Here is a 54,167-nt window from a genome sequence, read left to right as displayed (position 1 = left end):
CAGGAAGGCCGCGGTCTTGGCGATCTCCTCCACATGGCCGATGCGCTTCATCGGCACCTTCTCGGCGGTCTCGGGCTTGTGGTTGAGACTATCGATATAACCCGGCAGGATGCAGTTCATGCGGATATTGTCGGCCGCATAACGATCGGAATAAAGCTTGGTGAAGGCGCCTGCAGCGGCGCGATAGGTGCAGGAAACCGGGAAGACCAGCGACGGCTCATAGGCCGCAAAAGTGGTGATGTTGACGAAGGCGCCCTTGCCCTGTTTCAGCATGACCGGCGTCACCAGGCGGGCCATGCGCACCAGCGACAGGATCATCATGTCGGAACCGAGCGTCCAGTTCTCGTCTGAAATATCGAGCAGGTCGCCCTTCGGCGGATGGCCGCTCAGGTTGACGACGGCATCGATGCGGCCGTAGGTCTTCATCGTCAGGTCGAAGATCGCCTTGAGATCCTCGGCCTTTTCGGCCACGCCGCGCGAAGCGACGCCGCCAAGTTCAGCCGCCAGCTTCTCGCAGCTTTCCGAAGGCGACATCAGCGCCAGCCGATAGCCCTGGGCGGAGAGCTCGCGGGCGATCGCCTCGCCCATGCCGCGGCCGCCGCCGGTGATCAGCGCTACGGGTTTGGTGGTATCGGACATCGGGGCCTCCTAATAACGGTCTATGCGGAACGGGGTCATATCGAGGGATGGTTTGAGCCCGGTCACCATATCGGCGATCACCAGCGCTGTCGTTGCCGAAAAGGTCAGGCCGAGATGGCCGTGGCCGGTCGCATAAAAAACGCCGGGCAGTTTCGACGACGGCGAAATGATCGGGATCGTATCGGGCAGCGCCGGACGGTGCCCCATCCATTCCGTCGTCTCCTCGACCTTCAGGCCGGGCAGCGCGCGCTGGGCATGGCGCACCAGCACCCGCGGACGGCGGAAATCGGGCGCGGCATCGAGGCCGGCGAGCTCGACATTGCCGCCAACCCGGATGCCGCCCGCCGTCGGCGTCACCATGAAGGCGCGATGCGGCCAGATCACCGAATAACGCATCGCGATGCCGGGCTTCATGATCTGCGTGTGATAGCCGCGCTCAGTTTCGAGCGGGATCGGCTCGCCGAGCTTTTCGGCGAGGAAACGGGTGTGGACGCCGGCGGCAAGCACGACCGAACCGGCCTCGATCCGCCTGCCATCCTCGAGGAGAACGACGGCCGTGCCATCGCCCCTGCGCTCGATATTCCTGACAGTGCCGGAGACGAAGGTCGTGCCCGCAGCCTTTGCGGCATCGGCGAGTTTGACCACCAGCTTGTAGGGGTCGCGGATCGACTTGTTGTCGGGGAGCAGTACGGCTTTGGCGATCGCCGGTGACAAAGTGGGTTCGTAATGTTGGATGGCGCCGTTGCTCAAAACCTCGAATTCGAGGCCGTAGCGCTGCATCATGGCGAGATGGCCACGGTCGGCGGCAAATTCCGCCTCGGTCTCGTAGATCGCGAGACAACCCTCCTCGGTCATCAACTCGGGTGCGCCAATCGCCTGGAGCATCTGCCTGAAATCGCCGAGCGCCCGGTTCGACAGGCGCATGCCGGCATCCTCGATCTCTCGGAGCCGCGAGGGCCGGCCGGCAGCGAGGAAGCGCAGGAACCAGGGCAGCATCCTGGCGGCATAGGAGGGCCGCAGCCAGACGGGACCTTCCGGATCGAGCAGCCAGCCGGGGATCTTCTTCCAGGTCGAAGGGCCGGAACCGGCGGCAAAATCGAGCGCGATGCTCGCCATATTGCCGAAAGAGGTGCCGCGACCCGGCTCGCCCTTGTCGATCAGCGTTACATCAAACCCGCGCCGCTGCAGCTCGAAAGCGATCGAGGCGCCGATCACGCCTGCGCCGACGACCGCTACCGTCTTCTTCGTCTCATCCGCCATGCCATCAACCCATCGCACGGCAGACAAAATTGCCGTCGTGAATCTGATATATCACATCAAGATGTGATGCCTAGAGAATTTCCGTTTTTTCCGAATCACGGAAATTCTCTATTTCTTTGTTTTTTTCGCAATTCCGAAACGCAAAACCGCTGTGCACTTTTGCTGGAATTGCTCTGTGGAATTTTTACTGGCTTGCCGGCAGGCCGGCGCCGACGCTGTCGCCGACCGAACCGACGGTATTGTTCATCGACTGGCCGAGACGTTTCAGCTGGGCATCGTAGTTGCGCCGGGTGCGCGGATCGAAGATCGCAATCGGCGTGCTGACGGCGACGCTGACGGCACTTCCGGCGGTCTGGGCAGCCCCCATCGCCACGGCGCCGACGGCCTCGCCGAGGCCGACATTGGAATCGGTGATCGTCTGGCCGGCAATCAGCCGGTCGCCGATCAGCTTCACCACTTCGGGGCTTTCGGCGAACTTGCCGTGGTTCAGCCGGTCGCCGCCCTTGAGCTTGGTGAGGTCGAGCACGGTGATGCCGGCCGCTTCGAGCTTGCTGCGATAGGGTTCGACGGAAGGATCGATCTGGCCGAGCCGGTCGACATTGCCGGAGATGCGCCGCGACAGCGCCAAAGCGCGATCGTCCTGCGAGACGAAGATGGTGAAGTGCGGCCTTTCCTTGCCGAGGCTGGCGAACTGGCGGCCGAAAACGTCGACATCGAGATCCGGCGAAGCGAGGATGACATTGTTGATCTTCGAGGCGACATGACCGTTGCGGATCGCCATCTGCCGCAGCGCTTCGACGGTGAGCCAGGTGCCCATCGAATGGGCCATGATGGTGACGTCGCTAACGGCGGGATTGGCGGCGGTGCGGGTCAACAATTCCTCCAGCGCGTCGCGGGAATAGTTGGTGCTTTCCTTGTCGTAATTATAATCGAAGATGCTGCCGCGCGAAGGCCAGGTGAAGACGACGGGCGCAACGTCGGCATGCGAATCGTGGACGATCTGCGCGAAGCGGTAGACGGCATCCTCATAACGATTGTTGAAGCCGTGGACGAAGACCAGTACGCGGCGGCTCTTCGGCATATGGGACTTCAGCCACGTCTCGCCGGCCCGCTCGCCTTCCAGCGGATCGACAGAAACTGTGACGAAATCGCGCAGCGGATCGGCCGGCAGGCGGCTTGGCCATTGCACCTGGCCGACCTTGCGATTGGCTTCCGGCGGAATGGAGACGTCGACGGCATTGACGGCAAGCCCGGTGCCGCGTTCGCCGGAGAAAAGCACGGCGGGATTGTCGTCGGCAGCGCGCGTCGTCGCGACGAGCAGGTCGACCTTGGAGGTGCCGGGGGCCGCGGTGCCGGCCGCCTGCATGACACCGACCGGCCTGCCGCCGCAGCCGGCGAGCGCCATCGTTGCAATCAGAAGACCTGTCAGAGCCGCGGGCAAGCCGCCTCTTTTGCCGATCATGACCAAACTCCAATCGGTTCACGCACCGGACAGGCGGCGCCCGTTCAAATAGTCCGACGAGGCTTGCCGAGTCAAACCGCGGGCGGTGGAAGCCTTTGTTTTGCGCAATCCCTCGTGAAAACGCAGGACTGGCGTTGCGCGGATCGGCAACCGATCGATTTCGATTTAGGGCGGAAGATTTGGGGAGAAAAGAAAAAAGCCCGACGCGGGAGGAGGTGCGCCGGGCTCTTGATCCTGACTGACAACTGGGAGGAGGAGTGTTGTCAGTCCGATGTAAGAGCGCTGGGAGGAGGAGTGCGCTGCTTACGAAGATAGTAATAGCCAATTCTTTTGATTCGGAATAGCGAAAATACCGCAATGCAGCAATGCGCTAGATGCAAGGCTTGCCCTCAAAATAACAGGTATCCGCCTCATTTTGCAGCATGTTTGACCAGATGGTCAAAATTATGCCGAAAATTGTGGCCCTCTCGGATCGCCGATAGACTCGCCCCTCATCCGCCTGCCGGCACCTTCTCCCCGCTCGCGGGGCGAAGGGGATATGCCGCACCCTCTCCGTTCCCCACCACCCATCGCACCATCGCAGGGCACGTCCCCTCGCCCCGTTTTTACGGGGAGAGGGTGAGGGTCATATGCGCTAGGTTAAGCGAGCGTGTAGATCGTCGCATTGTTTTCGGCGTCGTCGCGGCGGCTCACAGAGGTGGCGACGACTTCGCGTGACGAGATTACAGACGGCCTGCCACAGAAGTGGTCCGCGGATGGCGGCGCAAATGGTGGCCAGGGCGATCTTCATGAGACGCCAGCGCGATGGGCTTGCCAATGGGGGGCTAGCCAGTGGGGTTGCCACATCCAGAGGGGGGAGAGTCCGGGACTTGCCCGGCAATCTGTTCGGCGATGATGGCGACGATCAGTCTGGCGTAGAGCCATGCCCGGACCAGTTCCGGCTTCTTGGCCGGCAAGCTGTCGAGGCCGGCCAGGCTCTTGAACCGTTTGAACGCCAGCTCGATTTGCCAGCGGAAGCGATAGAGGGTGAGGATATCGGCCGGCGGGAAGGTGGTGGCCGGCAGCGAGGTCAGCAGCAGAATGTACTTCGCTGCCTCGAGACTGCGCGGATCGGGTTTTTTGCCGTGCTTGCGGGCGGCTTTGAGCAGACGCTCCTGCTCGGCTTGGGCCTGTTGCGGATCCTTGCGTCGGACAATGAGGCGCAGGGCCAGCGGCGGTGGTGGCGGCGTCCCCGTCATGCCTTCGTGGACACGAACCTGCACCTCGCCTTCCTGCTCTTGCTGAGCGGCGAGTGCGGCAAACAGATCAAAGGGCTCGCCATTCGTCTGCAACAGGCGCAACGAGTTCCAGCCGGTCCGCACGATGAAGTCTGCACCGGCGTCGATCACCGGCCGCAGGTCGCGCGGTCTTGCATAGTAGCGATCGGCCAGCACGATATCGCCGGGTGCGTAGGTAAGGCGCTGAAGGTTCTCGGCACCATGGATGTCGGTCAACTCAAGCTGATCGACCTGAGCCGTTGCCAAGTTGTAGCCGACATGTAACCGCCATGTCGTGCGGTCAGCGCCTGGATGGCAAATCGACGTTCCATCGAGCACACGCAAGCGATATCCCGCAAAGCGCCCCGTCGGCACTTTGGCCTGTTCGGCAATTAGCGCGGCCACGATGTCGCCAAGCCAAGGCGCCGCTTTGCACAGCCGCTCAAGCAGCGATGGGTCTGACAAACGGGCGATCCCGCCCGCTTCGGCCCATGCACAGGTCTCGCGTAGCGACATGCCAAGGCCGCCATAGGCAAGTGCCAGCCGCAACAGCGTCTCGGCATTCTTGATTTCCCGCACCCGCGTAAAAGCACCGCGCAACCGCGCCGTTGCTTCCAAGTCAAAACCCGCCGGAAGCCGCTCGCGCACTTCCGGCCAATGATCCAAAACCTCAGGACGAATCTTCATCCAAAGCTTGAATCACAACCAGATTCCTTATGTCCAGGGCTAAACCTAGCGCATATGAGGGTGAGGGGCTGCCATCGGCACAGACATCTTTCGCCGGTTTGCCCGTCAAGCAGCCTTGAAGACTTTGCTGCCCTCGGCGTCGAGGGCGGAGAATTCCTCGTCTGACAGCGCGATATCAACCGCCGCCACGTTTTCCTCAAGATGCTTGACCTTGGAGGTGCCGGGGATCGGCAGCATGACCGGGCTGCGCTTCAGCACCCAGGCGAGCGCGATCTGGCTGGGTGCGGCATTGTGCTTTTTGGCGATCGTATCGAGCAGCGAGCCGGGCTTGGCGAGATCGCCCGCGGCGAGCGGGTACCAGGGGATGAAGCCGATATTGTGCTTGGTGCAATAATCGAGCACGTCCTCGCTGGTGCGATCGACGAGATTGTAGCGGTTCTGGACGGTCGCGACCTTGAAGTGCTTCGAGGCGGCCTCGATGTCGGCAACGGACACTTCGCTGAGACCCGCATGGCGGATGAGGCCGGTATCGAGCAGCGATTTGATCGCATCGAACTGTTCCTTGGCCGGCACCTTCTGATCGATCCTGTGCAGCTGCCAGAGATCGATCTGCTCGACGCCGAGATTGCGCAGGCTCTTATGCGCCTGCTGGATCAGGTATTCCGGACGTCCCACAGGCAGCCAGATATCGGGTCCGTGGCGGGTCAGGCCGCCCTTGGTGGCGATGACCGACTTGCCGCCATAGGGATGCAGCGCTTCCTTGATCAGCCATTCGGAGACATCGGGGCCGTAGGAATCGGCCGTATCGATAAAGTTCACGCCGAGTTCCGGCAGGCGCTTCAGCGTACGGATGGATTCGGCATGATCGGAAGGCTCGCCCCAGATGCCCTTGCCGGTGACGCGCATGGCGCCGAAACCGAGACGATTGATCTCGATATTGCCGCCGATCTTGAAGGTGCCTGACTTTGCTGCGTTGTAATTGGACATGGTCTTTCCTCTCTTATCAATCAATCATTGAAATTCGGTGGAACGGTCGGAGGCGGTTAAACAGCGGCGGCACGAATGCCGAGGCTTTCGGAGATGCCTTCGAGCGCGAATGTCTGCCCTGATCGAAAGCGATGCCCGGCATGGTGATGATCCGCCTATCGCGGGATCAGCAGAATGTGGCCGCTACGACGCTTGCAGATATAGGACGGCCCAGTCCCGATAACAGGGCCCGATGACAGGGATGAGTGGAAACATCGACATCGAACCGACGCATCGGGCGAGCGCAGTGATCCTCAGGCGGGCTGGGTCAAAGCCTGGTCTTCGCCTCGTCGCCGAATTCCGCCAGCATCTTCCAGAGGTCGGCGAAGATCTCCCGGGCGAAATCCTCAAGCGAGGCGCCCGGCGGGCGCTGCTGCCAGAGTTCCGCCCCGACGCGCAGCGCACCGATGACGACGGCCGCAAGGACGCGCATGCGGGGCCGCTCAAGCGGATCACCTCCCTTGCGCAGCAGCAGCGCCTCGGCGAGCTTCTGTTCGAGCCTGGCGTATTTCAGCTGGTCGCGGGCCTTCAGCGCCGGCGTGCGATGGATGAGTTCGCCAAGCGCCAGGCCAGGCTCGTCGACGGCAGCGATGACGGTTGCCGTGATCGCCGCCTCGACGGCGGCGACCGAGGATTCTGCCGCCGGCCTTGCGGCGACCGCCGCCATCAAGCGATCGGCGAAGGCATCCTGCCAGGCGAAAACCACCTCTTCCTTGGAGGGGAAATAATCGAAGAAACTGCGCTTGGATACATCGGCCGCCTCGGTGATGTCCTCGATCGTCGTGCCCTCAAAGCCGCGCTGCAGAAAGAGGGACATCGCCGCATGCTCAATGCGCTCGCGCGTCTGCCGCCGCTTGCGTTCCCGCCTGCCTTCGGTTGTCTCCGTCCGCTTGTTCTCAGCCATTCCGGCCCGGCATCATCGTTCAGCCGCCGGTTTCGTTGGAAAAGGCGGCGACGTCGTCGATTTCAGTCTCGCTCTGGCGATAGCTGATGCGCTCGCGCGACAGTTCCAGCGGCTTGCGGCGTGAAATCCTGTAGACGGAGGCCGGCGGCAGGTTGCGCACCGTGCCGCCGATGCGCACCGCCTTCAGGCCGAGACGATCGAGGATCGGCCGCGGCACCGGGCAGCGCGGACCATAGGTAAACTGATAAATGGCCCCGCCCGGGCGCATATAGGCGAAGGCGCCGGCCATGATCGAGGCGATCTTGCGGGGCGACATGGAGAGCAGAGGCAGGCCGCTGACGACTGCGCCGACCGGTTCGCCCTCGAAAATATCGGCATGGGCGAGATGGGCGGCATCCATCTGCAACACGCGCGCCGTCGGGAACCGTGCCTGCAGCGAGGTGATGAACTCCGGGCCGTACTCGATCAGGGTCAGATCCGCTTCGCTGACGCCGCGCGCCAGCAGCGCCCGGGTGAAGACGCCGGTTCCCGGGCCGAGTTCGATGATCGGACCGTCGAGTGCGGCAATTTCACTGGTCATGATCCTGGCAAGCGAATCCCCCGACGGCGCGATGGCCGCGACCCGAAGCGGGTTGCTGATCCAGGAGCGGAAAAAATGCAGGAAATCGGAGCATGCGGCCTTTGCAGTCATGACTATCCCACCTGTCTGAAATTCGATTGATTATAAAATGCGACCATCGCGGCGAGCATGGCAATTCCAAGGCAGACGCGTCAATCGCTCTTGGCTGCGGCTTTTCGCAACACCCACTGTCACCAGTTTGCATGATTCTGTACTTATTGCATTTTTGCATTCGATGCAACATTTTCCAAACTGGCGACAATGGACCCAGCGCAACCAGTCACCCCGCATGCGAAAGGGCGACCCTGAGGCCGCCCCTTCAGCCCATTGCGGGCCGCTCACGATCGCGAAAACGCCGAAGCGCCTTGTCAGTAGTTGCAGCTAGAGCTGCTCGTCGGGTTGAAGCCGAGCTTGCAATCCTGGTTGAGCGGCTTCTTCGGGTTCATCATATAATGTGTCGAGCCCGTGGTTTCCGAGGCGCGCTCGCCGATCGAACCGGTGGTGCGCCTGTCGTGCTCAACCTTGGTTTCCTGTTGGGCAACCGGACGCGTCGTCGCACCCTGCTCCGTCGCGCTCGACTGAAGGGGAGCTGCCGTTTGCCGAGAAGGCCGAGAGGCCGAGAATTGTGCCGAAGGCAGCGGCCATCAGGCCGTTCTTGAAAGTCGTGGTCATCATCGTCTCCTTGGGAGGATTCGGGGAATTTACGCCCCGGAGTTAGGAAGGCGATCTGTCACATACTACGGTGCCAAAGCAGAGGTCACGGACATGTGAGCGGCGGCCCGATCGAGAAAAAGGCGGCTCATCGCCGCCTTTTTCATTTGCCGGCTCAATAGCCGTTATCGCAAGGCATGCTACCGGGACCGATCGATCCAGAAAACGTAGGGTTGCACATTTCCGGAGCTGCCGGCCTGTTCACCGGCGGGCGGACGATGGAGCCTGTGGTGCCGGCCTCGACGCCGAAAGCAGCAAGCGGATACCAGTAGCCATCGGAATGGCGGCGGGTGCCGGGGCGCTCGGTGCGGAAACCTTGATAGCCATGCCAGGACCCGGGATGTGGTTTATATTGCACCATTTTCACGCCCGAGACAGCAGGCGGCCGAACCGCCTGGGCGGGCGCCGCCTGCGCGGGGATGATCGATGTGAGGGCGAGAAGGGCGCTAAGCGCGACGGTGGAAGGGGCAAGTCTGAGCATTTTCATGATAAACCCTCCTTACTGGATTTATCTCGAGAGAATGCCTTTCCCGCGTGCGGAGTTCCGCCGTTGCCTGCAACTTCCAAAACTCGTGATTGCAGGCGATCCGGCGTGACTAAATCGCCGAAAAACGTGAAAAGTCGCGATCAGGAAGAGGGCTCATACGGCGCTGGTGAGGAAAGCTGAATTCTCTGTTCTCAATTCGCGTATAATGTCCGGTAGCCCTGGCCGGAGAGGCAGGCGACATATTGGCGATGGGCGGCGGCGCGCGCTATCGTTTCGGCCTCCAGCTCATCGGCCCCGGCATATCCGGTCAGTTGGGCGCGCAGCTGATACTGCTTCCTTGCCTCGTCATACATGGCGTTGCCGTCGGTCATGCAAATGCCGTGCGCAACAACAGGCGGATTGACCGGCACGCCGACCGCCAGGAGTACGGGATCATTGGCATGGTCGATGCAGCCGCCAAGGGCCGTCATCATCGCCAGGGCAGCCAGAGCCCGAAAAATTCCCACCGTCATGCATTCCTCCGGCTGAAGCGCCTCAAAGATCATCAAACCTGCGGATACATCAGGAAGGTTGCGCGAAACTAGGCTGACGGCTTGCCTCAATTCCGGCCGGACGGCGCCGCCCGTCCCAGAGATATTTAAAATATTTCTAAAATAGTATATTAATGCCTGCTTATAGTCGTAGACGTTAATCTTTCAGGAGGGAAGGATTATGGCTTCGCCGTGGGTAAACGACGCGCTGTCGCACGCACAATCTGCGTTTTCCGGCAACAACAACACAGATATCCTTGAGGTTGGAGGCGGCTCCCGCACGCATATCCCCTTGAAAGGTGCGAGATATACCGTCGTTGATATCTCCAAGGAGCAGCTGGAGAAGAACAGGGACGCGGCCGAGCGGATCCTCGGCGATGCTCAAACCATCGACTATGGAGATCGTCACTTCGACGCCTGCGTCTTCTGGGACGTTCTCGAGCATTTGGAAAGCCCGCGCTCTGCCTTGTTGAGGGCCCATGACACCCTGTCTCCCGGTGGTCTGGTGTTCGTCAAGGGTCCGATCCTGAACTCAGCCAAGGGGATCTTCACCGATCTGACGCCCTGGTGGACCCACGTCTTGTTCTATCGCTATGTTCTCAGGCAGAAAAACGCCGGAAAGCCGGGCTATGCCCCCTTTCGCGTCGAGCACGCCGCGGAGGCATCCCATTCGGAGATTGAAGGGACATTGAAGGAACTCGGCATGGATGTGGTCTTCGTCGGCGAATATGTGTCGACGCAGGTGCACGCGCTCAAGGACCGAATTCCCCCACTTTATTGGCTCTATGAAGCTTTCGGCCTTCTGCTTCGCACGACTTCGGCTGGGAAGATCGGGGGGCGGGAGACGGAGTTCCTGATCGTGGCAAAGTGCCTTCGTTAGGGACAGCCCCACCAAGATCTATATAGCACTTCGGAATCCCGAAATTGGTTGCGGCATTGAAATCATTGCCTGTTTCTTCACCTGCGCAGCTCACGAAGCGCGGCGAATTTCGGAATCCCGAAGCGGGGGGATTTCGGGATTCCGAAGTGGGGTTTTTTTCTTCCTGCCGACGCGTCCGCGTTTGTCGGCGGCAATCTTGCGGTCGGTCTCGGACCATTTCCGGCACCTTTCCGCCGTGCATCGCTTCCACTCGTCGGTGGGCGGCGCACCTTCATGGTCACCGACAAAAGTCAGCGTGAACCGGTTGGGATGCGCGACACCGCTGCCCGCCCGGCCGCGGCGAACTTTTATCAGCCCCTTATATTCGAGCTCATCGATCGCATCGGCCACATATTCGCCGGTCACGCCGTAAGACACGAACTGAGGATGGGTCACGACAAGCTTGCCGTTTTCCAAGGCGGCGTGCGACGTGTGCTCGATGACGATGCGGAAGAAGGCGCGGCAGGCATTCGCACTCAATGTCGTGAAGGCCGCAGATTCCAGCAACTGAATGGTGAACCATTGCCAGCGAAGACTGCCGTCATCCATGCCGCTCGGCGGAGCGGTATGCCTGCGCACCATCGCCCGCGTCTTTCCTTGACTGGTTCGGCTTTTGTCGCGAGGGTTGAATTCCGCCATCAGCCCCTCGCCCGTGTTGTCGATCGGTATCCGCCCGCCCTCCGGAGCCTGTTGCGGGAACTCCGTTCATGCCGCGCGTGACGGCCAAAGCTCGTCCACACCATCACCTGACCTCGGAGAAAAAATTTGCTCAACATCTAACAGTCCGTGGTTGCAATTGCGGCAAACCTAGCGCAAGAACGATCCGTGAACTAGGAAAATATTCTTAGTTATGATCTTCTATTATCCAGTCCCTTCTGATAGGATCCCTGCAATGAATCTCGGGGGTAGAAGCGCGATGCGAATAAGCTGTATGGGGGAGAAGAGCGTGGCCGTTTGCGTCCGGCGATTGTTGGCATTGATTTCGATCGTGCTGGGAAGCGCCGTCCAGGCTTTTTCCTGCGATCAGCCGATTGTCATATCCAATTGGTCGTTCTGTGCGCTCGCCAACGTGAGCGAAGAGGGCGGCGACGCTGATTGGAAAGTCGTTCCTGCCTGGACTCGCGAGAAAGCCATAAGCGCGTATTTCGGAAACGATCCGCGGCTCCTAGCAAACCACGGACTTTGCAACGCCAAATTCCATCACGTCGTACTCTGCCAGCCGGGATGGCAAACGGGCAACCCGGATGAGTGCTCATATCTGGTTTGCAGCGGCTATTACTCATCTTTGGTCGGGAAGGAAGAAAGGGAAGACTATTTGAGAGACCACCCGACCGCTCAATAGTTTTTCCCTTCGCTGCCTTGGTGAGACTGGAGCGGCCGACGAGAAGTGCTTATCGTTGATCTCCCGATCTCCATCTTGAAAACCTGAAGCAGTTTCGCGCAAAACGATTATCACAGTGTCGGCACTACCCATCCTCTTCGTCAGCCAATCAGCTCGCGGCCGGCAGCCGGAAGGCGCCGCTGGCGGAACAGTTGAGAGTTCCCGGGGCGAAGATTCTCGTCCGGTTACGCCCATGAGGGCGCCAGCTGTGTAAAGGCGGGCTTCAATCTTTCACTTCAGAAATCAGACGTATCAGAGTTCCATCATTCGCCGCAGCGCTAATTGCCGTTGCGATCTGCCGGAGCGGTCCACGCGCGACGAGCATCTCTGGCGGAGGAGGTTTTCCGGGACCCGGATCGATAAAGGCCGAACACAGGTGATCCGAGTCGCGCATCGCCATGAATGATGTGGCGACAATCGCTTCGCCGCAGGCGGCGCATCGGAGAATGTAGGAACCGCGGTGGACGATCGATTCTGTTTTGTCCAATCCGCAGGACGGGCAGGCCAACATATCGGTCATTGCTTCACCCCAGCCTGAGCACGCAGCTTATGAGGCAACCGCCAGAACCACTGCGATCGCGAGCAGCAAGGGACCCATCCACTTGAAATGGCGAATCAACGGTGGCCGGCTGGCCGGCTTGCCTGGATATGGCAGATAACCAAAGCCGACTGATGTCATCCACAGGCCGGCGCAAAACATGATGATTTCATCAATATAGGCTGCGATCATGACTTTCCTGCCTTCGGAAGGGCTCGACGATATCTCCGTCTCCGCGCCCGATGCCACTCATCCTACCCATCAGCACGGCCAGACGGAAGAGAAGAGTGGAGCTGAGAGATTAAACTTGGGGTAGCATAATTACTTCGAATCCCCTAGGCATTCGAAACTCGCAACGCGCCAATCCGCGACAGCCACTCTCTCGGGAAAATATTCCATGCACAACGCCAAATTCATTCGCCACGCTGCCGTCTCCGCATGCGTCGCTTTTGCGGCATTTCAGGCCGGGCAGGTTCTGGCCGATTCGGCCAATGACAAATTCTTTGACGCAGCCCTTTGCAAACCACCCTATACGATGACATCGGCAATGAAGGTCTATGATGTCGTGGAAGCTTTGGCCAAGCCGGACACGTCATCCTTGGGCGGGCGATCTACAAACTCCCGAACCAGATAGGCCGCGACGGCTTTAAATCGACCGAGGTTTTCTTTGCAAGCAACGCGGTCGGAATTTTGGTCGAGGGCGAACGCGCCGACGATCTGGCCGCAAAATACGGTTTGAAGCCGGAGACCTCGGATCTACTGGGCACATCCACCAAGGGCTATTCGCGCGAGCTGCCGGCAGATCTGCAGCCGGAACCCGGAATGGCCGGGCCTGGAAAGGTCTCCATCGTTGCCCGCCAAGGCAACGCCTTGCCAGGAAAGACATTGCTGGCGTGTGAATTCGTTCAGGAGTTCTAGGCGTCGCATGCAAATGCGCGGTTATATTCGACTGCGGGTTTCATTGCTTCGAGGGCTCACACAGAGACTGTCGTGGGGGCGGCCATGAGTTTCCGGGCAAGACATGGGTCCTATAAGGCGGGCGACGATGTCCTCGCTGCTGGAGAAACTATCTCGTTCACCCGCTCACCTCGCCACGCTGGATGAACCGCGCTATGTGAGCAGCCTATAGAGAGCACGCAGCGGAGGTGCTGAGATCATGCAAACCATTTGGAAGAAGCCGGTGACGCTTGCCCTTGAAGGGCCGGATCAGTGGGTGGTGATCCAGACGACCCAGGCCGCGACATGGGCGCTGGTCGAAGACTGGCCGACCGAAGAGGGTCCTGCCCTGGATAGAGCCTGTGCGGTTTGCGCCGATGTGATGTCGGGCAAACGAAACCGGGAAGAGGCGCGGCAGGCGTTCATCGACGCTGCGATCGAAGCCGGAATCCCGATTAAGGAATGAGGCCACGACCCGTGCGGCGCCTATCTGGCGCTGGAAGGCGAGCGATCATCTCGGCCCGCCATCCAGCGTGATGATGCAGAGATTATGCGCGATCAGCCATCATAATGGCCCGACAATGCCGCGTCCGCAGACTTGACCACCACGGCCAGATTGACGCCCTTTGTCACGATTGCCCCGGTTGCTCGAAGGTCGGTTACCGCTTTCAGCCCGCCCGACTTGGGAGACGGAAGAGGCACCACCGTGCCGGCGTCCAGATCAGCGACCCAAAGAGCATCGTCGCCTTCAACACTAATAACAACAACTCTAGCCATGCTTTTTCCCTCTTCTAATGATTCGTGTTTAAAATCCAGCTTTCTTCAGGCCTTCTCGGTAAAGATCCTTATGCCATTGCTCCTTACTCGGAACCGCAGACAGCCATTTGTCCACGTCGAAGTCCGGATTGACTTCGCGAAACCTCCTGACGAAGATCCGCGCCTTGTCCTGATGGCCCAACATGGCCCAGCTTGCGGCCGCTAGCCTGTCGGCCAAACTGGCATCGGCCATCTGCCCAATGTAATCCAGCGAAGCTTCGAATTCGCCAAGGGCATAATTTGCGCCGGCAGCGGTCCAGAAATAGGTGTCGGGGCTGAGCGGGTTCAGCTCGATTGCCCGCTCGATCTTTCGCAAGGCGATGGCAGGGAGCGAACAATGAACCAAAGTGTCGGCGTAGTCGGCAATAACATCCGCATAGTGCGGGGCGAGGCTCTCCGCCACTTCCATTGCCTCGGCGCTTTCGTCAAATGCACCCTGCAACAATTTCGCCACGCCGAACTCGCGATATCCATCGGCAAAATCCGGACGCGTTTCGGTGGCCTGCTTTGCCAAGGTCTCTGCCGTTTTCAACAGATCGATATCACCCCGCGCGGTCAACAGCCATTCCTTGGAGTAAGTCCGCGCCATTGAACTCAGCGCCGGTGCGAAATCGGGGCTGAGGCTGAGCGCGGCTTTCATCTCCTTGCGCGCACGCCGTAGATTCGGAAGCGTCAGCCGCGCCAGATGCCGCCTGCCAACGAGATATCGATGGTAAGCCGCCGGGTTCAAATCCTCGCGCAACGCCTCATGGCGCTCGATTTCGCTGGATATGGAAAGAGCAATCCGTCGAGAGACAGTCCTCCTGTCTTTGACAAGATCCCGATGATCAAGGCTGAACCTCTCTGCCCAGACAATTTGATTCTGGTCAAAAAAGATCAGTTGGGCGAACAAGGTGACGTCATCGCCCGCATTGCTGATCCGAGTGTCGAGAATGTAATTGACGTGATGTCGTTCAAAGAAGGCCTTCTGGGTCTCCATGTGGTGGCCAATTTGCACCGCCGAATATGGGGCTATGACCTGCAGGCTGTTGAAGGCGCAAAATCCAATCGTGATATCCTCCACCAAAGACGCAGCTAAAAAACCGGCTTGGGGATGAATGGATTGATTTCTGGGTGGAAGCAGCACCAGGCGAGGAATTGCAATGCTGACGTCCTCGGGCTCAAGGGAAGCAGCGGTTACGTGTTTTTCCCTTGACGGCACTAACGCCGGGCGAACGGGTTTTGTGTCAGCACCGTCGGATGCGCCGCGTACCGCGATCCCTCGCGAAATCGAATTGCGCCGCTGTTCGAAATAGGTCCGAAGCGATTCAACCTCTTCCTCCGCCTTGAATATCTCTATCAGCAACTGCAGCGTATCCGGATCCTTCGGTTCCGTCCGAAACAGGATAATGGCGGCCTTTCGCAGGAGTTCTGATTCCGCTCTCGACTGCGCTCGTCGCGATACCGTTTTCAATGTATTTGCGAGAAGGTCGATATGGCATTTTTCGCGCTCGGCAAGCCACTGTTGAAACTCGCGGCTGTGGCAGTGAACCGGCCCCAGAAAGGGTTGGTTCAGCAGCTTCACAAGATGTTTAAGCAGAGAGAACGGCGCGACCGCTTCGTCGGTCTCGGATAGCAGGTCGGAAGACAAGGACTTTCGGTCGAGAGAGACCATGTTGCCCTGGGATGAGAGAATGTTTATTCCGAGTTCGGCTTGGCGGGCCTTCACTCTCGAAATCAGCTTACGCAACGTCGAAAGCGCAACGTCCCTATCGGCATCGCCCCACAGAAAACGCGCCAAGGTCGTTCGATCCGCCGACCCTTCACCGATCGTCAACAAAAAGACGAGAAGCAGCAAACCTTTCTCGGGAAAGGCAACGAGGCTTCCCTCCCCGTCAACGAGCTGCAACCTGCCAAAGGTGTTTAGAACAAAAGCCATTTTGCCTTTACGTCACCACGTACCCGGGTATTCACAAGAAAAGTGAAATGCACGCATTGCAATAATAAAGTCGCGAATTCGTTATGCGGCGGGCACTTTGTCCCAATGTCCTACGAAACTCAATATGCGCGAGAGACGCAAAGGTTGCGTTATGCTTGAGATCCTCGCCATTACGAATAGATTTTTCGCAAACCAGCTTATTGCCGGTTAGCTTTAGAATAATTCTATATGTAATATCGTTTTCCGAAACACCTGCGATAGCGGTGTTTAGGCATTTTCCGCGGGGTTGAAGATATCCTTAGGCAAATTACTGCAAAGCCAAAAACCCAAATCAATCAATCGAGCAGCGCTGCTCGCTCTGTTGCTAATGAAACTTCCACCTGATCGCCCGAACGAAGGATAGCGTCGGCAAAGCACCTGGAACGGCAAATTTCTTCCCGCGGTTCAACAGGTCGTGGCAGACTTTCGATGAAAAGAGAAATGGCGCACCCGAAGAGATTCGAACTCCTGACCCCCAGATTCGTAGTCTGGTGCTCTATCCAGCTGAGCTACGGGTGCGTGCAAAATGCGGCGGAGCCGCTTGCGTGGCGATCCTCTAAAACGTCCTTCGGGACAATGCAAGAGCATTTCTGAAAAAATCGCGTCTTTGTCTGCCAGTAGCCGCACCTTGCGAAACCCCGTCACTTTTCAATGTGCGCCCGGCTGCGGTAATCCTCCAGCGAAACCGGGCGATCGGGGATCTCGATGCGGAACTGCGTGCCGACCGTCGGTTTTTCCACCAGCGCGATCGTGCCGCCATGGGCGAGCACCAGCTCGCGGGCGATGGTGAGGCCGAGGCCGGTGCCGCCGGAGCGGGCCGAGCCGCGGAAGGCGGCAAAGAGGTTCTGGCGCGCCTTCAGCGGCATGCCGGGACCGGTATCATCCACGGTGATGCTGACGACGCTGCCGACGCGCTGGGCGGAGACGGTGATGCGCCTGACGGAGCCCGGGCCGCCCTCGCCCGGCGAGGTCAGCGCCTGCAGCGCGTTGCGGCAGAGATTGTGGATGACGCGGAAAAGCTGTTCGCCATCGGCATCAACCTCAAGCTCGGCGCCGATCTGCTCGGCGAATTCGATGCCGCTTTGCGGATCGATCGCCAGCATGTCCTTGACGTCCTGGGTCAGTTCCAACAGGCGGATATGGCGGCGGCGCGGTGCGGATTCGCTCGCCTTGCCGTAGGACAGCACCTCGGTGGTGTAGCCGACGGCGCGGTCGATGGTGCGCAAGAGCTTCGGGGCGAAGCTTTTCACCATCGGGTCATCGACATCGACCAGCCGGTCCGACATCAGCTGCGCAGACGCCAGGATATTGCGCATGTCGTGATTGATCTTGGAAACGGCGAGGCCGAGCGCTGCCAGGTTCTTCTGCTGCTTCAGCGTCTTTTGCAGCTCCATCTGCATCGAGGTGAGGTTGCGGCCGGCGACCGCCAGTTCGTCGCGGCCGCCGTCGCCGATATAGATATGGGCCGGGTTGTCGGGATCGGAGGAGAATTGCTGCATGCTGCCGGTCAGCCGGCGGATCGGGCCGATGAGGATGCGGTTGATCGCAAAGAAGATCAGCGTCGCCGTAAAAAGCGAGATCAGCACCGACAGCAACAGGACATTGCGGGAATAGACGAACATCGCCCTGCGCAGCGGCCTGTCCTTCATCACCACCTCGACGCCGGTATTGGTGTCGCCGACGGGACCATAGACGCGGATCATCCTGCCGCCGCCGAAAACCAGCGTGTCGAGCGCATCGCGGATTGCCGTTACCGGCGGCACATCGGTGAGATCGTAGGCCTCATCGACGGAGGTCGGCATATCGGTCGTCGCCAGCAGCCGCGAGGTGCCGTCCTTGCGCAGTACGATCGCCTTGGTGCCGGTCGCCTCCAGCGTCTCTTTCTGCAGCGCGCGCGGCAGTTCGACCGGCTGCAGGCCATCGATGACGATGGCGGCGGCAGCGGCCGTATTCAGCCTGTCCTGCAGCCAGCGCACGCGCATGCTGGCGACCGAGGGAAAGAAGATCAGGATTTCGGCGAGCATGATGAAGAAGACGGTGAGCCAGAGCAGCTTGCCGGAAAGGCCGCCGAACAGGCCGGCAGACGGGCACGGCGCCCTTGCAGCCTCGCCGGCGGCCGGGGTTTCCGCCGAAGGATTATCGCCCTGATCTTGAATCGGCATTCTGGTCTCGCCCGATCGGCAGCACCCAGGCCGCCCTTACCGTTGAGCTCTATATTAGACCAAGATGCTCCGCTTTCAAATCTTTGCGAGCAGCGTCATGTCGCCACAAGAAAACGCCGCCCGGAGGCGGCGTTTGAAGGCACGTGATCAGGAAAGATCAGAACTCTTCCCAGCTCTGTTCGGCTGCGGCGGCATTGCCGCCGAAGGCGCGTGCGACCTTGGCGATTGCGCGGCGGGCGGGCGAGGCGACCGGCCGATGCGGCTCGTTGCGGACGAGCGCCGCGGGTGCCGGCGCATCATCCGACAGTTTGAAGCGGGCAATGAGGCGCACCAGGCCACCGGCTTCGGCCGAAAGCCTGTGCGTGGCGGCGGAGGTCTCTTCCACCATCGCAGCGTTCTGCTGTGTCACCTGGTCCATCTGGTTGACGGCGGTATTGACTTCCTTGAGGCCGGTCGACTGTTCGGTCGCAGCCGTCGCGATCGAATGGATATGGTCATTGATGGCGATAACGCGGGTGCCGATTTCGGCCAGCGCCTCGCCAGTCGCCTGGACCAGCTTGACGCCGACCTGCACCTCGTTGCCGGATTTGGTGATCAGCGCCTTGATGTCCTTGGCAGCCGTCGCCGAACGCTGGGCGAGTTCGCGCACTTCCTGCGCCACCACCGCAAAACCCTTTCCGGCATCGCCGGCGCGTGCCGCCTCGACACCGGCATTCAGCGCCAGCAAGTTGGTCTGGAAGGCGATCTCATCGATGACGTTGATGATCTGGCTGATTTCGCGCGAGGCCTGCTCGATCCGGCCCATGGCCTCGACGGCATTGCGCACGACGACGCCGGAGCGGCCGGCATTCTCCTTGGCTTCGGACACCATGATGGTGGCTTCATGCGCCCGCTCGGTGGAATTCTGGACGACGGCGGTGATCTCGTCGAGTGCCGCCGAGGTCTCTTCGAGGGCGGCTGCCTGCTGCTCGGTGCGCTTCGACAGGTCGTCGCTGGCATTGCGTAGCTCGGCGGTGTTGCCGTTCATCGCTTCCGTCGTCTCGCGCACTTCGCGCATCGTCGCCTGCAGGGTAACGAAGGTATTGTTGACGTTCTGCTGTAGCTCGGCGAAGGCGCCCTGGAAGTTGCCGCTCATCGTCTGGGTGAGGTCGCCTTCGGCAAGGCTTGCGATGACGCGGCGGGTCTCACCGATGCCGGCATCGACGCTCGACAGCAGCATGTTGATGTTGCCGGCGAACTGATTGAGGTTATCGTCCTCGTAATCCTTGCTGATGCGGTGGCCGAAATCGCCGGCTGCTGCCGCTGCCACGACGACAGACATGCTCGACTGCAGGTCGTCGCTCTTGGCGCGCATCGCCGCCTCCTGGGCGTTCAGGCGCTTGATGGCCAGGCCGTTCGCCTTGAAGACCGCAACCGCTGCGGCCATCTCGCCGATTTCATCCGGACGGCCGGCAAAGGGGACCTCGGCGTCGAAATTGCCGTCGGCAACTTCCTTGATCGCATGGGTGACGCGCTTGATCGGGCGGCTGAGATGGCTGGTGCCGATATAGAAGCCCATGCCGACGCCGACCGCGATGCCGATGCCGGTGATGCTGAGTACAAGCATCAGCACCCAGGAGCGGAAGCTCTCGATCTCGGCGTTGACGGTCTCCAGCGCTGCCTTGTCGGTGGCGACGACCGCATCGATTTCCGCCTGGAACGCCTTGCGGTTGGCGCGGTTGGCGTCATTGTTGCCCTGTTGGCCAGCGGCTTCAGGGCCGACTTCCGTGCCGAGACGGACCGTTTCCGTGCGGAAGGTGCGGAATTCCGCGGCGCGGGCGACGAGCTTGGCAAAGTCGGCCTTCTGGCTCTCGGGAACGAGCGGCGCCCAGCCCGAGATGACCTTGTCGATCTCGTCGAGATCGGCCATCAGGCCCTTGGCGAAGTTCGGCGTATCCTTGATCGTTTTGGCGGCATAGATGCCGCGCGCTTCCATGACCACCGCCGTGACGAAACGGTTGAGGCGTTCGCCCGCATAGGCACGGGCTGCGGCATGCTCGTAAGCCGTCAGGTTGCGACTGTATTCGTGCATGGCGGACAACGCCGTTGCGCCGATCAAAAGCGCCACCGCGCCCATCACGCAAACCAGCAGATTAATTTTGCCCCGGATCTTCAATGCAATGCCTCCTAGCTACGCTACTGCCTGGAAAGCAAATTCCCAGTCGATGCGTTGAATATCGGCGAAATTTATTAAAGTTCGATTTCTAATATTTACGATTGTGGCTTCGGAAATGATCCATGCCGAATACGGTTGTCCGACCTAAGCGCCTGAAAACAGGGGCAATCGATCTGCCACGACGAAAACTACAACCACTCGGGGCATGCCTCATTTCTTAACACCAGAGTGCGAAATTACTTTAGGGGCCGGCAGCGCAGAGCGAAATTATCCGGCATAATTGACTTTTACAGGCTTCATCCTTATAAGCCCGCGCACGTTCGGTCACTTAAGCCTTTCATGGCCCGCCCGTTCGAAAAACAACGCTCCTTGCATTATGCAAATTCAAGAAGGGCCGCACTCCGCGGTGTTTAAAATAAATGAAGCGTACCTACCAACCATCCAAGCTTGTTCGCAAGCGTCGCCACGGTTTCCGTGCGCGCATGTCCACGAAGGGTGGCCGCAAGGTCATCGCAGCCCGCCGCGCGCAGGGCCGCAATCGTCTGTCGGCGTAAGCCGGGCTGCCCGGTAAGAGATGGCGGGCGAATTGACGATCAGTGAGAAAAAACACACTGTCGGGCGGCTGAAGAGCCGCCCGCAGTTTCTTGCCGCGCGCGAGGGCGAAAAACGCCGGGGCGGCCTCTTCCTTCTCGAAGTCCTCGACCGGAAGGAACCCGACAGCCAGGCACGCGTCGGTTTTACAGTCACCAAAAAACATGGCAACGCGGTCGAACGGAACCGCATGCGCCGCCGCCTGAAAGAGGCGGTGCGGCTTCATGCGGGGTTTGCAATGCAGCCCGGACACGACTATGTGGTTGTCGCGCGCAGGGACGTGCTAGACGCGTCCTTCCAGGAATTGGCCGCGGAACTGAAATCCCGCGTGGAAACCAGGCCGAAACACCGGCGCTCCGGAGACGGACGCCCCAGGAACGTATGATGGAAAACAACCGCAATTACTTCATTGCGATCGCTCTCTCGGTGCTGATCGTCCTCGGCTGGCAATTTCTCTATATGAATCCGCGCATCGAGGCCCAGCGCAAGGTGCAGGAAGCCCAGAAGGCGCAGCAGCAGACCGAGCAGGTGCAGCAGCCGGCAGCAGGCGGTCAGACGCCGGCCCAGCCGAGCGGTGCGGCACCTACCAGCCAGGCGGCCGCAACGGCGACGCTCGAGCAGGCGCTGGCAAAGAGCCCGCGCGTCGTCATCGACACTGCTGCCCTCTCCGGCTCGATCAATCTTGCCGGCGCCCGCCTCGACGACCTGAAGCTCAAGGGCTACCACGAGACCGTCGACGACTCGAGCCCGATCATCACGCTGTTCAGCCCGGCCGAAACCAAGGACGGTTACTTCACCGAGCTCGGCTATATCGGTAGTGACGCGACAGGCAGCGTTCCCGGTCCCTCGACGCTCTGGACGGCTCCGGAGGGCGCCAAGCTCACCGAAAAGACGCCGGTGACGCTTTCCTACACCAATGACAAGGGTCTGACCTTCACCCGCACCATCTCCGTCGACGAACGCTACATGTTCACCGTCGCCGACAAGATCGAGAATGCCGGCCAGGCTCCCGCCTCGCTCAATTCTTACGGCCGTGTCACGCGTTACAACAAGCCGACGACGCCCTCGGTCTACGTGCTGCATGAAGGCTTCATCGGCGTCATCGGCGACGACGGCCTCGTCGAAACGAAATATACCGCCGCCGAAAAGGAAGCCGTCAAGCCGGCCAAATCTACCGGTGGCTGGCTCGGCATCACCGACAAATACTGGGCCGCGACGATCGTTCCACCGCAGAGCGCTCCCTATGAGGCAAGCTTCTCGCATTTTGCCGACGGTCAGCCGCGCTATCAGGCCGACTACAAGGAAGATGCCTTCACCGTTGCGCCTGGCCAATCGATCGAGCTGAAGAACCTCGTCTTCGCCGGCGCCAAGGAAGTGCCCGTCATCGACGGTTATGAGGCCAGCTACTCGATCCCGAAGTTCGACCGGCTGATCGACTGGGGCTGGTTTTATTTCATCACCAAACCGATGTTCAAGCTGATGGACTTCTTCTTCCGCTACTTCGGCAATTTCGGCGTGGCGATCCTGTGCACCACCATCGTCGTCAAGCTCCTGTTCTTCCCGCTCGCCAGCAAGCAGTACGCTTCGATGGCGAACATGAAGCGCATGCAGCCGAAGATGGAGGAGCTGAAGGCGAAATTCGCAGACGACCGCATGGGGCTGCAGCAAGCGACGATGCAGCTCTACAAGGAAGAGAAGATCAATCCGATCGCCGGCTGCTGGCCGGTGGCGCTGCAGATCCCGATCTTCTTCTCGCTCTACAAGGTGATCTACATCACCATCGAAATGCGGCATGCGCCGTTCTTCGGCTGGATCAAGGACCTTTCGGCGCCCGATCCGACGACGATCGTCAATCTGTTCGGCCTGCTGCCCTTCGAGGCGCCGACCATTCTGCATCTCGGCGTCTGGCCGCTGATCATGGGCGTCACGATGTTCCTGCAGATGCGCATGAACCCGACGCCGCCCGATCCGACGCAGGCGATGATCTTCACTTGGATGCCGCTGGTGTTCATGTTCATGCTGGCAAGCTTCCCGGCCGGCCTGGTCATCTACTGGGCCTGGAACAACACGCTCTCGGTGGCGCAGCAGTCGGTGATCATGAAGCGCCACGGCGTCAAGGTCGAACTCTTCGACAATCTGAAGGGTCTGTTCCGACGAAAAACGGCACCGTCGAAATGATGCCTGCCAAGCCCCGCTCCGGCGGGGCTTTTCTTTTGCGGCAGCGGAAGAAGGAGGCAAAGCCATAGCCTGCAAACGGCCTCGAAGCTTGACATCCGCCTGCAAAACCACGAAGCCCGGTAAAAGACCCAACCCAGAGATTGCAGAGCCCGCATGCCCGAAACCGAAAAGCCGCTCTTCGGCCACCCGTGGATCTTCATCCGCGGCGTACCGTCCCTGAACTTCCTGCCGCCGGAAGGGCCGTTGGAAGTGGCCTTTGCCGGTCGCTCGAATGTCGGCAAATCCTCGCTGATCAATGCGCTGGTCGGTCAGAAGGGCCTGGCGCGCACCTCGAACACGCCGGGACGCACGCAGGAACTGAACTATTTCGTTCCGGACGGTTATTCCGGCGAAGGCCAAGACCTGCCGCCGACGGCGATCGTCGACATGCCGGGCTATGGTTATGCGCAGGCGCCGAAAGAGCAGGTCGACAAGTGGACCAAGCTCGTCTTCGATTACCTGCGCGGCCGCGCGACGCTGAAGCGCGTCTATGTGCTGATCGACAGCCGCCACGGCATCAAGAAGAACGACGACGACGTGCTCGATCTGCTCGACAAGGCCGCCGTCTCCTACCAGATCGTGCTGACCAAGACCGACAAGATCAAGGCGGCTGGCGTGCCGAAGCTGCTTGCCGAAACGGCGGAAAAGATCCGCAAGCGCCCGGCCGCCTATCCCGGCGTGCTGTCCACCTCCTCGGAAAAGGGCGATGGACTGGACGAACTGCGCCAGGCGATCGCCGAAACCGTCGGTATCGCCCGCTGGAAGTAGAGGGCGTACGCGCGCCGGACGCGGCGACTTGTCTGGTGTAAAGGCCTCAGCGACATCCAACAGTTGAATCTGCTTACAGTTGAAAACTAAAGGTTGACGAAGCAGCTTTAATGAGCTAGATAGCGAGCATCGAATTTTGCTTGCTGGCTTGGTTATCGCGCGATTGGCACCGCGCTCTGAACGAACTTCCTTTCAAAAATCGCTATCACCATCCGCATCGCCTTGGCGTTGCGGTTCTTCAATATTGCTATGAAAGGGTTCATCATCATGGCCACTGGCACAGTTAAATGGTTCAATTCCACCAAAGGCTTCGGCTTCATTCAGCCTGATAATGGCGGCGACGACGCCTTCGTTCACATCTCCGCCGTCGAGCGCGCCGGAATGCGCGAACTCGTCGAAGGCCAGAAGATCGGCTTCGACCTCGAGCGCGACAACAAGTCGGGCAAGATGTCCGCTTGCAATCTCCAGAACGCTTAAATCGGTATCTGCTTCCCTTTGACCACGGATGTACTGGCACTGCCGGAAGCACGTTATCAATCCAAGGCCAGGCGATTTGCCTGGCCTTTTTTGTTTTCGCTCGCGCGTCGAGCCCACCCGTATCGGAGCCAACATGACAGAGACATACAGCAAATCTCGACAGCGGGCGGAGATTGCCTTCGGCAACGTCCAGACCCAGTTCTTCGCGAAGAACCAGGCGGCCGAAGAGCTCGAATCCGACGCCCAGTCGCAACAGGCAAAGACGTTGCGGCTTCGGGAGGCCCGGCTTGCCAGGGAACAGAGTGACCGGGTGTCGGCAACCTCTGCCCTCATTGCAAAACGCGCCAGGGCCCGCTGAGATCACAACCCGATCGCCAAGGCTCGAGACTTAAAACGCGTCTGAAATGACGGGCTTACAGATCGCGCGCTGCACACGACCCAAAGCGTGCTGATATTCACTCGCATCAAGGAAGCATCAATGGCAGAGACTCCGCAGGAACTTCAGTCGATCAATACGGCGTGGCAGATCGCCATTCAGGAAATTCTGCGCATGGTGATCAGAGACATGTATCACGGCGGCGGCGAGGCTTCGTTCAAGACGCATATCAAGCGTATCGAAGAAGCGGCCGTCGACAGTATTTACACGGATTTGCGGCTGCGCGGGACTGATGAATGGACGGAAGTGCTGGTCAAGGAAAGGGCGAGCAATTTCGTCACGACCCTGCTGACGTCATTTACCTATGACCGGGCTTAAATCACCCTGTGGCCGGAAATCGATGGACGTGCCGCCGATCAACGCTTGCGTCCCAGCAGTTTTTAAAGCAACCCTAGTTCTCCTGCTGTGCGGGAAAAGCCGCGTCCAAGAGTAATATTTGATGACCGATAGCAAAGACCAGCCGATTTCGCCAGAAGGCGTCGGCAACTTGCCCCATCTTGCCGAAGCCCTTGATGACGACCGGTTTCGACACTTTCTCGATCATGTGCCATTCGCGGTGGCTGTCTCCGAACTCGGTGGCGACGAGCCGCTGGTTTACGTCAATCTCGAATTCGAACGGCTGACGGCGCTTGAGGCAACCGAGGTCCAGGGAAAACCCTGGCCGGACATTAAATTGAACTCCACCGCCGTCTCCGGAGAGGTGCCGCTCACAGCTGCTGTGACCTCTGCGGAGGAATATATTGGCGCCTTCTCGCTCGCCGCCGAACCCGAGAGCACCGTCATTATCGATGTCTGGTCGAATACGATCGTCGACGATGATGACACCCCACTCTTCCGACTGGTGGCCTTTGCTGCCCGCAATGAGGCGACGGCCGCTGAGAGCTTCAGCGAACTGCTGACGGAGAAAGATGTCCTTCTGCGGGAACTACAGCATCGTGTGAAGAACAATCTTCAGATGATCACGGCGCTCATCCGAATGGAGGCGCGCAATGCTCAACAGAATGAGGAAAGCGAAAGGTTTGCACGGCTTGCCGGGCGGATTGAAGCCTTGGCCCTGCTCTATCGCTCGCTGTCAGACGAAGAGAAAGGCGCCACTGTCGATCTTGGCACCTATGTCAGCCAGATTGCCGCCTCGGTGATGGCGGCCCATGCCGTGGAAGGGATCCGGCTGGACATGAAGGTCGACACCTGGCCGGTTTCGGTCGATGTCGCCATGCCGGCCGGCCTCGTCATCAACGAGCTCCTCACCAATACGCTGAAGCATGCCTTCATGGGGCGTGATGGCGGCGAAATCACACTCCGCTGTGTCGTCAGCGATACAGGCTGCAGGATCACCGTTGCTGATAACGGGGTCGGTCTTCCCCCGGATGTGACCTGGCCGCAGCCGGGAAAGCTGAGCGCGATGATCGTACAGTCGCTGAAACAGAATGCCCGCGCCGAGGTTGAAGTCAGCTCATCCCCTGACACCGGCATGAGTGTCTCCCTCGTCTTCCCGAGAGCTGAAGCGGCCCAATAGAGCGCCGCGCGCCTTTTCAGACGCACTAGGGACGCTCTATCATTTTGAATCTGCGCGTAATCCTTTCCGAAAATCGATTCCGATTTTCGGGGTTATGCGATAGCCACCTCATCAATTTGTGTTTGGGGCGCCCTTAGAGCGTTCAGCTTTTTATGGAAGCGCAGAACCGCTCTAACCTTTTGTTTTTGCGCAATTCCGGACGGAAACCCGCTCTGCACTTTTCCTGGAATTGCTCTAGGAGCGCCCCAATGCGCCTGGCGATACGAGCGGGCTTACATCTTCGGCAGCAGCACCTTGTCGACGACATGGATGACGCCGTTCGACTGTTTGACGTCGGCGATCGTCACATGGGAGACACCGCCGTTTTCATCGGTCAGGGTGATCTTGCCCATGCTTTCCTTGGCTTTCAGCACGCAGCCGCCGACGGTCTTGATGTCGTGCTCGCCGCCGTCATCCTTGATCATCTTGGCAACGGTCTTGGCCATCGCATCGGCGGCAACGACGTGGCAGGTCAGAACCTTGGTCAGCGTCGCCTTGTTTTCCGGCTTCAGCAGCGTATCGACGGTGCCCTTCGGCAGCGCGGCAAAAGCTTCGTTGGTCGGCGCAAAGACGGTGAAGGGGCCCTTGCCTTCGAGCGTGCCGACCAGGCCTGCCGCCTTGACGGCTGCGACCAGCGTCGTGTGATCTTTGGAATTCACGGCGTTCTCGATGATGTTCTTGCTATCGAACATCGCAGCGCCGCCGACCACTGGATTCTTGGCGGCGGCAAAGGCGACGGCGGACATGGCTGTGGCGAGCGCGACGCCGAGCAATACGGACTTGATCATGATTTTCTCCTCACCGGACACCATCCGCGGGCTTTATGCCTGAGCGTCGTCCGGACATTTCGAACTACGGAGGGCCGCGCCGAAGAGTTTCAGTGAGGAGACATGATTTATGGCCGAGACGGTTATGGTCGGTGCAGGGGACCGCTTGCGATCACCGGACCGGTCGCCTGGCCTGTCGGCGAACCGCCGAAGGGTTCGAGGCTGACGGCAAGCGTTGCGCCATCGGCGACCTGGCTGCGCAGATCGGCGGGGATGACAAGTTCACCGCTCTCGCCCGGCTGGAAGACGCCGAGCGATCTCGTCATGCCGCTGCCCGGTACCAGCCAGAGTTCCAGCGACTTCTCCTCCGGCTTGCCGGCGGCGACCGGCACGATCTTCAGCCGGCCGCTCTGCAGCTCATAGGAGGCGAGAAGATTGATGGTGCTGTTCTGGCCCGAAAGCGAGGCTACCAGTGGTGCCGGCCCCTGCGGCTCCGGCACCACGCCGGAGGCGAAGATGACAGCGCTGACGGCGACGACGATGCAGGCGAAGCTCAGCGAGCGCCAGAAAACGGCGGAATTCCAGAGCCCCTGCGAAAAGGATGGGGGCTTTTGGCCATCGCCGAACAGCCGTGCCTCGATCTGCTTGAAGGTTTCCCGGTTCGGAGCAACGCCTTCATACTCGTCGTTGAAGGCGGAGAGGTTGGTTTCCCAGCGGCTGACGATCGCAGCGAAGGGGCGGTCGTGGCGCATGCGCTCTTCCACCACCCGGCGATCCTGCAACGACAGGACGCCAAGCACATATTCGCCGGCGAGAACCTCGTCGCGGGAGCGGTCTCCCTTGCTTTTATCGGGCGATGTCATCGTTCCATGCACTCTCTCAGTTTCAAGAGGCTGCGCCTGAGCCAGGTCCGCATCGTGTTCAGCGGAATACCAAACTGATCGGCCAGTTCCTGATAGCTCAGCCCTTCGACATAAGCCCGTTTCACGGCGACCGCACGATCAGCTTCCAACTCTTCCATGCAGGTGTCAATCCGCCTTCCTTCATCCTTGGTCACCGTCTGCATTTCCGGGTCGGCTCCGGCATCGGCCAGATCATAGACCGTGTCCAATTCGTCGGCGACGGGCTTGCGCGCCCGCAGCGCATCGATCGACCGGTTGCGGGCAATTGCAGCCAGCCATGCCGAGGACGAACCCGAGGCGACGGAGAAGCTGCGAGCGCGTTGCCAGATGCTGATATAGGCTTCCTGCAGGGCTTCCTCGGCTTCCGTGCGATCCTTCAAGATACGCAGGCAGATCGAGAAAAGTTTCGGTCCGGTCTGATTGTAGAGGGCCACGAAAGCCCTGCGATCGCCGAGTGCGACGCGGCCGATCAGGTCTGCGATGTCATCGCCTTGCATGCCGTTCCTCATCTCAAGCTTACGTGCGCCAGACGGTAACGGCGTCCGGCTCCGCGCCAGATACGAAAAACTATTGCCCTCTGGATTATTCCCTCTGTCAGAAACTTGCGATAAAAGGCCGCGAACAATTCTGCGGGGTTCCCATGAACGAAACCGAAAGCGAAATGCAGGCACGGCTTCTGGCCAAGGCGCTGCCCTTCATGCAGCGCTACGAGAACAAGACGATTGTCGTGAAATATGGCGGCCACGCCATGGGCAATGCCGAGCTCGGCAAGGCCTTTGCCAGCGACATCGCGCTGTTGAAGCAATCGGGCGTCAACCCGATCGTCGTTCACGGCGGCGGCCCGCAGATCGGCGCCATGCTGAGCAAGATGGGCATCGAATCGAAATTCGAGGGCGGCCTTCGCGTCACCGACCAGAAAACGGTCGAGATCGTCGAAATGGTGCTCGCCGGCTCGATCAACAAGGAAATCGTCGCGCTCATCAATCAGACCGGCGAATGGGCGATCGGCCTTTGCGGCAAGGACGGCAACATGGTCTTCGCCGAAAAGGCGCGCAAGACCATCAAAGATCCGGATTCGAACATCGAGCGCGTGCTCGATCTCGGTTTCGTCGGCGAAGTGGTCGAGGTCGACCGGACGCTGCTCGATCTGCTTGCCCGCTCCGAGATGATCCCGGTCATCGCCCCCGTGGCGCCTGGCCGCGACGGCGCCACCTACAATATCAATGCAGATACCTTCGCCGGCGCCATTGCCGGTGCGCTGAACGCCACCCGGCTGCTGTTCCTGACCGATGTGCCGGGCGTGCTCGACAAGAACGGCCAGCTCATCAAGGAGCTTTCTGTCGCCGAAGCACATGCGCTGATCGCCGATGGCACGATTTCGGGCGGCATGATCCCCAAGGTCGAGACCTGCATCGATGCGATCAAGGCCGGCGTGCAGGGCGTCGTCATCCTGAACGGCAAGACCGCCCATTCCGTGCTGCTCGAGATCTTCACCGAGCACGGCGTCGGAACGCTGATCGTTCCCTGAACCAGGCTGCTCCCTTCACTTGCGAAGGGCGGATCTTCCTGACGCGGAAACAGGGTATCGAGGAAACAAATGCGCCTGACAGACTGCTATAACTTTCACGATTTCCGGCGCATGGCCAAACGGCGTCTTCCCGGACCGATATTCGACTATATTGACGGCGGTGCCGACGACGAGGTGACGTACCGGCGCAATACCGCGGCCTTCGAGGCCTGCGATCTGGTGCCCGACGTTTTGCGCGGTGTGGCCGATGTCGACATGTCGGTAACTGTCATGGGCCAGAAGCTCGCAATGCCGGTCTATTGCTCGCCGACGGCGTTGCAGCGGCTTTTTCACCACCAGGGGGAGCGGGCGGTCGCGGCGGCGGCGGCAAAACATGGCACGATGTTCGGCGTCTCCTCGCTCGGCACGATCAGCCTGGAGGAAGCCAGACAGATCAGCAACGGGCCGCAGGTCTATCAGTTCTATTTCCACAAGGACCGTGGCCTCAACCGCGAGATGATGGCGCGAGCGAAAAATGCCGGCGTGCAGGCGATGATGCTGACGGTCGACAGCATCACCGGCGGCAACCGCGAGCGCGACAAGCGCACGGGCTTTGCCATTCCCTTCAAGCTCAATCTTGCCGGCATGACCCAGTTCGCGATCAAGCCTTCCTGGGCGATCGACTGGCTGACGCATGAGCGCTTCCGGCTGCCGCAGCTCGAAAACCACGTCAAGATGGATGGCGGCGCGCTGTCGATCAGCCGATACTTCACCGAGATGCTGGACCCCTCGATGTCGTGGGACGACGTGGCGGAGATGGTGCGCGAATGGGGCGGGCCATTCTGCCTGAAGGGCATCATGTCGGTCGAAGACGCCAAGCGCGCGGCCGAGATCGGCTGCAGCGGCATCGTGCTTTCCAATCATGGCGGGCGCCAGCTCGACGGCTCGCGCAGCGCTTTCGACCAGTTGGCCGAGATCGTCGACGCCGTGGGCGACCGGATCGACGTGATGATGGATGGCGGCGTGCAGCGGGGAACGCATGTTCTTAAAGCGCTGTCGCTGGGGGCGAAGGCCGTCGGGCTCGGGCGATACTATCTCTTCCCGCTTGCCGCGGCCGGACAGCCCGGTGTCGAACGGGCGCTGGAGACGATGCGCACCGAGATCGAGCGCGGCATGAAGCTGATGGGCTGCACCTCGGTCAGCCAGCTCAGCCGGCGGAATCTGCGCTTCCGTTCCTGAGCGGAACGGGATTTCATTGCGGGCCGCAGCCTTTCGTACTAAAGCGCGTCGCGATCTTTCGGATTCGCTCGTCGCGCTTTAGCTTTTTGTTTTTACGCATGCCGTTGTCGCAAAACCGCCGCACACTTTTGCGCGACATGCTTTAGATCTGCGGCCCTCGGGCATTCGACGTCAGAGCAGGCTATAAATCGCCGCCGCCTCCTGTTTCAACTTTTCCATCATCGATCGGTAAGGCCCCGGACCATAACTGATGCGGCCGACGCCGAGCTTGGCGAGCGTCTTCACGTCAGGGGCGCCTGTCCGCATCATGATGTTGACCGGCAGCGGCGATGCGGCGCAGATCTTCTCGATCAAGGCGGGATCGATCAAGCCAGGAACGAAGAAGCCGCTGCCGCCGGCGGCCGCATAGGCCTTGCCCCGCTCGATCGCCTCTTCCACCAGACCGGCATGTTTGGAAAGATCGCTCTCCGCCAGGAAGAGATCGGTGCGAGCGTTGATGAAGAAGGGAATGCCCTCGCCTTCCGCCATGGCGCGAATGGCGCGGATGCGGGCCGCCTGCCTCTCGGCCGGATAAAGCCCGCCACCGCCGACCACCTGATCCTCGAAATTGATGCCGATAGCGCCGACCTCCACCAGCTTGGCGACGTTGGCGGCGGCACCCTCAGGCTCAGCCGAATAAGCGCCTTCGAAATCGACCGAAAGCGGCAGATCGACGACAGCGGTGATGGATTTTGCCGTGTCGACCAGCACCGACATCGGCAGCTTCTCGCCGTCGGCATAACCGTGGGCAGCGGCGACCGACCAGCTTCCTGTTGCAAGCGCCTTGGCGCCGGCATCGGTCACCGCCTTGGCCGTGCCGGCATCCCAGATATTGTAGAGAACAACCGGATCGCCCTTGCGGTGCAATGCGCCGAATGCCTTGGCCTTTTCGTTCTGATTCATGCCGTCTCCTCCACGTTAGGTGCTTGTGCTCTGATCTTCTCTTCATGCCGCAACAGCCATTGCTTGCGCCAGAGCCCGCCGCCATAGCCGGTCAGCGAACCATCCGCGCCGAGGATGCGATGGCAGGGTACGATGATGGCAAGCTGGTTGGCGCCATTGGCGCGGCCGACGGCACGCACAACCTCCGGCCTTTCCATCTCCCTTGCAAGATCGCCATAGGCGCGCGTCTGGCCGGCAGGGATATCCATGAGCTTCGCCCAAACGTGCTTTTCGAAGGGCGTGCCGCCAAGCGCCAATGGCGTCTTGAAGACGGTGAGCCGCCCTTCGAAATAATCCCGGATTTCTGCCTCGATCTGGTCGATCGCCGGCGTGCGGCCGATTGCGACCGAAGAGCGGACACGCTTCTGCAGTGCCTCGAGTTCGGTGGGCAGCGCTTTGCGGTCGTGGAATTCGAGAAGGTGCAGATGCGTCCGGTCGGCAACGGCCACCATCGGTCCGAGCGGCGTCTCGAACCAGTCGGCAAACAGAAGTTCACGGTTTTGCGACAGCGCCGGCGCCTTGCCGACGAGCCGCTGAAAAGCCGTCCGGAAACCACTTGGGGAGTCATATCCGGCCTCAAGCTGAGCATCGATAACGCGCGCGCCATCGGCCAGCTGCCGGGCCGCCTCGCCCAGTCGGCGATAGCGGACGATATCGTGGAAGGTCATGCCGAGCCCGCGTTTGAAGGCGCGGCGCACGGTCGAGGGATCGTGGCCCCGGCGCACAAGCTCATCCTCGCTCCAGCGCAACTGCGGCTCGCGGTCGAGCGCGGCAAGCAGCTCGTCGACGATCGGCTCCCTGCCCGGCTGCTCCAGCGGCCTGCAGCGCTGGCATGGGCGGAAGCCGGAATGCATGCAGGCGGCGATCGTATCGAAAAAGAGCGTGTTTTCCCGCTTCGGCTTGCGCGCCGGGCAGGTCAGGCGGCAGAAGATGCCTGTCGTCTTGACGCAGACATAGGCCTGGCCCTCATAATCGGCGCTGCGCGCGATCAGGGCATCATAGAGCGTATCGTCATTGGGGCGTTCGAAAAGCATGAGCGCTTTCTAGCATTCCGTGCCTGCGCCGTCCGCCGAAAATCGGGCGTCTATTCTTTCTTGCCGATTTCCTTGGCGGATAAGCCGTGCCATAAGACCGCCATGACCAAGATCGACCGTACGCCTGATAAAGCCGATTTCGAGCACGTCACCGACTGGGTCTTCGACCTCGACAACACGCTCTATCCGCATCATGTCAATCTCTTCGCGCAGATCGACAAGAACATGACCGCCTATGTCGCGGCGCTCTTGCAGATGGAGCGGGAAGAGGCGCGCAAGCTGCAGAAGCAATATTACCTCGACCATGGCACGACGCTGCAGGGCCTGATGATCCATCATGGCATCGACCCGAACGATTTCCTCGAAAAGGCGCATGCGATCGACTACACGGCGCTGACGCCGCAGCCGGAACTCGGCGAGGCGATCAAGGCGCTGCCGGGGCGCAAGTTCATCTTCACCAATGGCAGCGTCAAACATGCAGAGATGACGGCGGAGGCGCTCGGCATTCTCGAGCATTTCGACGACATTTTCGATATCGTCGCCGCCGACTACGTGCCGAAGCCGGCGCAGGCGACCTACGACAAGTTCATGGCGCTGAAGCGGGTCGAAACCACCAAGGCCGCCATGTTCGAAGATCTACCGCGCAACCTGACGGTGCCGAAGGCGCTCGGCATGCAGACTGTGCTGCTGGTGCCGCGCAATCTGGAAGAGACGGTCGTCGAATGGTGGGAAAAGACCAGCGGCGATGAGGATCACATCGATTTTGTCACCGACGACCTTGCCGCTTTTCTCGGCAAGATTACCGGCTGAAGCATTACCAAGTTTTCACTTAGCTTACCGATGTTTAACTGGGTCTTGCGGGCCTGCTGCCATAGCTTCTTTCGTGAGGGGACACCTTACGAAAGGCAAACACGATGTACCGCAACAAGCTGATACTGGCAGCGCTTTCCTCCACCCTCATCTTCGGCGCAGCCGCCGGAGCCGGCTATGCAGCGCCCGGTGACGGGCCGCGTCAGCACCCCGGCAGGCACGGTCCCATGCACGGTCCGGGGCCTGCCGCCTTCCGCGAAATCACCTATGTCCGCATGCTCAAGCAGTTCGACACCAACAAGGACGGACAGATCTCCAAGGACGAGGCGACCGCCGGCATCGACAAGATCTTCGCTGCGATCGACACCAACAAGGACGGCTCGCTGACCCCAGGCGAAATCGGCGCATACCAGAAAGCGCAGATGCAGGCGATTAGAGATCAGCGCAAGCAGGATGCCAGCAATAACAAGGATGCGAAGACCGCAGACGCGACGCCTGATAATAACGACCAGGGCCGGCCGCCTCAGGGTGGTCACGAGGGTCGTGACGGACATCGCTGGATGCGCCATGGCGGCAACATCATGCGTGCCTCGATCATGATGCACCGGGTCGACACCGACCAGAACGGCCAGATTTCCAAACAGGAAGCTGAAGCCGGCATGGACAAGCTGTTCACTCGGATGGACCGCAACAAGGACGGCGTCATCTCGATCGATGACATGCCGGACCGGCCACTTCTGTAAGGCCGAACGAGCCGATGTATCTCCACTCTTTCCCTGCTCCAGCGGGGAAAGAGTAGGAGATTCGTCGAAACGCCGCGTTCTGGCCCCTATTCGCGGTGTTCGTAGAAATCCTGGACGATCTTCCAAGCGGCTTCTGCCGTATCGACGAAGCTGATCAGCTTGACGTCGTCGGGCGCGATCGTGCCGAATTCGGCCAATGCCTCGAAATTGATAATGCTCCTCCAGAAGGTCTCGCCGAAAAGGATCAGCGGCAGGCGCTCCATGCGGCCGGTCTGGATCAGCGTCAGGCATTCGAAGAATTCGTCGAGCGTGCCGAAGCCGCCGGGAAAGACCGCGATCGCCTTGGCGCGCACCATGAAATGCATCTTGCGGATGGCGAAATAGTGGAAGTTGAAGCTGAGCTCCGGCGTCACATAGGCGTTCGGCGCCTGCTCATGCGGCAGCACGATGTTGAGGCCGATCGAAGGGGCGCCCTCGTCGGCCGCGCCGCGATTGCCGGCCTCCATCACGCCCGGCCCGCCGCCGGTGACGATGACATATTCGTGGAAATTGAAGGTGGCTGAATATTTCGAGCAGAGCCGGGCAAATTTGCGCGCCTCGTCATAATAGACCGAGGCCGCCTCCAGGTTGACGCGCTGGATATCGTTGCGGGCTGCCCAGGCGCTCTGGCCGGGGGCGGGAATGCGGGCGCCGCCGAACATGACGACGGTCGACTTGATGCCGCGTTCGGTCAGCATCATTTCCGTCTTCAACAGCTCCAGCTGCAGACGGATCGGCCGCAACTCCTCGCGGCAGAGGAAATCCTCGTCGACATAGGCCAGGCGGTAGGCAGGCGACATCGTTTGCGGCGTCTTCGGCACGGCTTCGGCGCGCTGCTTGTCGGTCGAACTGCTCTTCAGCGGGTCCCATACGCCATCCTTGCGCCTCGAACCGCCGTTTCGTCCCTTCGCCATGTCGAAATGCCTTTCGGTATTGCCGGCTACGAAGCCGGATATGTCGCTATAACGCCTTGAATCCAGGTATGATCTTGTCGGAAAAATCATTCCGTTCTACGGCTTCATGCTGTAGAGCAGGGTAAACCCCGCCAACCGCAATTCCGGAGACACCCCGTCTCCACGATAAAGATCGAAGTTTAAGGAATTCTCATGAGCGCCACCGACCTCGCATCCCTCGAAAAGATCATCGAATCCGCCTTCGACAATCGCGACAATGTGAACACGTCGACGAAGGGCGAGGTTCGCGATGCGGTCGAAGCAGCGCTCGATCTGCTCGATGCCGGCAAGGCCCGTGTCGCCGAACGCTCCGCCGACGGCGCCTGGACGGTCAATCAGTGGCTGAAGAAGGCCGTGCTCTTGTCCTTCCGCCTCAACGACATGGACGTGGTGAAGGGCGGCTCGGGCAACTCGACCTGGTGGGACAAGGTTCCCTCGAAGTTCGAAAACTGGGGCGAGAACCATTTCCGCGCCGCCGGCTTCCGTGCCGTGCCGAACTGCGTCGTGCGCCGCTCGGCCTATGTCGCCCCGAACGCGATCCTGATGCCCTCCTTCGTCAATCTCGGCGCCTATGTCGGCGAAGGCACGATGGTCGATACCTGGGCGACGGTCGGCTCCTGTGCGCAGATCGGCAAGCACGTGCATCTCTCCGGCGGTGTCGGCATCGGCGGCGTGTTGGAGCCGATGCAGGCGGGCCCGACGATCATTGAGGACAATTGCTTCATCGGCGCCCGTTCCGAGGTGGTCGAAGGCTGCATCATCCGCGAAGGCTCGGTGCTCGGCATGGGCGTCTTTATCGGCAAGTCGACCAAGATCGTCGACCGCGCCACCGGCGAGGTGAGCTACGGCGAAGTGCCGCCCTATTCCGTCGTCGTCGCCGGCTCAATGCCGTCGGGTAATGCGACGATGGGCAACGGCCAGCCGGCGCCGCATCTCTACTGCGCCGTCATCGTCAAGCGCGTCGATGAAAAGACCCGCTCGAAGACCGGCATCAACGAGCTGCTCAGAGATTGATGACACCGGGACATTGATCCGGTAAACAGACGGCGTCTTTTTACGCGAGGCGGCCCCGCCTTGCCATGTCTTTGCCATTCCCGCCGGATAGTTCGACCGCCATGACCGCTACCGACCCCGTCGCCAATCTCCAGACGCTGATTCGCTGCCCGTCCGTGACGCCCGCCGAAGGCGGCGCGCTCACGGCGCTGGAGGCGATGCTTGCGCCGCTCGACTTTGCGGTCGACAGGGTGAAGGCGAGCGAAGAGGGAACACCCGAGATCGAAAACCTCTATGCCCGCCTCGGCAAGGACGGCCCGCATCTGATGTTTGCCGGCCATACCGATGTCGTGCCGGTCGGCGACGAAGCCGCCTGGACGCATCCACCGTTTGAGGCCCAGATTTCGAAGGGCGAGCTTTTCGGCCGCGGCGCCGTCGACATGAAGGGCGGCATCGCCTGTTTCGTCGCCGCCGTCGCCCGGCATATCGAGAAAAACGGGCCGCCCAACGGCTCCATTTCCTTTTTGATCACCGGCGACGAAGAGGGCCCGGCGATCAACGGCACGATCAAGCTGCTGCAATGGGCGGCCGAGCGCGGCGAGCGCTGGGATGCCTGCCTTGTCGGCGAGCCGACCAATCCGGACAGGCTCGGCGACATGATCAAGATCGGCCGGCGCGGCTCGCTGTCGGGTAAAATCACCGTGCACGGCGTGCAGGGCCATGCCGCCTATCCGCATCTTGCCGACAATCCGGTGCGCGGCATGCTGCAGCTGACGCAGGCGCTGATGGACCCGCTGTTTGACGCCGGCACCGGCGATTTCCAGCCTTCGAACCTCGAAGTGACCACGGTCGACGTCGGCAACCCGGCGACCAACGTCATTCCGGCCAAGGCATCGGCAAGCTTCAACATCCGCTTCAACGATAGCTGGACCGTCGAAACGCTGCGGGCCGAAATCCTGCGCCGTCTGGAAGCCGCCGCCGGCAACGGCGCATTGCGGCCGGGCCGCGATCCGGTGGCCTATGATATCGTCTGGGCCGACCGGCCGAGCCATGTCTTCCTGACGCGCAACAATGCGCTGATCGCCTCACTGTCTTCAGCCGTCGAAAGTGTTGCCGGCCAGTCGCCGCGGCTTTCGACCACCGGCGGCACATCGGATGCGCGCTTCATCAAGGATTATTGCCCGGTCGTCGAGTTCGGCCTCGTTGGCCAGACCATGCACATGGTCGACGAGCGCGTCGCTGTCGCTGATCTGGAGACGCTGACGGCAATCTACGAAACTTTCATCGCCCGCTGGTTCGCCAATGCCGGGCTTTAGGGAGGTTCAATATTACCTGGCCGGCCTCTGGCTGCTGATCCGGCTGGATCCGCGCGGCTTCCGCTACCTCGATATGTCCGAGCGCGGCGTCAATCGCTCGTTCTGGGCGATGCTCTGGTGCCTGCCGCCGATGGGTATTTCCTGGCTCTGGTGGCGGCAGGCCTTCCTGCGGTCGATGCCGCCGGAAGCCGATGTCGATTTTCCCTTCTATATCAGGCTCGGCCTCGTCGAGGTCGCCAACTGGTTCGTGCCGCTGGTCTTTGCAGGGGTTCTGCTGCTTGCCTTCCGGATGGGCGAGCGTTTCGCGCCCGTCGTCGTCAGCGTCAACTGGCTCGGCGTGCCGCTCTCCTATATCAACGGGCTGCTGCTGGCGCTGGTGTTCTTCCTGCCTGGATCCATCGGCCTCGTCTCGCTGCTGCTGCTCGCCTTCATGCTGGCGCAGGTCTTCGTGCTGGCCCGCATTATCCGGATGATCTGCCACGGTCACGCGCTGATGACCGGGGCGCTGACACTGGTGCTGCTCGTGCCATCGATGATCCTTTCGGAATATCTGCAGCACTTCCTCGGCATCTATCCCGTCTGACCAAGTTTACGAGGGATCGTCAGCATCCCCGTCATTGGCATCGGTATCGGTGACCGGCCTTCGGCGATCGGGGATCACGTCGGGATAATCCACCTGCATGAAATAGAGCCCGTCCGGCGGCGCCACTGGGCCGCAGGCCTTGCGGTCGCGCGCTTCAAGCGCCGCCTCGACATCATCAGGCGTCCATTTGCCTTCGCCGGCGAGCTTCAGCGTGCCGGCGAAGGAGCGGATCTGGTTGTGAAGAAAACTCTGCGCCGTGGCGCGGATCTCGATCAGTTCGCCGTTGCGCGTCACATCCAGCCGGTCGAGGGTGCGCACCGGGCTGTTTGCCTGGCAATGGGCGGCGCGGAAGGTGGAGAAATCGTGCTTGCCGACCAGCCTCTGGGCGGCGGCATGCATGACCTCGTGGTCGAGCACCTTCGGCACCCACCAGGCCTTGCCGGCTTCGAGCGCCAGCGGCGCCCGGCGGCTGACGATGCGATAGAGGTAATGGCGCCGCAGCGCCGAAAAACGGGCATCGAAGAACTCGGGAGCCGCCTCGACCTCGAGAATGGAGACCCGCTCGCCGGCGAGCCTCAGATGCGCGTTCAAGGCATTCTGCAACTGGTAGGGCGACCACTCCTTCGAAAGATCGGCATGGATCACCTGCCCCATGGCGTGGACGCCGGAATCGGTACGGCCCGCGCCGCGCACCAAGACCGTCTCACCGGTCAGCGACAGCACCGCCGCCTCGATCGCGCCCTGCACCGAGTGGCCGTTTTCCTGCCGCTGCCAGCCGACATAGGGGCCGCCGTCATATTCGACGGTCATGCGGAAACGCGGCATCAGGTGAGCCTCGTGCCCGCCGCAAGCGGCGTGCCCCTGAGGAAATCGGCCGCCGCCAGCGGCTTGCCGCCGGCCTTCTGCAGCCTGGTCAGCCGCAGCGCGCCCGAGCCGCAGGCGATCACGAGATCGTCCGTCAGCAATAGCCCGGCAGCACCCTGCCCTTCAGCCAGCTCGGACGCCAGCACCTTGACCCGCTCCGGCTTGCCGCCGATTTCGAGCTCGAACCAGGCACCCGGAAACGGCGCCAGGCCGCGAATGTGATTGTGCACGTCGCCGGCGTTCCTGGAAAAATCGATGCGCGTCTCGGCCTTGTCGATCTTGGCCGCATAGAGCACGCCGTCTTCCGGCTGCGGCGTCAGCGGCAGGTCGTTCATTTCGAGTTTCACCATGGCTTCCGCCATCGCCTTGGCGCCCACGAGCATCAGCCGGTCGTGCAACTCGCCAGCCGTCATGTTCGGGCCGATCTCGACCTCGCGGGTGAGTGCCACGGCGCCGGTATCCAGACCCTTGTCCATCTTCATCACCATCATGCCGGTCTTTGCGTCGCCGGCCATGATCGCCCGCTGGATGGGTGCCGCACCGCGCCAGCGCGGTAGCAGCGAGGCATGACCGTTGTAGCAGCCATCGCGGGTGCCGTTCAAAATCGCCTCCGGCAGCAGCAACCCGTAGGCAACGACGACGCCGACATCGGCATTCAAGCCACGAAACCTCTCGCGCTCCTCGGGGTCCTTAAAATTGACCGGGGTAAAGACCGGCAGGCCGAGCAGTTCGGCGGCCTGATGCACCGGCGATTTCTGCAGATCGAGGCCGCGCCGCCCGCCCGGCCGCGGCGGCTGCGTATAGACCGCAACGATCCTGTGGCCGGCATCGACGAGCAGGCGCAGGGTCGGAACCGAGAACTCCGGCGTTCCCATGAAGATGATGCGAAGAGACATTTTATCTCGCCAATTGAGGATCAACCGTCTTCAAACGGGTTTACGAGCTTGAGATCAAGCCCTTCGAAATCTCTGGTGTTGCGGGTCGCAAGCGTCGCGCCGTTTGCAAGGCAGATGGCGGCAATCATGGCATCCTTGGTTTCCATCGGCCGTCCCGCCTTTCTACGCTCGGCCGCCAGCAGGCCGTAGCGATGCGCTGCACTGAGGGCAAAACCGAGTATGCGGCCGGCAAATTCAGACTCGATCCGGTTGAAGTCGGACACCAGTGCTGTCTTTCGCCTGCCATCATCAAGGAGTTCAAGACCGTAACGCATTTCCGCGACGGCAATCGTCGTCAGGAAAAGCGTCTCGACGTCATAGGCGTCCAGCCAGTTCAATATCCGATCGCTGTAGATCCTCCCCTGCATTTCTGAAATCACATTCGTATCGAGAACGATCATGTGTCGAAACGCGGCGGTTCACGGTCCCGTTCATGGCGGGATGCGGCAATGGCCTCCACCTCATCTTCGCTCAATCTTTCCTCACTCATCAGGGAACGCAGGCGCTGCCCGGCGGAATCCCTCGAGCGCTCCACCGCAATCTGTCGGCGCATGATTTCAATCGCCTCTTCCGAAAGGCTGCGGCCGTTGCGTTGTGCGCTTTCCTGAAGCTGCCGCTTCATCGCATCCGGAACGTCTCGAATAAGCAAGTCGCCCAATTCGGCACCTCCATCATGATATCAGTGATATCATAGTGCGTCGCCGGTGGATTTTCAACGCAGTGTCAGAGCGCCTTCGACTTCGCCGCCTTGGTGAATTTCTTGATCACCATCTCCCGCTTCAGCCGCGAGATGTAATCGATGAACAGCACGCCGTTCAGGTGGTCGATCTCGTGCTGCAGGCAGGTGGCGAGCAGGCCGTCGGCTTCCACGGTCTGTTCCTTGCCGTTCCGGTCGAGATATTTGACCGAGACGACGGCCGGGCGCTCCACCTCGGCATAATAATCCGGAATCGAAAGACAGCCTTCCTCATAGACGGAGCGCTCGTCGGAGGATTTGACGATCTCCGGGTTGATGAAGACCTGCGGCTGCTTTTCCTCGCCCTCGCGAGCGATGTCGATGACGAGCATGCGGCGCGGCACGCCGATCTGGATGGCAGCGAGGCCGATGCCCGGCGCGTCATACATGGTTTCCAGCATATCGTCGGCAAGACGCTGCAGGTCGGAATCCACCCGCTCGATCGGCTTCGACAGCTGGCGGAGAACGGGATCGGGAAGAATGATGAGTGGCTTGATGGTCATGGCGTTCCCATAACCCATCTTTTCCGACTATGGAATTATCCGGCAGCCGGGGAATACGCTTTTTTGCATCCCCGCCTGGAATTTCGCCATATTCGCCTCAGGCCGCCCGGCGGGCAGCACCGGCAGAACGGCCTTCCGGCCGGGCACGGAAGCGCTGCAGCAGCTCGATCAGGGTCTCCACCTCGTCCTTGAGCCGGCGGGTTTCCGCCGAAGAGTGCTCGACCATGTCCGAATTCTGCTGGGTGATTGCACCCATGTTGCGGACGGCGAGGCTGACCTCGTTGACGCCGGTCGCCTGATCACGGGCGGCGGCGGCGATATCGGCGACGAAACGGTTGATGATGTCGATGCGGCTGATCATGTCGTTCAGCGCCTCGCCGGTGCTGGAAACGATGCCGACACCCTGATTGACCTGGGTCGAGCTCTGCGAGATCAGGTTCTTGATCTCCTTGGCTGCTTCCACGGTGCGCTGGGCGAGCTGGCGGACTTCCTGGGCGACGACGGCAAAACCCTTGCCGGCATCGCCGGCACGGGCCGCCTCGACACCGGCGTTTAGCGCCAGCAGATTGGTCTGGAAGGCGATCTCATCGATGACGCCGATGATCTTGGTGATCCCGGTCGAGGATTTCTCGATGCCGGCCATCGCCGAGACGGCGCTGGTGACGAGCTCGCCGGAGTTCTTCGCCTTCTGCTGTGTCTCGCGCACGGCCTCCGACGCCTTCTCGGCATTGGCGGCCGTCTGGCCGACGCTGACGGACAGCTGCTGCAGCGCGGCCGAGCTCTCCTCGACGCCTGCCGCCTGCTGGGCGGTGCGCAGTGCCAGATCGTTGGTCGCGTTGGAAATGACGTCGGCGCCGGTCTTGATATGGCCGGAGGTCTCGCGCACGGAGGCGAAGGATTGGCGAAGGGCGCTGACGGCGCGATTGTAGTCCTCGGCCATCTGCCAGAAATTGCCCGGCAGGTCGGACGGCAAAGTAGCTTCGAGATCGCCGTTCGACAACGCTTCCAGACCGCGGCGCAGCTGCTCCAGCGCGATCGCCTGGTCGGATTGGGCCTCAGCGCGCTGCTCTTCCAAGGCGCGGTGCTTTGCTTCAAGCACCTCGAGATAGACCGAGATGGAATAATCCATGTCGAGCATGCCTGATTTGACGACCGCCGACAGCTTCTCGGCCAGCAGCTTGCCTTGCTGGCGCGCGAAGAACGAAGGCCACTGCTTTTCCACGATGCCCTTGACGAGTTCGGACATGACGATGGCGTAACCGCCGATAGACCAGCGCGGTTCCAGCCCCATGCGCTCATGCATGCGGCCGACGGTGGTCACGCCGTCGACATAGCTCTCGTCGAACGTGCCGCCAGTAAGATTGACCCAATGATCCTGCTGACGCTTTTTGGCATGGCCCAGTTGGGACTTGTCGGCGACAGCGGGGGTCTTGGCCATCTTGGCGTAGAATTTATCGAGGGCGCCGCCGATCAGCTCTGAGATGACAGGGCGCAGATCCCGCATCGACTTGCGCGCCGTTTCATCCAGCTCGATGAAATCGAGGCGCTGCCTGAGGGCATTGTCGGTCTGCTGGGCGGTCATGGGGATCTCTGTACTTGGCGCGACGCGCGCGGGAGGGGATTTCAGCGCCGCAGGTTTTGGCCAATATGGTTGAGCAATCGTTAAGCCGCGGCGACATTTCTTTTCGGTGGACGCGGAAGAGCAACGGCTTGCGAAGATATTGAGGATCGTCCACTCTGTTCACGTTTTGATCTATAAATCGGCGCTTCTTCTGTTATGCTTGCGGCATGACCGTCCATTCCGAATCGCTCGCCCTTTCCCTTGCCTCGATCAGCCCGGCCATGCTGGCGCTTGTCGGCGGGTGTCTCGCCGTCCTCGTCCTGCTGGTGATCGTGCTTCTGCTGCGCGCCGCCGGCCTTCGCCGCGAGCAGGCGGAGGAAGCGAACTTTCGTGCTCAGGAAAACGAAGCGCGCATGGCCGAGCTTTTGAAAATCCAGGCAGAGATGCAGGGCCGCATCGCGGCGATGACGGAGGTCTTCGGCGCGCGGCAGAGCGAACTCAACCAGACGATCAGCCAACGCCTCGACGGCATGTCGCAGCGAGTCAGCTCGACGATCACCGAGCAGACCAAATCGACGCATGAGAACCTGCAGCGGCTGCAGGAGCGGCTGGCGGTCATCGATGCCGCGCAGAACAATATCCAGACGCTCGCCAAGGATGTCGTCGGGCTGCAGGCCATTCTGTCCAACAAGCAGACGCGCGGCGCCTTCGGCCAGTCGAGAATGGAAACGATCGTCGCCGACGGTCTGCCGATGGGCGCCTACGCCTTCCAGCAGACGCTGTCCAACGGTTCGCGGCCGGACTGCACGATCCGCATGCCGAACGGCGCGCCGCCGCTGGTGATCGACGCAAAATTTCCGCTCGAAGCCTGGAACGCGATCCGCGACGCCGGCAGCCCCGAGGCCGGCAAGATCGCCAGCCAGCAATTCCGCCGCGACATGGAGGTCCATATAAGGGACATTTCGGAGAAATATCTGATCCAGGGGGAAACCCAGGATACGGCCTTTCTCTTCGTGCCGTCCGAATCGATCTTCGCCGAGATCCACGAGCACTTCGAGCCGGTGGTGCAGAAGGCGCACCGCGCACGCATCGTCATCGTCTCACCGTCGCTGCTGATGCTGTCGATCCAGGTCATTCAGGCCGTGCTCAAGGATCAGCGCATGCGGGCGCAGGCGCATCTGATCCAGGGCGAAGTGGCGATCCTGATGGACGATCTCAGCCGCCTGGACGAGCGGGTGCGCAAATTGCAGGGCCATTTCGCCATGGCGCAGAAGGATATCGACATGGTGGTCACATCAGCCGACAAGCTCACCAGGCGCGGCGCCAGGATCGAAGCGCTGGAATTCGAGGCCGGCGGCGATGCCAAGCCTGCCCGCGACAGCGAAGCCGCAGCCAAATCGGTGGAGAGCCGCACTGGTCTTCTGAAGCTGCGGGTGGTTGACGAGGAGTGACCGCTTCGGGCAGTGTCGCGCCCGCATGAAACAGTAGGAGCATGATGTCGTCAGCATGCTCCAGAAGACGGGACACATTCATGATCACAGTTTTCGGGTCCATCAACATGGATCTCATCGCCACGACCGAGCGCCTGCCGAAGCCCGGCGAGACGGTGGCTGGCAACGGCTTTGCCACGGCCGCCGGCGGCAAGGGCGCCAACCAGGCGCTGGCAGCGCGCCGCGCCGGCCGGTACGTGCATATGGCCGGCGCCGTCGGCAAGGATGCTTTCGCTGCGGAAGCGCTCGCCCTACTTGATGATGCGGGCACCGACCTTTCTCTGATCAACAATGTCGACGGCCCCACCGGCACGGCGCTGATCCTCGTCGGCGGCGACGGCGAAAACATGATCGCCGTCGTTCCCGGCGCCAATGGCCAGCTCACACCTGCCGATGCCGAGACGGCAATCGGCCGCATGAACGAAGGCGATATCCTGATGCTTCAGCTCGAAGTGCCGGCTGCCGCCGTCGAGCGCGCGCTGTCGGCGGCCCGCGCCAAGGGCGTCACCAGCATCCTCAACCTTGCGCCGCTGATCCCCGATGCGCCGCGTCTCGGCCGGCTCGCCGATATCGTCATTGCCAACGAGACCGAGTTCGAGCGGCTCGCCGGACAAGAGGGCATGGACGCACAAGCGCGCGAGGCAGCCCTCGTGCGCCTGCATGCGGAGACGGGCCAGACGCTGATCGTGACGCTCGGTGCCGACGGGGTCATCGCCATTCGCGACGGGTCGATTTCTAGGGCGCAGGGTCTCAAGATCCAACCTGTCGATACGGTCGGTGCGGGAGACACTTTCTGCGGCTATTTCGCCGCCAGCCTCGACGACGGCCTCGATTTTGTCTCGGCGCTGCGCCGTGCGGCAGTTGCCGGTTCGCTTGCCTGCCTCAAGGCCGGAGCGCAACCGTCGATCCCCTTGAGCGAGGAAGTCGCAGACAGGATATAAATCTTGAAGGATAGACGGCGACAAGCGCCGATGTGCTGTCTCATATAGTGATGGGACCGCGGAGACTGTGGCTTGATCGGTCAACGCGGTGCCGGCAGCCCCTTCGCCTCGCGCGAGTGCCCCGTCGCTCCGTTGCCTCATCGCGTGGATCCGCTGCCGTAGCGCAGGACAGCTGGGAAGAGTTCTGATCGTTCAGCCCCTCATAATGCAAAAGGCGCCTGGGAAATCAGGCGCCTTTGCATTTCGGGGATTAATGCCGCTCAGGCAGCGTTCGACGTCTGCTCTTCGTTGAGGAAGGCATAGATCGCCGAGGCGGAATCGGTGGCGCGCAGCTTGGCGACCAGATCGTGATCACGCAGCACGCGGGCGATACGCGACAGAGCCTTGAGATGATCGGCGCCCGCGCCCTCCGGCGCAAGCAGCAGGAACACGAGATCAACAGGCTGGTCGTCCAGCGCCTCGAAATCGACCGGCTGCTCCAGCCGGGCGAAGATGCCGACGATCGAATGGATGTTTCCCAGCTTGCCGTGGGGAATGGCTATGCCGTTGCCGACTCCGGTCGAGCCCAGGCGTTCGCGCTGCAGGATGACGTCGAAGATCTCCCGTTCGGAAAGCCCGGTGATCCTGGAGGCTCTTGCAGCCAATTCCTGAAGCAACTGTTTCTTGGAATTTACTCTGAGGGCGGGAATGATCGCATCCTGATGGAGCAAATCTGCCAATGCCATTTCTTTTTCCTTCTGTCGCCGGGATCAAATGCAAGGAGCGGCGGCAATACCGCCGCTCACCACCCTGATCTCAGCCTTTGATACTGGCTGAATCGATCCAGCCAATATTTCCGTCGTGCCGACGGTAAACGATGTTCAGATGTTCCTTGCCGGGGCTGCGGAACAGGAGAAGCGGCTCGTCGGTCATGTCGAGCGCCATCACTGCGGTGGCGACCGACATGGTCTTCAGCTGCTTCGTGCTTTCAGCGACGATCGCCGGAGCGAAATCGTCAGCGATTTCATCATCGTGATCAGGAACGGAATCCATAACCGTGTAGGAGACCTCTGCAAAACCATTCAGATGGTTTCCGGCGTGATGGTCCTTCAGCTTGCGCTTGTAACGCCGCAGCCGTTTTTCGATCCGCTGGGAGGCGGCGTCGAAAGCCAATTGCGGGTCGGTCGCCTCGCCGGCCGCATGCAGCACCACCCCGCTGTCGAGATGAAGCTTGCAATCCGCCGAGTAACGAGAACTCGCCTTTTCCACGGTCACCTGGCCGGAATATCCCCCGTCGAAGTATTTCGTGATGGCCATACCAATTTGGTCCTCGATCCTTTGACGGAAAGATTCACCAATTTCCATATGTTTCCCGGATACACGCACACTCATGGAGTTTCCCTTCTTATGGTCGTTTGCGGGTATCAGTTTACGCCAAGCCTCAGGTTCATCCAAGCACTTCGCACAATCTCAAGCAAGATCGGCTTAGGCCTGCGGGTCCTTAGTGCCCTTCTGATGCTGGGGATAACTCCAGACGCCGTTCACGGCATCGATTGCGGCGGGCTTCTAGCCAGAGCTTGCAGAAAAGTCAATAGGGCGCCGAATCACCGTCGGCGGCACTCGGTCAACGTGTGGCGGATACCCAGTCGGGCAAGGCATGCCGCCGATCGCCACCCCATACAGTTTAGGCGTTTCGTGCCTGCGTTGTGCCCCTCCTTGCAGGGATCGTCATGGCGGCGACACCTGCTATGACGCAGACGAGCCCGATCCAGGCCGTCGCGCTCAGCCTCTCGCCGAGAAAAACGATGCCGATCGCAACCCCGATCGGCACTCTGAGATAGGCTTGCGCGGTGGTTCCGACCGAACCCAGCGTCTGGACGAGACGGAAATAGATCACAAAGGCGAGCGCCGTCGAAAAGGCGGAGAGGGCCAGCAGCGCCAGCATCGATGCCGGCGAAGGATCGATTTCCCACGGCCGATCGACGACGAGGCTCATCGGCAAGAGAACAACCGCGCCTGAGATCAACGAGCCGGCCGCCGGCACCGCGGGGTCGAGCCCCTTGAAGTTCTTGCTGAAAATCGCGGCACCTGCATAGCAGATGGTCGCCAGGATGATGGCAAGCTGCGCCATCAGGCTTTCGCCGAGACCGCCGAGCGCTTCGACGCCGATGACGAGGCAGATGCCGGCAAGCCCGGCCATGACGCCAAAAAGCCTTCGCAACGTCACCTGCTCATGGCGGGTGATCAGCACGGTCAGCAGGAAGGTGAAGATCGGCGTTGCCGAATTCAGGATCACCGCCAGTCCGGCATCGACGGACTGTTCCGCCCAGGCGATCAGAGTGAAGGGGACGACGCTGTTCAGACAGGCCTGAACGAAAAACCGCCGCCAGGTGGCGAGATCGCGCGGCAGGCGGACACGCCGGTGGCGCAGGACGGCCAGCAGAATGCCGCCGGCAATCAGCGTGCGAGCGGCGATCAACGTTATCGGCGGGATCGTCTCGACGCCGATCTTGATGAAGCTATAGGAGGAACCCCAAAGGGTCGCCAGCACCAGCAGCAGGAAAAGCTCCCTGGCAAGGTTGGAATTTTGCGGCGTCATGGTCGGCGTTTCGATATTCGTTGAAGACAATTCACAGGGTTTCGGCGCCGTTTGCATGTCTAAGACGCAGGGCGCTGGAGAGGAATAACGGGATTTGCGGGCCGGATGCTTCGATCGAGGCCGAAGCGTTGCCGCGTTAGAAACCGGCGACCTTGGCGAGCGCCCGCTTCTCGCGGCGGCGCTGGACCGAAGAGGCAATGTTCATCGCCTCCCTGTATTTCGCAACCGTGCGGCGGGCGAGATCGACCCCGCCCTTCTTCAGCATGTCGACGATATCATCGTCGGAAAGCACCGCCTCCGGGCTCTCCTGCAGGATCAGCGCGCGGATCTTGTGACGCACGGCTTCGGCCGAATGGCTGTCGCCGCCTGCGACGGCGCTGATCGAGACGGTGAAGAAATATTTGAGTTCGAAGAGGCCGCGCGGCGTCAGCATATATTTGTTCGACGTGACGCGGCTGACGGTGGATTCATGCATCTTGATCGCTTCGGCGACCGTCTTCAGGTTCAGCGGGCGCAGATAGTCGACGCCGTGCAGCAGGAAGGCGTCCTGCTGGCGGACGATTTCGCTTGCCACCTTCATGATGGTTTTAGCCCGCTGATCGAGGCTGCGCGTCAGCCAGTTGGCGGTCTGCAGGCAATCGGAGAGGAAGGCGTGATCCTCGCCGTTCTTTGTCACCCGGGAAAAATAAGACTGGTTGACCAGCACTCGCGGCAGCGTATCCGGATTGAGCTCGACCAGCCAGCCGCCATCCGAGGAGGCTCTGACGACCACATCGGGCATGATCGCTTCGGAAATACCCGCCTCGAAACCGCTGCCGGGCTTCGGATTGAGCTGGCGGATCTCGCCGAGCATGTCGAGAAGATCTTCCTCGTCGACGCCGCAAAGCCGCTTCAGCGTGGCAAAATCGCGCCGGGCAAGCAGTTCGAGATTTTCGACCAGAGCCTGCATGGCCGGGTCATATCGGTCCTTCTGCTTCAGCTGGATCGCCAGGCATTCGGCGAGGCTGCGGGCGAAAACACCCGGCGGATCGAGGCTCTGGAGGGTGGCGAGCACGCGCTCTGCCTGTGCGAGGCTCGTGCCCAGCCTCTCGCCCGCCTCGACGATATCGGCCTGCAGATAACCGCAGTCGTCGAGCTGGTCGACGAAATTCTGCGCGATCAGCCGGTCGGCCATGTCAGGCAGGACGAAGGGGATCTGCTGGGCGAGATGATCGCGCAACGACACCTGGCCGGCGACGAAATCGTCGAGATCGTAGTCGGCGCCCTCGCCGCTGCCCGGCATCGACTTCCACTGGCTGACGAGCTCCGGCGCATCGAGGCGCTGCGGGGCACCGTCGTCAGGAAAGACATTGGTGTAATTGGCGTCGAGCTCGTCGTTCAGCCGGCTGGTGCTGGCGCTGCCGCCATTGTCATACCAGTCGCTGGAGAGCGCCTCGGTGCGGTTATCGTAACCGTCGTCCGACCCGGCATCCTCCGGCTGATGAGCATACTCTCCATCTTCGGCTTCGCCGCGTTCGCCGCCCGCCTCGCCGTCATTCGACGGAAATTCGAGCAGCGGGTTCTTCTCCACTTCCAGGGCGATGAACTGGTTGAGTTCGAAATGCGTCATCTGCAGCAACTGGATGGATTGCATCAGTTGCGGCGTCATCACCAAAGACTGAGTCTGGCGCAGGAAAAGATTGGCGGACAGTGCCATGACGGACGCAAAACTCCCCTCGATTCCTCCGGGAAACCGCGTCCGATCAAGGCTTCAGGCCACGGAAATCCAAGTTGGCCCAAAAATTGCTTTTTTATTGTATTTGGTCAAGCGGAACTATGCCGGCATAGTGAATTTCTGCCGATCCGGCCTAAAATCATCCGGATCTGACGTCAGAGGCTGAAATTGTCGCCGAGGTAGAGCCGGCGCACTTCCGGATTGTTGACGATGTCGTTCGCCCGGCCATGGGTCAGTACCTCACCGGCATGGATGATGTAGGCGCGGTCGATGAGACCCAGCGTCTCGCGGACATTGTGGTCGGTGATGAGAACGCCGATGCCGCGTGCCGTCAGGTGGTGAACGAGATTCTGGATGTCGGCGACCGAGATCGGGTCGACGCCGGCGAAGGGTTCGTCGAGCAGCATGAAGGTCGGGTCGGTCGCAAGCGCACGGGCGATTTCGAGGCGGCGGCGCTCACCGCCGGAAAGGGCGACGGCGGCACTCTTGCGCAGCTTCTGGATATGGAATTCCTCCAGCAGCTCGTTCAGCTTCTGCTCGCGCTCGGCCTTGTCCTTGACATGCACTTCGAGGACGGCGCGGATATTCTCTTCCACCGTCAACCCTCGGAAGATCGAGGCTTCCTGCGGCAGGTAACCGACGCCGAGGCGCGATCGACGGTACATCGGCATGGTCGTGACGTCGTTGCCGTCGATCTCGATCGTGCCTTCATCGACCGGCACCAGGCCGGTGATCATGTAAAAACAGGTGGTCTTGCCGGCGCCGTTCGGGCCGAGCAGGCCGACGGCCTCGCCGCGGCGCACCACCAGCGAGACGCCGTTGACGACGCGCCGCGTCGCATAGGTCTTCGTCAGACCGCGTGCGATCAGCGTTCCCTGATAGCGGCTCTTGTCGGCGGCGCCCGCAGCTTGTGGCCCGGGCTTGCCGAACATGGTGGATAGCGATGTTAATTTCACGTGGGAGGCCGGCTTCTCAGTTCTGCTTCTGCTGTGGTGTATTCGGCTTCGACTTCGGATCGAGCTGAATCTGGACACGCCCGCCACAGCTTTCAAGCTCCGCCTGGCCGGTCTGCATGTGAACCGTCAGCTTGCAGCCGGTAAAAACATTCGGCCCGTCCGACAGAATAACTTTTTTCCCCTCATCCGCGGTGAGGATGAATGTCTGCGAGGCCATGTCGAAATTGCCGTCATCGGCGGTCGCCGTCTGCGTGCCCGAGGTCAAAAAGACCTTGTCCGTCACCAGGATCTTGTCGATATCGGCACTGCCCGATGCAAGCGAGGCCGACTGCTGCGGCTGCGCTGCGGGTTGGGCCGCCGGTTGCGTCCCGTCAGCGACCGGCTTCGCCGCCTTATCCTTGTAATAGACGGTCATCTTGCCGGACTGCATCGTCGTCGTCCCCTGGACGACCTTGACATTGCCGGTGAAGAGCGCGGTGTGTTCCTGGTCGTGGATCTCCAGCTTGTCGCTTTCGATCTGGATCGGCTGGTCGTTGGACAGCTTCATGCCCGGCATCGTCGCCGTCGCCTGCTGCGCGCCGGCGCCCGAGGCCGTCAGAATAAGGGCAAATGCGCCGGCAATGAATGCCATGCCTGTCTTGCAAGTGGAAAAGCGACAATCTTTTGTCATGGATGACCCGGCTGGTTAAGTGCCCTGTTTATGGATGGCGGATGGATCGACATTCATGCGAACATTCCCCTCGAATGTGATCACCCGCCCCTTATCGGTTATCTGAAGCGTCTTCGCAACAATGGAGGCATTGTCCTTGGTGATGGTGACGGGGTCGTCGCTCCGCATGTTTCCGCCCTTGATGTCAAGCTGGGCGGACTGGAAATTCGCATTGAGGCCGCTGCTCAGCACTAGGGTGAAGGGGGCCGTCATATGCAGATTGTCGGTGGCGCGATTGTAATCGGCGGTCGAGGCGACGACACGGGCGATCAGGCCATCATTCATCGGCACGGCGGCCTTGATGGTCTCGAGCGTGATGAAATCGGGATTGCGGATATCCTGCAGCGCCCTTTCGGCCAGCATCGAATAGTTGATGCCGTCGGAATTGCGCCCCGAGATCGCCGGCTTTTCCATCACGACCTTGCCGTTCTCGATCTTGGCGCCCTCCATCTTGATATTCTCGGGCAGATAGGTGCGGATCACTGTCACGGCGCCAACAGCGGCTGAAACGATAAGGGCTGCCACCGGCAGCAATATCTTCAGCCGCCGCACGCGGGCGGAATGGAACAAGGCATCGCCATAGGCATTCTTGCCGGACCCTGAATAGGCGGCATGTCCGTTGTTCTTCAGGGTATCGAGCATAGGCCTCGTCCATGTGCGGTGATCGCCGCGCCTTCATAACAAAGCCGGCCGCCAATCACAGTTCGTTTCGCATTATTACATTGGCTTGCCAATATGGAATTTTTTCTGCAACAAGCAACAAAACGGAAAAACATTCAAAAGTGGCATTCGTACGGGCCGCTGCCACCCTATTTCACCGGATCGATCGGCGTCATGCCGAAGCCGGTGCCAGCGCTGGAGGTTTCTATGGACAGTTCGATCATCGCCGATCGCCGGCGGCTGCGTCGTAAGCTCGGCTTCTGGCGCGTCATCGCTGTGGCCCTCATCGTGGCACTTGGTTTCGCCTTCTACCGCTTTGCCCTCGGCGATGCCGGGACGGCGCGCCCGCACATCGCCCATGTGACGATATCCGGGCTGATCGTCGATGACGACGAGCTTCTGGAGCGGCTGAAGAAGGTCGAGATCAGCGATCAGGTGAAGGCAGTGGTGATTTCGATCTCCTCGCCCGGCGGCACGACCTATGGCGGCGAAAAAATCTTCAAGGCGATCCGTGCAATCTCTGCCAAGAAGCCTGTCGTCTCCGACGTGCGCACGCTTGCCGCCTCCGCCGGCTACATGATCGCCACCGCCGGCGATACGATCATTGCCGGCGACAGCTCGATCACCGGCTCGATCGGCGTCATCTTCCAGTATCCGCAGATCCAGCCGCTGCTCGACAAGATCGGCGTCTCGCTGCAGGAAATCAAGTCCTCGCCGCTGAAGGCCGAGCCCTCGCCCTTCCACGAGGCAAGCGAGGAAGCCAAGGCGATGATCCGCAACATGGTGGTCGACAGCTATAACTGGTTCGTCGACCTGGTCGCCGACCGGCGCAAGCTGCCGCGCGACGAGGTGCTGAAACTGGCCGACGGCACGATCTATACCGGCCGCCAGGCGCTGAAGGTGAAACTTGTCGATGCAATCGGCGGCGAGGCTGAGATCCGCGCCTATCTGACGTCACGCGGCGTCGACAGTGATCTGCCCATGGTGGACTGGGACAAGAAGAGCAATACGCCCTTTCTGCTCGCTGGGGCTGTTTCTCGGTTGATTACGATCTTCGGTTATGATGATCTCATGAAAACCCAGGATATCAATGGAATCCTGCCCCCAAAGTTGCTTCTTGACGGGCTGCTTTCAGTTTGGCAGGTTGGCCACGATTGATAAGAAATCAATAATTTAAGGGGGCGAAAGTGATCAAGTCCGAATTGGTGCAGATTGTTGCGGCACGCAACCCGCATCTCTATCATCGCGACGTCGAGAATATCGTCAACGCGGTTCTCGACGAGATCACGGATGCACTGGCTGCGGGTAACCGAGTCGAATTGCGCGGCTTTGGCGCCTTTTCGGTCAAGAACCGCCCGTCGCGCTCCGGCCGCAACCCGCGGACCGGCGATACCGTCTTCGTCGAGGAGAAGTGGGTTCCCTTCTTCAAGACCGGCAAGGAGCTGCGCGAGCGGCTCAATCCCGGCCAGGCCGACGAAGAGGATTGAACCGTCGCTGCCTGCGGCGAAACCGCACTTGAACTCGAAAGCCGTTTTCCTATTCTGGTAACGCATCGTGCTTTACGCGTCTTGCAAAGACGCGTGGCGCTCTAAGCATGAAACGCGCCCCTCAAAAAGACCGGCGCAATCTGCCGCGTGGAGACCTCAAATGGCCAAGAAGATCGTCAACCTGTTGATTCTGCTGCCGCTCGGCGTCATCCTCATCGTCTTCTGCGTCGCCAACCGGCAGAGCGTCACGCTCGCCTTCAATCCGTTCCGTCCGGAAGACCAGGTTCTGGCGGTTTCCGCGCCCTTCTTCGTCTTCCTCGTCGTCGCGCTGATCGCGGGCATGCTGATCGGGGCGGCCGCCACCTGGTTCAGCCAGGGCAAACACCGCAAGCGCGCCCGCACCGAGGCCAAGGAAGCTATCCGCTGGCAAAGCGAGGCCGACCGCCACAAGAACCGCGCCGAGGAAATCGCCGGGCAGCTGCCGGCGCGGTAAACCGGTCAATATTCGATGGGCTCGGGTTCGGCGCCTGGCTTCCGGCGGCTGTCAAACCGGAAAAAAGCTCAGTTCCTCATAGTCGCCCTCAGGCGAGGTGCCGTTGCCGGTCACGTGGAAACCGTGGGAAAGGTAGAACGCCTTTGCCCGCCGGTTCTTCACCAGGCATTTCAGCCGGTACCGG

At 60.8% G+C, this 54,167-nt stretch carries 59 protein-coding genes, 1 tRNA gene and 2 pseudogenes (2 of these 62 cut by a window edge); 24 read left to right on the top strand and 38 right to left on the bottom strand.

Features of this window, described 5'->3' with window-relative positions; genetic code table 11:
* The 10 genes and pseudogenes from AC244Q_RS00590 to AC244Q_RS00545 form a co-directional block, all read right to left on the bottom strand.
* A protein-coding gene (locus AC244Q_RS00590) for an SDR family oxidoreductase (protein ID WP_017995908.1) crosses the window boundary here: on the bottom strand, positions 1–639 show its 5' portion. Its footprint begins 72 nt before the window's first position; the window shows 639 of its 711 coding nt (coding positions 1–639); it begins with the start codon at positions 637–639; the stop codon falls past the left edge of the window.
* Between the two features lie 9 nt (positions 640–648).
* Positions 649–1,899 carry an NAD(P)/FAD-dependent oxidoreductase gene (locus tag AC244Q_RS00585; protein ID WP_012755851.1) on the bottom strand — a complete coding sequence of 417 codons (1,251 nt, stop codon included), beginning with the start codon at positions 1,897–1,899 and terminating at the stop codon, positions 649–651.
* Between the two features lie 184 nt (positions 1,900–2,083).
* Positions 2,084–3,361 carry an alpha/beta hydrolase gene (locus AC244Q_RS00580; RefSeq protein ID WP_012755850.1) on the bottom strand — a complete coding sequence of 426 codons (1,278 nt, stop codon included), beginning with the start codon at positions 3,359–3,361 and terminating at the stop codon, positions 2,084–2,086.
* 824 nt (positions 3,362–4,185) lie between these two features.
* Entirely contained in the window at positions 4,186–5,304 is a 1,119-nt protein-coding gene (locus AC244Q_RS00575) for an IS4 family transposase (protein ID WP_442161243.1), read from the bottom strand.
* 105 nt (positions 5,305–5,409) lie between these two features.
* Complete coding sequence (locus tag AC244Q_RS00570) at positions 5,410–6,291, bottom strand: aldo/keto reductase (RefSeq protein ID WP_017995906.1); 882 nt, start codon at positions 6,289–6,291, stop codon at positions 5,410–5,412.
* A gap of 307 nt (positions 6,292–6,598) precedes the next feature.
* A complete protein-coding gene (locus tag AC244Q_RS00565; protein ID WP_012755848.1) occupies positions 6,599–7,234 on the bottom strand; it encodes a TetR family transcriptional regulator in 636 nt (211 codons plus the stop codon).
* Between the two features lie 19 nt (positions 7,235–7,253).
* Positions 7,254–7,925, bottom strand: a complete 672-nt coding sequence (locus AC244Q_RS00560) for a class I SAM-dependent methyltransferase (protein WP_012755847.1) — start codon at positions 7,923–7,925, stop codon at positions 7,254–7,256.
* A 296-nt stretch (positions 7,926–8,221) separates the two neighbouring features.
* Positions 8,222–8,525: pseudogene (locus AC244Q_RS00555) on the bottom strand (hypothetical protein).
* 154 nt (positions 8,526–8,679) lie between these two features.
* The gene (locus AC244Q_RS00550) at positions 8,680–9,051 is read right to left on the bottom strand and encodes a hypothetical protein (protein WP_012755845.1); all 372 of its coding nucleotides are present in this window, start codon (positions 9,049–9,051) and stop codon (positions 8,680–8,682) included.
* 191 nt (positions 9,052–9,242) lie between these two features.
* On the bottom strand, positions 9,243–9,563 hold the full coding sequence (locus tag AC244Q_RS00545; RefSeq protein ID WP_012755844.1) for a hypothetical protein: 321 nt from the start codon (positions 9,561–9,563) through the stop codon (positions 9,243–9,245).
* 199 nt (positions 9,564–9,762) lie between these two features.
* Here AC244Q_RS00545 and AC244Q_RS00540 point away from each other — a divergent pair, with 199 nt between their 5' ends.
* On the top strand, positions 9,763–10,461 hold the full coding sequence (locus tag AC244Q_RS00540; protein ID WP_113546454.1) for a class I SAM-dependent methyltransferase: 699 nt from the start codon (positions 9,763–9,765) through the stop codon (positions 10,459–10,461).
* A 90-nt stretch (positions 10,462–10,551) separates the two neighbouring features.
* Here the strand turns inward: AC244Q_RS00540 and AC244Q_RS00535 are convergent, their stop codons facing one another.
* Entirely contained in the window at positions 10,552–11,139 is a 588-nt protein-coding gene (locus AC244Q_RS00535) for a hypothetical protein (protein ID WP_012755842.1), read from the bottom strand.
* Positions 11,140–11,350: 211 nt separating this feature from the next.
* Between AC244Q_RS00535 and AC244Q_RS00530 the strand changes: the two genes are divergently transcribed.
* Positions 11,351–11,842: a hypothetical protein gene (locus AC244Q_RS00530; RefSeq protein WP_017995903.1), complete on the top strand. Its 492-nt coding sequence runs from the start codon at positions 11,351–11,353 to the stop codon at positions 11,840–11,842.
* Positions 11,843–12,104: 262 nt separating this feature from the next.
* Here the strand turns inward: AC244Q_RS00530 and AC244Q_RS00525 are convergent, their stop codons facing one another.
* Both AC244Q_RS00525 and AC244Q_RS00520 read right to left on the bottom strand, forming a co-directional pair.
* The gene (locus AC244Q_RS00525; RefSeq protein WP_017995902.1) at positions 12,105–12,401 is read right to left on the bottom strand and encodes a hypothetical protein; all 297 of its coding nucleotides are present in this window, start codon (positions 12,399–12,401) and stop codon (positions 12,105–12,107) included.
* Between the two features lie 27 nt (positions 12,402–12,428).
* A complete protein-coding gene (locus AC244Q_RS00520) occupies positions 12,429–12,611 on the bottom strand; it encodes a hypothetical protein (protein WP_113546453.1) in 183 nt (60 codons plus the stop codon).
* A 205-nt stretch (positions 12,612–12,816) separates the two neighbouring features.
* Between AC244Q_RS00520 and AC244Q_RS00515 the strand changes: the two are divergent.
* Together AC244Q_RS00515 and AC244Q_RS00510 are read left to right on the top strand one after the other, a co-directional pair.
* Positions 12,817–13,337, top strand: a pseudogene (locus tag AC244Q_RS00515) (hypothetical protein).
* Between the two features lie 238 nt (positions 13,338–13,575).
* A complete protein-coding gene (locus tag AC244Q_RS00510) occupies positions 13,576–13,821 on the top strand; it encodes a DUF982 domain-containing protein (RefSeq protein ID WP_012755837.1) in 246 nt (81 codons plus the stop codon).
* Positions 13,822–13,913: 92 nt separating this feature from the next.
* Here the strand turns inward: AC244Q_RS00510 and AC244Q_RS00505 are convergent, their stop codons facing one another.
* The 5 genes from AC244Q_RS00505 to AC244Q_RS00485 all read right to left on the bottom strand — a co-directional run bounded on the left by AC244Q_RS00505 (position 13,914) and on the right by AC244Q_RS00485 (position 20,445).
* Positions 13,914–14,132 (bottom strand): hypothetical protein, encoded by a 219-nt coding sequence (locus AC244Q_RS00505; RefSeq protein WP_113546452.1) that lies wholly within the window; start codon positions 14,130–14,132, stop codon positions 13,914–13,916.
* 28 nt (positions 14,133–14,160) lie between these two features.
* Positions 14,161–16,089, bottom strand: a complete 1,929-nt coding sequence (locus tag AC244Q_RS00500) for a hypothetical protein (RefSeq protein ID WP_113546451.1) — start codon at positions 16,087–16,089, stop codon at positions 14,161–14,163.
* A gap of 481 nt (positions 16,090–16,570) precedes the next feature.
* Positions 16,571–16,647: transfer RNA gene (locus tag AC244Q_RS00495), tRNA-Arg, on the bottom strand.
* 122 nt (positions 16,648–16,769) lie between these two features.
* On the bottom strand, positions 16,770–18,290 hold the full coding sequence (locus tag AC244Q_RS00490) for an ATP-binding protein (protein ID WP_113546450.1): 1,521 nt from the start codon (positions 18,288–18,290) through the stop codon (positions 16,770–16,772).
* Positions 18,291–18,447: 157 nt separating this feature from the next.
* Complete coding sequence (locus AC244Q_RS00485) at positions 18,448–20,445, bottom strand: methyl-accepting chemotaxis protein (protein ID WP_012755833.1); 1,998 nt, start codon at positions 20,443–20,445, stop codon at positions 18,448–18,450.
* 419 nt (positions 20,446–20,864) lie between these two features.
* Between AC244Q_RS00485 and rpmH the strand changes: the two genes are divergently transcribed.
* The 8 genes from rpmH (at position 20,865) to AC244Q_RS00445 (ending at position 26,450) form a co-directional block, all read left to right on the top strand.
* A complete protein-coding gene (rpmH, locus tag AC244Q_RS00480) occupies positions 20,865–20,999 on the top strand; it encodes a 50S ribosomal protein L34 (RefSeq protein ID WP_003545006.1) in 135 nt (44 codons plus the stop codon).
* A 20-nt stretch (positions 21,000–21,019) separates the two neighbouring features.
* Positions 21,020–21,421 carry a ribonuclease P protein component gene (gene rnpA, locus AC244Q_RS00475; RefSeq protein WP_003545005.1) on the top strand — a complete coding sequence of 134 codons (402 nt, stop codon included), beginning with the start codon at positions 21,020–21,022 and terminating at the stop codon, positions 21,419–21,421.
* The gene (gene yidC, locus AC244Q_RS00470) at positions 21,421–23,214 is read left to right on the top strand and encodes a membrane protein insertase YidC (RefSeq protein ID WP_012755832.1); all 1,794 of its coding nucleotides are present in this window, start codon (positions 21,421–21,423) and stop codon (positions 23,212–23,214) included. Before rnpA ends, yidC begins: the two co-directional genes overlap by 1 nt.
* Before the next feature lie 153 nt (positions 23,215–23,367).
* The gene (yihA, locus tag AC244Q_RS00465; RefSeq protein ID WP_012755831.1) at positions 23,368–24,021 is read left to right on the top strand and encodes a ribosome biogenesis GTP-binding protein YihA/YsxC; all 654 of its coding nucleotides are present in this window, start codon (positions 23,368–23,370) and stop codon (positions 24,019–24,021) included.
* A 267-nt stretch (positions 24,022–24,288) separates the two neighbouring features.
* On the top strand, positions 24,289–24,498 hold the full coding sequence (locus AC244Q_RS00460; RefSeq protein ID WP_003545000.1) for a cold-shock protein: 210 nt from the start codon (positions 24,289–24,291) through the stop codon (positions 24,496–24,498).
* A 133-nt stretch (positions 24,499–24,631) separates the two neighbouring features.
* On the top strand, positions 24,632–24,856 hold the full coding sequence (locus AC244Q_RS00455) for a hypothetical protein (protein WP_003556111.1): 225 nt from the start codon (positions 24,632–24,634) through the stop codon (positions 24,854–24,856).
* Between the two features lie 120 nt (positions 24,857–24,976).
* The gene (locus AC244Q_RS00450; protein WP_003556110.1) at positions 24,977–25,252 is read left to right on the top strand and encodes a hypothetical protein; all 276 of its coding nucleotides are present in this window, start codon (positions 24,977–24,979) and stop codon (positions 25,250–25,252) included.
* Positions 25,253–25,373: 121 nt separating this feature from the next.
* Positions 25,374–26,450: a sensor histidine kinase gene (locus AC244Q_RS00445; RefSeq protein WP_128407339.1), complete on the top strand. Its 1,077-nt coding sequence runs from the start codon at positions 25,374–25,376 to the stop codon at positions 26,448–26,450.
* Between the two features lie 272 nt (positions 26,451–26,722).
* Here AC244Q_RS00445 and AC244Q_RS00440 read toward each other — a convergent pair whose 3' ends face one another.
* The 3 genes from AC244Q_RS00440 to AC244Q_RS00430 form a co-directional block, all read right to left on the bottom strand.
* Entirely contained in the window at positions 26,723–27,277 is a 555-nt protein-coding gene (locus tag AC244Q_RS00440; protein ID WP_128407338.1) for a fasciclin domain-containing protein, read from the bottom strand.
* 122 nt (positions 27,278–27,399) lie between these two features.
* A complete protein-coding gene (locus AC244Q_RS00435; protein ID WP_012755828.1) occupies positions 27,400–28,119 on the bottom strand; it encodes an anti-sigma factor in 720 nt (239 codons plus the stop codon).
* Positions 28,116–28,655, bottom strand: a complete 540-nt coding sequence (locus tag AC244Q_RS00430; RefSeq protein WP_012755827.1) for a sigma-70 family RNA polymerase sigma factor — start codon at positions 28,653–28,655, stop codon at positions 28,116–28,118. The genes AC244Q_RS00435 and AC244Q_RS00430 overlap by 4 nt, the downstream gene beginning before the upstream one ends.
* A gap of 143 nt (positions 28,656–28,798) precedes the next feature.
* Here AC244Q_RS00430 and argB point away from each other — a divergent pair, with 143 nt between their 5' ends.
* Both argB and AC244Q_RS00420 read left to right on the top strand, forming a co-directional pair.
* On the top strand, positions 28,799–29,686 hold the full coding sequence (gene argB, locus AC244Q_RS00425; RefSeq protein ID WP_017995894.1) for an acetylglutamate kinase: 888 nt from the start codon (positions 28,799–28,801) through the stop codon (positions 29,684–29,686).
* 69 nt (positions 29,687–29,755) lie between these two features.
* Positions 29,756–30,904 carry an alpha-hydroxy acid oxidase gene (locus AC244Q_RS00420; RefSeq protein WP_029873874.1) on the top strand — a complete coding sequence of 383 codons (1,149 nt, stop codon included), beginning with the start codon at positions 29,756–29,758 and terminating at the stop codon, positions 30,902–30,904.
* A gap of 171 nt (positions 30,905–31,075) precedes the next feature.
* Here the strand turns inward: AC244Q_RS00420 and AC244Q_RS00415 are convergent, their stop codons facing one another.
* Positions 31,076–31,846, bottom strand: coding sequence for an isocitrate lyase/PEP mutase family protein (locus AC244Q_RS00415; RefSeq protein WP_128407337.1), 771 nt, complete (start codon positions 31,844–31,846; stop codon positions 31,076–31,078).
* A complete protein-coding gene (locus AC244Q_RS00410) occupies positions 31,843–32,919 on the bottom strand; it encodes a bifunctional transcriptional activator/DNA repair enzyme AdaA (RefSeq protein WP_017995892.1) in 1,077 nt (358 codons plus the stop codon). Before AC244Q_RS00410 ends, AC244Q_RS00415 begins: the two co-directional genes overlap by 4 nt.
* A gap of 102 nt (positions 32,920–33,021) precedes the next feature.
* On the opposite strand from AC244Q_RS00410, the gene AC244Q_RS00405 reads away from it, so the two are divergent.
* Positions 33,022–33,729, top strand: a complete 708-nt coding sequence (locus tag AC244Q_RS00405; RefSeq protein WP_128407336.1) for a pyrimidine 5'-nucleotidase — start codon at positions 33,022–33,024, stop codon at positions 33,727–33,729.
* Between the two features lie 104 nt (positions 33,730–33,833).
* A complete protein-coding gene (locus tag AC244Q_RS00400) occupies positions 33,834–34,472 on the top strand; it encodes an EF-hand domain-containing protein (RefSeq protein WP_128407335.1) in 639 nt (212 codons plus the stop codon).
* A gap of 86 nt (positions 34,473–34,558) precedes the next feature.
* Here the strand turns inward: AC244Q_RS00400 and AC244Q_RS00395 are convergent, their stop codons facing one another.
* Positions 34,559–35,425 carry an LOG family protein gene (locus tag AC244Q_RS00395; RefSeq protein ID WP_128407334.1) on the bottom strand — a complete coding sequence of 289 codons (867 nt, stop codon included), beginning with the start codon at positions 35,423–35,425 and terminating at the stop codon, positions 34,559–34,561.
* Positions 35,426–35,617: 192 nt separating this feature from the next.
* On the opposite strand from AC244Q_RS00395, the gene dapD reads away from it, so the two are divergent.
* From dapD to AC244Q_RS00380, 3 genes are all read left to right on the top strand, one after another.
* Positions 35,618–36,478, top strand: coding sequence for a 2,3,4,5-tetrahydropyridine-2,6-dicarboxylate N-succinyltransferase (dapD, locus tag AC244Q_RS00390; RefSeq protein ID WP_128407333.1), 861 nt, complete (start codon positions 35,618–35,620; stop codon positions 36,476–36,478).
* Between the two features lie 101 nt (positions 36,479–36,579).
* Entirely contained in the window at positions 36,580–37,773 is a 1,194-nt protein-coding gene (dapE, locus tag AC244Q_RS00385) for a succinyl-diaminopimelate desuccinylase (protein WP_128407332.1), read from the top strand.
* Positions 37,760–38,356: a hypothetical protein gene (locus AC244Q_RS00380; protein WP_012755818.1), complete on the top strand. Its 597-nt coding sequence runs from the start codon at positions 37,760–37,762 to the stop codon at positions 38,354–38,356. Before dapE ends, AC244Q_RS00380 begins: the two co-directional genes overlap by 14 nt.
* Positions 38,357–38,362: 6 nt before the next feature.
* Here the strand turns inward: AC244Q_RS00380 and truA are convergent, their stop codons facing one another.
* The 6 genes from truA to AC244Q_RS00350 form a co-directional block, all read right to left on the bottom strand.
* Complete coding sequence (gene truA / locus AC244Q_RS00375; protein WP_012755817.1) at positions 38,363–39,181, bottom strand: tRNA pseudouridine(38-40) synthase TruA; 819 nt, start codon at positions 39,179–39,181, stop codon at positions 38,363–38,365.
* Positions 39,181–40,116 carry a methionyl-tRNA formyltransferase gene (gene fmt / locus AC244Q_RS00370; RefSeq protein ID WP_012755816.1) on the bottom strand — a complete coding sequence of 312 codons (936 nt, stop codon included), beginning with the start codon at positions 40,114–40,116 and terminating at the stop codon, positions 39,181–39,183. The genes truA and fmt overlap by 1 nt, the downstream gene beginning before the upstream one ends.
* A 20-nt stretch (positions 40,117–40,136) precedes the next feature.
* The gene (locus tag AC244Q_RS00365; protein WP_128407331.1) at positions 40,137–40,556 is read right to left on the bottom strand and encodes a type II toxin-antitoxin system VapC family toxin; all 420 of its coding nucleotides are present in this window, start codon (positions 40,554–40,556) and stop codon (positions 40,137–40,139) included.
* A complete protein-coding gene (locus AC244Q_RS00360; RefSeq protein WP_012755814.1) occupies positions 40,553–40,813 on the bottom strand; it encodes a FitA-like ribbon-helix-helix domain-containing protein in 261 nt (86 codons plus the stop codon). The genes AC244Q_RS00365 and AC244Q_RS00360 overlap by 4 nt, the downstream gene beginning before the upstream one ends.
* Positions 40,814–40,878: 65 nt before the next feature.
* Entirely contained in the window at positions 40,879–41,394 is a 516-nt protein-coding gene (def, locus tag AC244Q_RS00355) for a peptide deformylase (RefSeq protein WP_025392924.1), read from the bottom strand.
* Positions 41,395–41,491: 97 nt separating this feature from the next.
* Positions 41,492–42,976 carry a globin-coupled sensor protein gene (locus AC244Q_RS00350; protein WP_128407330.1) on the bottom strand — a complete coding sequence of 495 codons (1,485 nt, stop codon included), beginning with the start codon at positions 42,974–42,976 and terminating at the stop codon, positions 41,492–41,494.
* A gap of 206 nt (positions 42,977–43,182) precedes the next feature.
* On the opposite strand from AC244Q_RS00350, the gene AC244Q_RS00345 reads away from it, so the two are divergent.
* Both AC244Q_RS00345 and AC244Q_RS00340 read left to right on the top strand, forming a co-directional pair.
* On the top strand, positions 43,183–44,406 hold the full coding sequence (locus AC244Q_RS00345; RefSeq protein WP_128407329.1) for a DNA recombination protein RmuC: 1,224 nt from the start codon (positions 43,183–43,185) through the stop codon (positions 44,404–44,406).
* An 80-nt stretch (positions 44,407–44,486) separates the two neighbouring features.
* Positions 44,487–45,386 carry a ribokinase gene (locus AC244Q_RS00340; RefSeq protein WP_113546444.1) on the top strand — a complete coding sequence of 300 codons (900 nt, stop codon included), beginning with the start codon at positions 44,487–44,489 and terminating at the stop codon, positions 45,384–45,386.
* A gap of 260 nt (positions 45,387–45,646) precedes the next feature.
* Here the strand turns inward: AC244Q_RS00340 and ptsN are convergent, their stop codons facing one another.
* The 7 genes from ptsN to lptC all read right to left on the bottom strand — a co-directional run bounded on the left by ptsN (position 45,647) and on the right by lptC (position 51,985).
* Entirely contained in the window at positions 45,647–46,111 is a 465-nt protein-coding gene (gene ptsN, locus AC244Q_RS00335) for a PTS IIA-like nitrogen regulatory protein PtsN (RefSeq protein WP_017995882.1), read from the bottom strand.
* 70 nt (positions 46,112–46,181) lie between these two features.
* The gene (gene hpf / locus AC244Q_RS00330; protein ID WP_012755807.1) at positions 46,182–46,757 is read right to left on the bottom strand and encodes a ribosome hibernation-promoting factor, HPF/YfiA family; all 576 of its coding nucleotides are present in this window, start codon (positions 46,755–46,757) and stop codon (positions 46,182–46,184) included.
* A gap of 292 nt (positions 46,758–47,049) precedes the next feature.
* On the bottom strand, positions 47,050–47,964 hold the full coding sequence (locus tag AC244Q_RS00325; protein WP_128407328.1) for a DMT family transporter: 915 nt from the start codon (positions 47,962–47,964) through the stop codon (positions 47,050–47,052).
* Positions 47,965–48,100: 136 nt separating this feature from the next.
* Positions 48,101–49,660, bottom strand: coding sequence for an RNA polymerase factor sigma-54 (gene rpoN / locus AC244Q_RS00320; RefSeq protein ID WP_012755805.1), 1,560 nt, complete (start codon positions 49,658–49,660; stop codon positions 48,101–48,103).
* A gap of 173 nt (positions 49,661–49,833) precedes the next feature.
* Positions 49,834–50,610 carry an LPS export ABC transporter ATP-binding protein gene (lptB, locus tag AC244Q_RS00315; protein WP_003556077.1) on the bottom strand — a complete coding sequence of 259 codons (777 nt, stop codon included), beginning with the start codon at positions 50,608–50,610 and terminating at the stop codon, positions 49,834–49,836.
* 40 nt (positions 50,611–50,650) lie between these two features.
* Positions 50,651–51,304: an LptA/OstA family protein gene (locus AC244Q_RS00310; RefSeq protein ID WP_128407327.1), complete on the bottom strand. Its 654-nt coding sequence runs from the start codon at positions 51,302–51,304 to the stop codon at positions 50,651–50,653.
* Between the two features lie 15 nt (positions 51,305–51,319).
* A complete protein-coding gene (lptC, locus tag AC244Q_RS00305) occupies positions 51,320–51,985 on the bottom strand; it encodes an LPS export ABC transporter periplasmic protein LptC (protein WP_128407326.1) in 666 nt (221 codons plus the stop codon).
* A gap of 225 nt (positions 51,986–52,210) precedes the next feature.
* Between lptC and sppA the strand changes: the two genes are divergently transcribed.
* The 3 genes from sppA (at position 52,211) to AC244Q_RS00290 (ending at position 53,983) form a co-directional block, all read left to right on the top strand.
* Positions 52,211–53,161, top strand: a complete 951-nt coding sequence (gene sppA / locus AC244Q_RS00300) for a signal peptide peptidase SppA (protein ID WP_128407325.1) — start codon at positions 52,211–52,213, stop codon at positions 53,159–53,161.
* Positions 53,162–53,190: 29 nt separating this feature from the next.
* On the top strand, positions 53,191–53,490 hold the full coding sequence (locus tag AC244Q_RS00295; RefSeq protein ID WP_003544934.1) for an integration host factor subunit beta: 300 nt from the start codon (positions 53,191–53,193) through the stop codon (positions 53,488–53,490).
* A gap of 160 nt (positions 53,491–53,650) precedes the next feature.
* The gene (locus AC244Q_RS00290; RefSeq protein ID WP_003544923.1) at positions 53,651–53,983 is read left to right on the top strand and encodes a LapA family protein; all 333 of its coding nucleotides are present in this window, start codon (positions 53,651–53,653) and stop codon (positions 53,981–53,983) included.
* 51 nt (positions 53,984–54,034) lie between these two features.
* Here AC244Q_RS00290 and AC244Q_RS00285 read toward each other — a convergent pair whose 3' ends face one another.
* On the bottom strand, positions 54,035–54,167 hold the end of the coding sequence (locus AC244Q_RS00285) for a GNAT family N-acetyltransferase (protein ID WP_128407340.1). It continues 302 nt past the right edge of the window; 133 of the gene's 435 nt are visible here — the last part of the coding sequence; the start codon falls outside the window, past its right edge — the gene reads right to left on this strand; its stop codon occupies positions 54,035–54,037.

The sequence above is a fragment of the Rhizobium sp. CB2179 genome (assembly GCF_057653455.1).
This window is presented reverse-complemented; position numbering and strand designations above follow the sequence as displayed.

Excerpts from the sequence above, each read along its gene's own strand:
- lptB (WP_003556077.1), bottom strand. The coding sequence starts at position 50,610 with ATGTTCGGCAAGCCCGGGCCACAAGCTGCGGGCGCCGCCGACAAGAGC.
- AC244Q_RS00460 (WP_003545000.1), top strand. The coding sequence starts at position 24,289 with ATGGCCACTGGCACAGTTAAATGGTTCAATTCCACCAAAGGCTTCGGC.
- AC244Q_RS00530 (WP_017995903.1), top strand. The coding sequence starts at position 11,351 with ATGATCTTCTATTATCCAGTCCCTTCTGATAGGATCCCTGCAATGAAT.
- def (WP_025392924.1), bottom strand. The coding sequence starts at position 41,394 with ATGACCATCAAGCCACTCATCATTCTTCCCGATCCCGTTCTCCGCCAG.
- AC244Q_RS00350 (WP_128407330.1), bottom strand. The coding sequence starts at position 42,976 with ATGACCGCCCAGCAGACCGACAATGCCCTCAGGCAGCGCCTCGATTTC.
- AC244Q_RS00570 (WP_017995906.1), bottom strand. The coding sequence starts at position 6,291 with ATGTCCAATTACAACGCAGCAAAGTCAGGCACCTTCAAGATCGGCGGC.
- AC244Q_RS00525 (WP_017995902.1), bottom strand. The coding sequence starts at position 12,401 with ATGACCGATATGTTGGCCTGCCCGTCCTGCGGATTGGACAAAACAGAA.
- AC244Q_RS00440 (WP_128407338.1), bottom strand. The coding sequence starts at position 27,277 with ATGATCAAGTCCGTATTGCTCGGCGTCGCGCTCGCCACAGCCATGTCC.
- AC244Q_RS00445 (WP_128407339.1), top strand. The coding sequence starts at position 25,374 with ATGACCGATAGCAAAGACCAGCCGATTTCGCCAGAAGGCGTCGGCAAC.
- AC244Q_RS00505 (WP_113546452.1), bottom strand. The coding sequence starts at position 14,132 with ATGGCTAGAGTTGTTGTTATTAGTGTTGAAGGCGACGATGCTCTTTGG.
- lptC (WP_128407326.1), bottom strand. The coding sequence starts at position 51,985 with ATGCTCGATACCCTGAAGAACAACGGACATGCCGCCTATTCAGGGTCC.
- AC244Q_RS00395 (WP_128407334.1), bottom strand. The coding sequence starts at position 35,425 with ATGGCGAAGGGACGAAACGGCGGTTCGAGGCGCAAGGATGGCGTATGG.
- AC244Q_RS00365 (WP_128407331.1), bottom strand. The coding sequence starts at position 40,556 with ATGATCGTTCTCGATACGAATGTGATTTCAGAAATGCAGGGGAGGATC.
- AC244Q_RS00345 (WP_128407329.1), top strand. The coding sequence starts at position 43,183 with ATGACCGTCCATTCCGAATCGCTCGCCCTTTCCCTTGCCTCGATCAGC.
- AC244Q_RS00400 (WP_128407335.1), top strand. The coding sequence starts at position 33,834 with ATGTACCGCAACAAGCTGATACTGGCAGCGCTTTCCTCCACCCTCATC.
- AC244Q_RS00435 (WP_012755828.1), bottom strand. The coding sequence starts at position 28,119 with ATGACATCGCCCGATAAAAGCAAGGGAGACCGCTCCCGCGACGAGGTT.
- AC244Q_RS00585 (WP_012755851.1), bottom strand. The coding sequence starts at position 1,899 with ATGGCGGATGAGACGAAGAAGACGGTAGCGGTCGTCGGCGCAGGCGTG.
- dapE (WP_128407332.1), top strand. The coding sequence starts at position 36,580 with ATGACCGCTACCGACCCCGTCGCCAATCTCCAGACGCTGATTCGCTGC.
- dapD (WP_128407333.1), top strand. The coding sequence starts at position 35,618 with ATGAGCGCCACCGACCTCGCATCCCTCGAAAAGATCATCGAATCCGCC.
- AC244Q_RS00565 (WP_012755848.1), bottom strand. The coding sequence starts at position 7,234 with ATGGCTGAGAACAAGCGGACGGAGACAACCGAAGGCAGGCGGGAACGC.
- hpf (WP_012755807.1), bottom strand. The coding sequence starts at position 46,757 with ATGAGTGTGCGTGTATCCGGGAAACATATGGAAATTGGTGAATCTTTC.
- AC244Q_RS00520 (WP_113546453.1), bottom strand. The coding sequence starts at position 12,611 with ATGATCGCAGCCTATATTGATGAAATCATCATGTTTTGCGCCGGCCTG.
- AC244Q_RS00410 (WP_017995892.1), bottom strand. The coding sequence starts at position 32,919 with ATGCTTTTCGAACGCCCCAATGACGATACGCTCTATGATGCCCTGATC.
- AC244Q_RS00560 (WP_012755847.1), bottom strand. The coding sequence starts at position 7,925 with ATGACTGCAAAGGCCGCATGCTCCGATTTCCTGCATTTTTTCCGCTCC.
- AC244Q_RS00490 (WP_113546450.1), bottom strand. The coding sequence starts at position 18,290 with ATGCCGATTCAAGATCAGGGCGATAATCCTTCGGCGGAAACCCCGGCC.
- AC244Q_RS00545 (WP_012755844.1), bottom strand. The coding sequence starts at position 9,563 with ATGACGGTGGGAATTTTTCGGGCTCTGGCTGCCCTGGCGATGATGACG.
- AC244Q_RS00500 (WP_113546451.1), bottom strand. The coding sequence starts at position 16,089 with ATGGCTTTTGTTCTAAACACCTTTGGCAGGTTGCAGCTCGTTGACGGG.
- AC244Q_RS00290 (WP_003544923.1), top strand. The coding sequence starts at position 53,651 with ATGGCCAAGAAGATCGTCAACCTGTTGATTCTGCTGCCGCTCGGCGTC.
- AC244Q_RS00540 (WP_113546454.1), top strand. The coding sequence starts at position 9,763 with ATGGCTTCGCCGTGGGTAAACGACGCGCTGTCGCACGCACAATCTGCG.
- AC244Q_RS00325 (WP_128407328.1), bottom strand. The coding sequence starts at position 47,964 with ATGACGCCGCAAAATTCCAACCTTGCCAGGGAGCTTTTCCTGCTGCTG.
- rnpA (WP_003545005.1), top strand. The coding sequence starts at position 21,020 with ATGGCGGGCGAATTGACGATCAGTGAGAAAAAACACACTGTCGGGCGG.
- AC244Q_RS00415 (WP_128407337.1), bottom strand. The coding sequence starts at position 31,846 with ATGAATCAGAACGAAAAGGCCAAGGCATTCGGCGCATTGCACCGCAAG.
- AC244Q_RS00535 (WP_012755842.1), bottom strand. The coding sequence starts at position 11,139 with ATGGCGGAATTCAACCCTCGCGACAAAAGCCGAACCAGTCAAGGAAAG.
- truA (WP_012755817.1), bottom strand. The coding sequence starts at position 39,181 with ATGCCGCGTTTCCGCATGACCGTCGAATATGACGGCGGCCCCTATGTC.
- AC244Q_RS00575 (WP_442161243.1), bottom strand. The coding sequence starts at position 5,304 with ATGAAGATTCGTCCTGAGGTTTTGGATCATTGGCCGGAAGTGCGCGAG.
- argB (WP_017995894.1), top strand. The coding sequence starts at position 28,799 with ATGAACGAAACCGAAAGCGAAATGCAGGCACGGCTTCTGGCCAAGGCG.
- AC244Q_RS00450 (WP_003556110.1), top strand. The coding sequence starts at position 24,977 with ATGGCAGAGACTCCGCAGGAACTTCAGTCGATCAATACGGCGTGGCAG.
- ptsN (WP_017995882.1), bottom strand. The coding sequence starts at position 46,111 with ATGGCATTGGCAGATTTGCTCCATCAGGATGCGATCATTCCCGCCCTC.
- rpmH (WP_003545006.1), top strand. The coding sequence starts at position 20,865 with ATGAAGCGTACCTACCAACCATCCAAGCTTGTTCGCAAGCGTCGCCAC.
- AC244Q_RS00310 (WP_128407327.1), bottom strand. The coding sequence starts at position 51,304 with ATGACAAAAGATTGTCGCTTTTCCACTTGCAAGACAGGCATGGCATTC.
- AC244Q_RS00580 (WP_012755850.1), bottom strand. The coding sequence starts at position 3,361 with ATGATCGGCAAAAGAGGCGGCTTGCCCGCGGCTCTGACAGGTCTTCTG.
- AC244Q_RS00550 (WP_012755845.1), bottom strand. The coding sequence starts at position 9,051 with ATGAAAATGCTCAGACTTGCCCCTTCCACCGTCGCGCTTAGCGCCCTT.
- AC244Q_RS00340 (WP_113546444.1), top strand. The coding sequence starts at position 44,487 with ATGATCACAGTTTTCGGGTCCATCAACATGGATCTCATCGCCACGACC.
- fmt (WP_012755816.1), bottom strand. The coding sequence starts at position 40,116 with ATGTCTCTTCGCATCATCTTCATGGGAACGCCGGAGTTCTCGGTTCCG.
- rpoN (WP_012755805.1), bottom strand. The coding sequence starts at position 49,660 with ATGGCACTGTCCGCCAATCTTTTCCTGCGCCAGACTCAGTCTTTGGTG.
- sppA (WP_128407325.1), top strand. The coding sequence starts at position 52,211 with ATGGACAGTTCGATCATCGCCGATCGCCGGCGGCTGCGTCGTAAGCTC.
- AC244Q_RS00420 (WP_029873874.1), top strand. The coding sequence starts at position 29,756 with ATGCGCCTGACAGACTGCTATAACTTTCACGATTTCCGGCGCATGGCC.
- yidC (WP_012755832.1), top strand. The coding sequence starts at position 21,421 with ATGGAAAACAACCGCAATTACTTCATTGCGATCGCTCTCTCGGTGCTG.
- AC244Q_RS00380 (WP_012755818.1), top strand. The coding sequence starts at position 37,760 with ATGCCGGGCTTTAGGGAGGTTCAATATTACCTGGCCGGCCTCTGGCTG.
- AC244Q_RS00430 (WP_012755827.1), bottom strand. The coding sequence starts at position 28,655 with ATGCAAGGCGATGACATCGCAGACCTGATCGGCCGCGTCGCACTCGGC.
- AC244Q_RS00510 (WP_012755837.1), top strand. The coding sequence starts at position 13,576 with ATGCAAACCATTTGGAAGAAGCCGGTGACGCTTGCCCTTGAAGGGCCG.
- AC244Q_RS00405 (WP_128407336.1), top strand. The coding sequence starts at position 33,022 with ATGACCAAGATCGACCGTACGCCTGATAAAGCCGATTTCGAGCACGTC.
- AC244Q_RS00455 (WP_003556111.1), top strand. The coding sequence starts at position 24,632 with ATGACAGAGACATACAGCAAATCTCGACAGCGGGCGGAGATTGCCTTC.
- yihA (WP_012755831.1), top strand. The coding sequence starts at position 23,368 with ATGCCCGAAACCGAAAAGCCGCTCTTCGGCCACCCGTGGATCTTCATC.